This window comes from Streptomyces ortus (genome assembly GCF_026341275.1).
GTDB classification, from domain to species: Bacteria; Actinomycetota; Actinomycetes; order Streptomycetales; family Streptomycetaceae; genus Streptomyces; species Streptomyces ortus.
This window is the reverse complement of the sequence record NZ_JAIFZO010000002.1, coordinates 3721840-3779510: the sequence shown is the minus strand read 5'-3', so window position 1 is coordinate 3779510 and position 57671 is coordinate 3721840. Positions and strand designations below refer to the sequence as shown.

Here is a 57671-nt window from a genome sequence, read left to right as displayed (position 1 = left end):
GCCCCGCTCCGCCGAGGGGCACCGTGCCCGCGCGAAGGAACTGGCGCTCGCCGGGCCCGACGGCGACCGCTTCCTCCTGGTGGTCGAAGCCGTCGACACGGGACGGCCGGTCGGTGTGGTCGGCTCGCACCACGCCGACGCGCGCGCGGGCTGGTTCGAGTACGGCATCTCCCTGGGCGCGGAGCACCGGCGCAAGGGCTGTGCGACGGAGGCCGCGACACTGCTGCTGCGGTACATGTTCGCCGAGCGGCGCTTCCACAAGTGTCAGGCGCGGGTGTTCGCACACAACGAGGCGTCGCTGTCACTGCAGCGCAGACTCGGTCTCGTCGAGGAGGGGCGTCTGCGCGACCAGGTGTTCTTCGCCGGCCGGCATCACGACGTGGTCATGATGGGCGTACTCGCCGACGAGTTCGCGCACCTGCATCCGGCCGGTCCGACTGAGGTGTGACCGGCCGCGGGGCTGTGTGCCGTCGGCGGCCCCGGCACGCGGTGGCGAACGGGCGCCAGTGAGCGTGCCGGTGGCCTCGGGGCGGGGCGCCGACGGGGAAGGTCAGCTGGCTGCCGCTGCGGGCTCGGCCTTGGCGTCGGCCTCGGTGGCGGCGGTGTAGAAGACCGAGGAACCCTGCTTGTTGCGGTGGGCGCTGCTCCGGGCGACCAGGTTTTCGAGGGTGGTGCGCACGACGGTGGTCTTGATGGTGCGCTCCGGGTGGGCCGCGGTGAGCGCGGTGGTGATCTCGGCGGCGGAACGCGGCTCCTTCTGCGCTTCGAGGTGACCGCGGATCAGGTCGACGAGGCTCGGCTGAGCGGTCGCCTTCGTGGCCTTCGCGGTGGTGTTCTTCGCCGCCGTGTTCTTGACCCCGCTCGGCTTGGCGTCGGCCTTCTTCGCGCCGGTGGCAGCCGCCTTCTTCGGCTTGGCAGCCTTGACGTCCTTGGCGGCCTTGGGCTGCTTGGTCCGGGCGGAGGACTGACTCGGCACGGAGGGCACCGCCGCGGTGGACCCGGCGACGGGGTTCGTGCCGCCCAGTGCCTCGTGCATGTTCTTCAGCACCGTGTGGTCGTGCTGCAGAGCCAGCAACTGCTCCTGCAGGGCCGCGATGTCCGTCGCGATGCGCTCCTGCTCCTTGCTGTTGTGCTCCAGGTCGCTGGTCACCTGTGCGATGTACTGCGAGGTGAGTTCTGTGGTGGAGATCTGGTTCTCAGACATGAGTGGAGCCTTTCTCGGTCCGTCGGCACATGTGTGCCGTGAGGCTGCACGTCCGTGTGCCGGCGGAGAGCGGGATGGTGTCTGTCAGGGCTGGTCCGTCCGAAGGACTCAACTGCGCTCTTTGCGCCAGTGTAGAGATACTACGCATGGGGGGAACGGGCTGTTCCTGGTGTGTGTCCTGTGCCGGCTAGTGAGGCCGTGATCCGGGTGTACTGTCCTCCGCCTCGGTCCAGAGGCCGGTGTGCCAGTCAAGGTGCCGCACGAGGTCGTCGTCGCCCGGCCGTGACGCGTGAACTCCCCGGCCCGGACGGGGCGGCGGGGGAGTGCCGCGGGAGATGTTCCCGCTGACGGTGACGTTGTCCTCGACACGTGGACGACGCAGTGACTCGTAGAGGGAGAGCGCGGCCTCGGTGCCGGGGGCGTCGCGCAGGCACTTGGCGAGAACCACGGCGTCCTCCAGGGCCATCGAGGCACCCTGTCCGGTCGCCGGGGAGGCCGCGTGCGCCGCGTCACCGATGGTCAGGACGCGGCCGGAGCGCCAGGGTGTACCGGTGGGGATCTCCATGGTGTTGGTGACCATGAGGCGGTCGGTGGTGACCGCGACGACTCCCGCGGCAGGAGTGGTGTCCCTGCGCAGCAGCGGCAGGAGCAGCTCGCGCCAGTGGCCGGGTGTGCCGTCGGCGATCTCCTCGGCGGCCAGCTGTTCACCGGCCACGCGGGCGAACCAGTACGTCTCCCCGGCCGGGGACACCGCGTAGCCGAAGGCGGTCCCGCTGCCCCGCACCATGGTGAGACGTTCGCTCTCCCCGGCGTTCTCCTCGGCCAGGAGCGGGTCGTCGGTGCAGCCGTAGAAGACACGCTGTCCCGCGTAACGGGGCCTTACGGCAGGGGCGAGTCCGTGCCGTACGACGGAGTTCAGTCCGTCCGCCCCGACGAGCAGGTCGCCGGTCACGGTACTGCCGTCGGTGAAGTGCGCGGTGACCGCGTCCGGGGTGTCCTGGACGGACGACAGGCGCGCTCCGTGCCGGATGCCGATGCCCCGGCGAACGGCCTCCGCCTGCAGCGCGGTGGCGAGTTCACCGCGGTGCAGGCACCGGTACCGCAGGAGCGGGTCACCGGCCTCGCCGAGCGGTACATGGGCCACCGTGGCGCCCGTGTCGTCGAGGACACGCATCGAGCGGAGGGGGAAGCCGACCGCCGTGACCGCGGCGGAGGCGTCGATCTGGGCCAGGGCCCGCATGCCGTTGCTCGCGAGGGTGAGGAACGCCCCGATGTCCTCGGCCGCGTCGGGGTGGGCCTCGTACACGGTGACGTCCGAACCCGCCTTGTGCAGCGCCAGCGCGGCGGCCGTGCCGGCGATCCCACCACCGATGACAAGTGTGTGCACCACGTCGTATCCCCCACTCGTACCTGTACGGATCCTCGGTCGCACTGTATGCCCGCATTTCCCTGTGTGCCTCCCGCGAGGTGTGAGGGCGGTGGCACGCCGTTGACGGAAGGGGAACGGGGTCACCTACTTCGCACATGTGTATGGGGGTGCGGGCCGCAAAACACTTGGACGCACCGGGTGTTGGCGCGGGACAATCGCTGTTCCGGCCCACCCGTCCTCCCACCTGTTGTCGGCGTGCGGCAACGGCTATTCACCGCAGGAACGGGCGACGGGCCGCCTGACGACCACTCGGGGGTGGGATGGGATCGCCTGAACCACACAGGGTCCAGCCGCGCAGGGGCGCGGTGCTTCTGGCACTTCGGCACTACGGACGGGAACTGGCCCGGTTACGGCTGTTCTCGGTACCGGCCCTGCTCCTGCCGGCCATGGGCAACATCGGCATCAACTACATCGCGCCGCTCATCGTCGCGAAACTCGTCGCCAGGATCGCCGCCGACGGCGGCATCACCGTCACCGACGCACTCCCTTACGTCGTCGGTTTCTCCGGCGTCCTGTTGCTCGGGGAAGCACTGTGGCGCCTGGGCCTGCACTGCCTGAACCGGCTCGCCGCCCGCGGCATCGAGAACCTGTACGTGATCGGCATGGACGAGCTGTTCGCCAAGGACGCGGCCTTCTTCCACGACAACTTCGCCGGCTCGCTGACCAAGCGGGTGCTGAGCTTCGCCTCCCGGTTCGAGGAGTTCGTCGACACACTGACGTTCCAGGTGGTGGGCCGCGTGATCCCCCTGGCGTTCGGCTCGGTCATCCTCTGGCGGTACGAACCCCTGCTCGTCGTCGGCCTGTTGACGATGCTCGTGCTGACCGCGCTGTGCGTGGTGCCTCTCATCCGCCGCCGCCAGGCACTGGTGGACCGGCGCGAGGAGGCGATCGCCCGGGTGTCGGGGCATGTCGCCGACAGCCTGATGAACATGGACACGGTCCGCGCCTTCGCGGCCGAGGAACGCGAGGCCGCCGAACACCGGTCCCGGGTCGCCGAGTCACGGCGGCTCACCCTGCGGGCGTGGGACTACGGCAACCTGCGCATCGACACACTGGTCGCACCCATGTCCGTACTCACCAACGCGCTGGGCCTGTTGCTCGCGGTCGCCCTCGCCGGCAGCGGGCACGGCGTGGAGGCGGTCGTGGTGGCCTTCACGTACTACTCGAACGCGACGCGGATCATGTTCGAGTTCAATCAGGTGTACCGCCGCCTGGAAAGCTCGATGACCGAGGCGGGACAGTTCACCGAACTGCTGCTGATGCCCCCGACCGTGTTGGACCCGGTACCGCCGGAGCCGCTGCTGTCCCAGGCGGCCGACGTCCGCTTCGAGGAGGTGACCTTCGCCCACGCGGGAGCCGGGCCCCTCTTCCAGGGGCTCGAACTGGCGGTGCCCAGCGGGGCGAAGATCGGTCTCGTCGGCCGGTCCGGCGGCGGCAAGACCACGCTCAGCCGACTGCTGCTGAGGATGACGGACCTCGACGCCGGCCGGATCCTGATCGGCGGACAGGACATCAGCAGGCTGCGCCAGGCCGAGCTGCGCAGCCTGATCGCCTATGTGCCGCAGGACCCCGCCATGTTCCACCGCTCGCTGCGGGACAACATCGCGTTCGCCCGCCCGGACGCCACGGACCGGGAGATCCGGCGCGCGGCCGAGACGGCACATGTCACGGAGTTCGCCGACGCCCTGCCGGACGGCTTCGACACGATGGTGGGCGAGCGCGGGGTGAAGCTGTCCGGCGGGCAGCGCCAGCGGGTCGCGCTCGCCAGGGCGATCCTGCGTGACGCGCCGATCCTGCTGCTCGACGAGGCCACCAGCGCCCTGGACTCCGAGAGCGAGGTGCTGGTCCAGGAGGCGCTGTGGAGGCTCATGGAGGGTCGGACCGCCCTCGTGGTGGCGCACCGGCTGAGCACGGTCGCCACCATGGACCGGCTCATCGTCCTCGACCGCGGACGCATCGTCGAACAGGGGACCCACCAGGAACTGCTCGCCTCGGCCGGCGCGTACGCCAAGCTGTGGCAGCACCAGTCCGGCGGCTTCCTCGACGACGGCCCCACCCGGGCGACCGTCCACTGACCGCACTGACCGCACTGACCGCACTGACCGCACTGACCGCACTGACCGGACGCGAGTCGCCCGTGGTCAGTGCGGTCGGTGTGCAGTGGGTGTGCAGTGGGTGTGTGCTCAGGTCTGGGTACGCCGCACGCACTCCTTGACCACGTCACCCAGGTTTCCGGACCGCTCCAGGACCTCGCGCTGCACCCGGGCGCCGTTGCCCTCCCGCAGCAGTTCCGCCGCGGCCTTGTGCACCCGGTCGGTGTCACCGCTGTCGTCCAGGGCGGGACCCACGTGTTCCAGCAGCGCGCGGACCACGTCCCCGGCCGGTGCCGGCCGCATGGTCGAGGGGTGCAGCAGTTCCTCCTCAAGACCCGACCGCGCCGCCCGCCAGGCGGCCAGGCGCAACAGCTCCACGGGGTGCGCCACCGGGGCGGTTCCCGCGCGCCACTCGCGCGCCGCCGTCTCGACGAGTCCACGGGTGAGGGTGGCGATCAGGGTCGCGGTGCTCGCCTCCAGACAGACGTCCGACACCCGGATCTCGACGGTGGGGTACCGCTCGGCGATCCGCGCGTCGTAATAGACCATGCCCCGGTCCTTCAGCACCCCCGTGGCCACCATGTCGTCGATCCGCCGGTGGTAGGCGTCCGCCGAACCGAACAACTCGGTGGGGCCGGCCATCGGCCAGCGCATCCACACCCGGCTCCGGTAACTGCTGTAGAGGCTGTCCTTGCCCTGCCAGAAGGGGGAGTTCGTGCTGAGCGCGGTCAGCACGGACAGCCAGGGGCGGATACGGTCGAGCACCGCCGCGCCCTCGTCGTCGGACTCCACCGACACATGGATGTGGCAGCCGCAGACCAGCTGCTCCTGGGCGGGCAGACCGAAGTTCTCGAGCATCCACTCGTAACGGGGACTCGTACTGACCGACGGGCTGACCGGCAGGGGAGACGTGGCGAGCGCGACGACGGTGGCCCCGATGTCCCCCGCGACACGCGCCGCCTCCTTGCGGCACCGGACGATCTCCGCGCCGAGCTCGGTCATGTCCGACTGCGGATGAGTGGCGAATTCGAGCTGCTGGGTGTGCAGCTCCTTCTCGAACGTCTCCTCCGACGGATCGTCCCGGGCCGCGCGAGCGAGTACCGCCGCGGACAGAGCCTGGGGTTCTCCGGTCGCGTGATCGACCAGGAGCAGTTCTTCTTCCACGCCCACGGTACGCACGTCACAAAGCCTCTCATAAGGGTCGCCGAAAAGCGGCGACGCGGAATACCGGGAAGGCGGAGGCAGACAAGTCCTCCCCCGGGTTTTCCGAATGCCCTGGAACGGCGGGTGGACACCAGGCAACCGGGAGGGGACCCAGGTTGCCCGTGCGGAGCAGCCGGCGTGCCGGTCGCCGGTCCGGAACATGTCCCGGCCCCGTCCGGGCGGTTTCGACGCCGCCCGGACAGGGCCGGATCACAGCACCCGGCGTCTGCGGCCCAGCCAGGTCTGAGCCACCACGACCACGGCCAGGAAGGCGCCGCTGACCACCTGCTGGTACGCGGAGTCCAGGGAGCCGATCTGGTTGATGACGTTCTGGATCACCTTCAGCAGGAGCACGCCGACCAGTGAACCGCTGACGAAGCCGAAACCGCCCGAGAGCAGCGTGCCGCCGATGACGACCGCCGAGATGGCCTCCAGTTCCATGCCCGAGCCGAGGATCGTCACGCCCGACACCAGCCAGGCCGCGTTGAGCGCGCCCGCGAGACCGGCGCACAGTCCCGACAGGGCGTACACGGTGATCTTCGTACGCGCCACGGGGGCACCCATCAGGGCCGCCGCGTCCTCGTTGCCGCCGACCGCGTACACGTACTGCCCGAACCGGGTGAGCCGCAGGACGACGGCGCCCAGGACGAACAGCGCCACCGTGATCCAGATCGGTACGCCGATGCCGAGCAGCGAGCCCTGCCCGAGGGTCGCGAAGAACGAGTCCTTGTCGACGAGGTAGGTCTTCGAGCCCTCGTCGGTGATCGCCAGCAGGATGCCGCGCGCCCCGAGCATGGCCGCCAGGGTGACGATGAAGGGGGCCAGGCCCGACCGCGCGATGAGCAGGCCGTTGACCACCCCGATCAGTCCGCACACCGCGAGCGGGAGCAGCAGGGCCACCGCCGTGCCGTACTGCGAGCCCCAGGCGGCCAGTACCCCGCCGAGGGCGAAGAGCGAGCCGACGGACAGGTCGATCCCGCCGGTCACGATGACGAACGTCATGCCCAGCGCGACCACGGCGAGGAACGCCGAGGACAGCGCCATGTTCTCCAGGTTGTCACCGGTCAGGAAGGTGTCGAAGCTCAGCGACGCCGCGACCATGGCCACCACGAGGGTGACCAGGGCGCCGTGCTGCTGCGCGAGGGCGCTGAAGCGCTCCGCGCGGGTGGGTGCGTCGGCCTTCTCGGGCTCCTGCCGGACGGGGGCCGGCCGCCGCTCGGCCTCTGTGGTCCCGATGGTCATCGCTTCCCCCGTTCACGGGCCGCGTAGACGGCGGCGATGATCACCACGGCCTGGGCCATCTGCGTCCACGACGGTTGCAGGTCGTGCTTGATGAGCGTGGTGGTCAGCAACTGGATCAGTACGGCCCCGGCGACCGTGCCGCCGATACGTACGCGGCCCCCGGACAGCGGAGTGCCGCCGACGACCACCGCCGTGATCGCCGACAGTTCCATGAGGTTGCCCAGCGAGGTGGGGTCGCTCGCCGTCAGCCGGGCGGTGGCCAGGATGCCCGCCACCGCGGCCAGCGCGCCGGAGCACGCGTACACCACGATGAGGACCCGGCGCACCGGCAGCCCCGCGAGACGTGCCGCGGGCCTGCTGTCGCCGACGGCGAGCAACTGGCGCCCGAAGGTGGTGCGGCGCACCACGAAGGCCACCAGCAGCGCGAGGGCCGCCGCGATGAGGACGAGATACGGCACGCCCAGCACGTCACCCGAGCCGAGTGACGCCATTCCCGGATCGCGTACGTCCTCCAGCTGCGGGAGCAGCACCAGGGCGATCCCGCGGCCGGCGACCATGAGGGCCAGGGTGGCGACGATCGGCTGGACGCCCAGGAAGGCGATCAGCGAACCGTTCGCCAGGCCGATCACGATGCCGCCCGCCACCGCCATGAGGACGGCCATCCACGGGCCGTAGCCGAGATACAGGGACAGCAGCGAGGTGGACAGGGCCATCACCGAGCCCACCGACAGGTCGACCCCCTCGGTGCCGATCGCCAGCGCCATGCCGAGCGCGACGATGAGGACCGGCGCGACCTGGACGGCCTGGGTGCGGAAGTTCTCCGCCGAGACGAAGTTCGAGGTGAAGACGAAGTTGAAGACGAGCAGGGCCACGACGCCCGCGTAGACGCCGTACTCCTGGAGCAGGCGCAGCAGCCGCTCGCGGTCCACCTGACCGCGGACGAGCGTGAGGTCAGTCATGGGTGCTCCCAGCGGATTTCGCGCTCTTCGAGAAGCCCGGCGGTGGTGTCGAGTGGTCCGGCGATGTCGGGAGGTCGGGCGGTGCCGGGAGGTCAGCCGCTTCGGAGGGTGCCGAGGGCTCGGCCGCGATGGCGCGCATCAACGCGTCCTCGGTGACGGCGTCGCCGGTCAGCTCGTCGACCACCACACCGTCCTTGAGGACGACGATCCGGTCGCTGCCCTCGATCAGTTCCTCGGTGTCGGAGGAGATCAGCAGCACGGCGAGCCCCTCCTCGGCGAGTTCGTCGATGAGGGACTGGACCTCCGCCTTGGCACCCACGTCGATGCCCCGGGTGGGCTCGTCGAGGAGCAGCACCTTCGGGTGCATGGCGAGCCAGCGGGCCAGCAGCACCTTCTGCTGGTTGCCGCCGGACAGCTCGCCGACCTTCTGGTGCGGCCCCGCGGACTTGATGCGCAGCCGTTGCACGAACATGTCGACGACCTTGTCGACGCGGGCGTTGTCCACCAGCCCGAACCGGGAGAATCCGGGCAGGGCGGCCAGCGCGATGTTCTCCCGTACCGAGAGGCCGGGCGAGATGCCCTCGGCCTTGCGGTCCTCCGGCAGCAGGCTGATCCCGGCGCGGATCGCGGCCGGTGTGGAGCCGGTCCGCACGGGCGCGCCGCCGACCGACACCCGGCCGGAGCCGGTCGGCAGCGCGCCCGCTATCGCCCTCGCGGTCTCACTGCGGCCCGAGCCGAGGAGCCCGCCCAGGCCCACCACCTCACCCGGACGGATGGCGAGCGACACATCCTTCAGCTGGTGACGGATCGTCAGCCCCTCGGCGCGCAGCACCGGTTCGGCCGCCGCTCGGTGGGAGCCGGTGAACTTGGTCAGGCCCTCGCTGCGGACCTCGCCGATCTCCCGGCCCAGCATCAGCGAGACCAGCCGCAGCCGGCTGAGGTCGGCGAGCCGTCCGGTGTGCACCACCCGGCCGTCACGCAGCACGGTCACGGCGTCGCAGATCTCGTACAGCTCGTCCATGCGGTGGCTCACATAGACCACCGCGATGCCGCGCTCGCGGAGCATGCCGATCACGTCGAACAGGGTCCGCACCTCGCGCGGTTCGAGCGAGGAGGTGGGCTCGTCCATGATCACGACACGTGCGTCGATGGCGACCGCCCGTGCGAGGGCCACCATCTGCTGTGCGCCGACGCCCAGTTCGCGCAGCGGCCGGCTCACGTCGACCCGGATGCCGAGGCCCCGCAGCGCCTCGTCGGCCTCCCGGTGCATACGCCGGAAGTCGATCAGGCCGAGCCGGCCGCGCGGTTCACGGCCGAGGAGGAGGTTGCGCGCCACGCTCATCAGCGGGACGAGGTTGACCTCCTGGTAGATGGTGGAGATGCCCGCCTGCTGGGCCTGCAGGGGTGTGGTGAAGCGGACCGGCGAGCCGTTGTGGACGACCTCGCCGGCGTCCGGCCGGTAGACACCGGTGAGTACTTTGATCAGGGTCGACTTGCCCGCGCCGTTCTCGCCGACGAGGGCGTGCACCTCCCCGGCGCGGGCGGTGAAGTCCACGTCGGACAGCGCCTTCACGCCGGGGAAGAGCTTGGACACGCCAGTGACGGAGAGCATCTCAGTAGGCCTTGGCGATGTCCGACTCGGCGTTGGCCTCGGTGTACTCGGTGTCCTTGATCACGATGTCCTGCGCCACCTCGTCGCCCTTGGTGAAGCTGTCGAGGGTCTGGAAGGCGAGCGGACCGAAGCGCGGGTTGGACTCGACCACACCGCTGATCCAGCCGTCCACGATGCCCTGGACGGCGTTGCGCGTGCCGTCGATGGTCACGATCTTCACGTCGCCGGCCTTCTTGCCCGCGCCCTTGAGGGCGTTGACCGCGCCGAGGCCCATCTCGTCGTTCTCGGCGTAGATGCCCTTGATCCCGGGCTTGGACTGGATGAGGTTCTCGGTGACCGACTGGCCCTTCTCGCGGGCGAACTCACCGGTCTGCTGGAACACCACCTTGAGGCCGGGCGCCTCGGCCTTGATCTGGTCCACGAAGCCCTTGGTGCGTTCCGTGGTGACGTTGTTGCCCGCCGCGCCGAGCAGGATGGCGATCTCACCCTTGCCGCCGGTCGCCTCGATCATCTGGTCGGCGGCCCGCTTGCCCTGCTCCACGAAGTCGGAGCCGATGAAGCTCACATAGTCCTTGCAGGCCTCGGCGTTGATCTTGCGGTCGACGGTGACGATCGGGATGTGCTTGGCCGCCGCCGTCTTCAGCACCGGCTCCCAGCCGTCCGAGTTGAGCGGCGCGACGACCAGCACGTCGGCGCCCTTGGCGATGAGGTCCTGCACGTCGCTGATCTGCTTGGAGAACTGCGACTGGGCGTTGGCGGTGAGGAGCTTGATCCCGCGCTTCTTCGCCTCGGCCTTGATGGAGGCGGTCTCGGCGATCCGGAAGGGGTTGGCCTCCTTCTCGGACTGCGAGAAGCCGACCGTGGCGTTCTTGAGGTCGAGCTTCTCGCCCCCGAACGTGTCGATCGTGCAGGAGGGCCCGGAGCCGGCGCTCGGCGAGGCGACCTCCTGGCCCGCGTCGGCCTGCTGCTCGGTGGCCTTGTCGTCGGAGGAGTCCTCGGACTTGGTGCATCCGGTGAGTGCCAGGCTCGTGAGGATGCCGGTGGCGAGGAGGGCGCGAGCGGTGGTGCGGCGAGACGATGCGGTCGACTTCATGGAGATCCCCAAACGGCGCGGCCCCGGAGCTGAGAGCGCTCCCGGGAGTTCGGCACTTGACGGTCGATACGGCGTGCACGGCGTTCAGGGGAGGTTTTTACATCGTTGGAGAGGTCGTGTAAACCCCTCCGTCCGAAATCTCGACCGATTCGTTCGACCCGCCGTCAGCGCCGCCCGAGGGTGCTCTCCCGCTCCACCAGCCGGAACTCCGCCGTGAGTTCGCGTCCGCCGGGGTCCTGGCGGCCGGAAAGACTGCGCAGCAGCGAGGCCACCGCGAGGCGGGCGATCGCCTGTTTGTCCGGCGCGATGGTGGTCAGCGAGACGGCTCCGAACCGGCTCTCGGCGATGTCGTCGAAGCCGACCACGGCGATGTCCCACGGCACCCTGAGCCCGCGCTCGTGCAGCACCCGCATGGCACCGATCGCGATGAGGTCGTTGAAGGCGAAGACCGCGTCGGGCCGGTGGCCCGCGTCCAGCAGCTCGGCCATGGCCCGGGCGCCGTCGTCCCGGTCCCAGCCGCCGACGGGCACGATCAGGTCCTCGTCGGGGGTGAGGCCCGCCGTCGCCAGCTCCGCACGCCAGCCGTCGAGCCGCAGATGGGCGGGCCGGTTCGCGGAGTCCGTGCGGACCCCGAGATAGGCGATCCGGGTCCGGCCGCGATCGAGCAGGTGGCGCACCGCCGCCCGGGCCGCGGCGACGTTGTCGATCGCGATGTGGTCGAAGGGCAGACCGTACTCGCGCTCGCCGAGCAGCACCAGGGGCACGTCGTCGGCCCGGCCCCGCAGATCCTCGGCCTCCAGCTCCAGCGGGCTGAGGATCAGTCCGTCGATCACCCGGGCCCGGAAACCCTGGCTGACCAGCAGTTCCTGCTGCCGCTCGCCCCGGGTGTGGTCGAGCAGGACGGTGAACTCGTGCTCGGCGGCGGCGTCGATCACCGCCCCCGCCAGCTCGGCGAAGTAGGGGTTGCCCAGCTCGGGGACGGCCAGCGCGATGATGCCCGTACGGCCTTTGCGCAAATGCCGTGCGGTGAGGTTCGGCCGGTAGCCGAGCTCGTCGATCGCCTCCTGGACCTTGGTGCGCATCGCTGGGGTGATGTGCGGATAGTTGTTCACGACGTTGGAAACGGTCTTGATCGAGACGCCGGCCCGTTCGGCCACGTCCTTCAGGCTGACCCGCAAGGGATCTCCTCGGCATCGACGGGAACTCCGCGACCGGAGCTGTGTCATGAACCTGGACAGCGGGTGGGAGCCCGTGCTCTCATGCCAACTGCCTTTGCTTCCAACGTTGTACAGACTGAAGCTCCGAGCCGCCACCCTTCCTCACCCTAGGACGTGTCCGCAGAGCCCCGTCGCCCGCCCGGACCGCGGGACGGGCGGGACTCCGAGGACCCGGCCCCGGGAGTTGTCGACAGGCCTTTGTGGGGCGGCGGCCGGTGCTTCCGCACTGCCTGAAGGGCGTGGGACCCCGACCGGGCCGGGTGACGCCGGTCCCCGGGCGGGACCCCGTGCCCGGCGTGCGTAGGGACGCCGCCACCACCGGGCGTCGCCGCGCCGCGGGGATTCGTCAGAAGCTCCCTAGGAGGATTCGTGCGCATCACCCCACTCGCCTCACTCAAGTCACTCGGATCGCTCGGAGTGCTCAGATCGCGTGTACAACTCAGACAACGACTGGCTCTGTTCGTCGCGGTGTTACTCGGGGCCGCGGGACTCGCCGCCGCGCCGGTCGCGACCGCTGTGGAGGATCCTGTCGAGGTCCACGGCCTCAAGGGGGAGTACTACACCCAGTCCGCCCCCGGCGCCTTCGATTTCCACGAGCTCAAGGCCACCGGGATGGACGCGCGGCTCGACTTCGACAATCTGGAGTCGCGGCTGCGTTCCGCGACCGGGAAGTCGGACGACGTGAGCGTGCGCTGGACCGGCCGGATCGTGCCGGAGAAAACCGGTCCCACCACCTTCTCGATCATTGGGGACAACGGCTTCCGTCTCTGGGTGGACGGGAAACTCACCATCGACCACTGGGTCGACGACTGGGACCGCGAACAGACCGCCGAACCGGTGGAACTGACCGCCGGCACCGCGTACGACATCAAGGTCGAGTACTTCGAGCACTACGGAGGCTCCAACCTCCATCTGCGCTGGACCCCGCCCGGCGGCACCAAGGCCGCGATTCCGCAGTCGGCGTTCCTGCTGCCCGCGGGTTACGACTACGACGGGGCCGTCGCCACCACCGTCCTCCAGGACGGCCGGACGCTGCGCCTAGACTTCGCCCAGCGGCTCAACGCGCCCCCGGCCGGTCTCGTCGACCACCTCGACGCGGTCATCGGAGGGGCCACCTGGCCGCTCGGCCGTGTCAAGCTCGACCCGGCCGACCCCAAGTCCCTGCTGATCGCGCTCAAGGAACCCGTGGTCGGCAACAAGACCGGCACCGCGCGCGGCAGCGCCGATGTGCGCTACGACGGAGCGGGGGGCCTCTCCGCCAGGGACGGCAACGTTGTCAAGCCCTTCTGGAGCAGCGGCACCAACCTCTCGACCCACCAGCTGAGCACCAAGTGGGGCAAGGACGTCACCCCGGCGAACGCCCACCGCGAGTACCCGAGGCCGCAGCTCACCCGCGACGACTGGAAGAACCTCAACGGCAGCTGGCAGTTCGCCGCGGCCGAGGCGGGGGAGCGGCCCCCGGTGGGCAGGCGGCTCGCCGAGAAGATCCTCGTCCCGTACCCCGTCGAGTCCCAGCTCTCCGGCATCGAACGGCACGAGGACCGGATGTGGTACCGGCGCACCTTCACCGTCCCGAAGGACTGGAGGATCGGCTCGAAGCAGCGCCTGCGGCTCAACTTCGGCGCGGTCGACTGGCGTTCCGAGGTCTACGTCAACGGTACGAAGGTCGCCGACCACCAGGGCGGCTACGACAAGTTCAGCGCCGATGTCACCGACGCCCTCGAGCCGGGCAGCACCCAGGAGCTGATCGTCGGCGTCTACGACCCGACGGACGCCGCGGACGGCGAGAACCCGCCGATCGGCAAGCAGCGCCTGGACCCGAGCGGCATCTGGTACACGCCGTCCTCGGGCATCTGGCAGACCGTGTGGATGGAGCCCGTCGCCGCCGACCACGTCGACTCGCTCGCCCTCACCCCGGACGTCGGGGCGGGCACGCTGACGGTCGCGCCGAAGGGCGTACGCGACGGAGTCCGGGTGACCGCGACCGCGTACGAGGGCAAGCGCAGGGTGGCCACCGTCTCCGGCCGCACGGGCAGTCCGCTGACGCTGAGGATCCGTGACGCGCGGCTGTGGTCGCCGGACGACCCCTTCCTGTACGACCTCAGGGTCCGCGTCGGCAAGGACCGGGTGGAGAGCTACTTCGGTATGCGGTCCATCGCCGTGGAGAACGTCGAGGGGACCCCTCGGACCGTCCTCAACGGCAAGCCGGTCTTCATGATGGCCACCCTCGACCAGGGATTCTGGCCGGACGGTCTGCACACCGCGCCGAGCGACGAGGCCCTGGCCTACGACCTGAAGATGCACAAGGCGATGGGCTTCAACTCGGTCCGCAAGCACATCAAGGTCGAACCCGACCGGTGGTTCTACTGGGCGGACAGGCTCGGCCTGCTGGTGTGGCAGGACATGCCGGCCATGACGGCGGGCGTGAACCCGTCCGCCAGTGCGCGCGCCACGTACGAGCGTGAGATGAAGCAGATGATCGACGAGCACATCAGCAGTCCGTCGATCGTCATGTGGGTCACCTTCAACGAAGGGTGGGGCCAGTACGACGTGGGCCGCATCGCCGAACAGGCCAAGGCCTGGGACCCGACGCGGCTCGTCAACAACCAGTCGGGCCTCAACCTCGGCGCCGACGGCGGTACGGGCGACCTCATGGACGAGCACGGCTATCCGAGCCCCGCGCTGCCACCCCGTCCGGACGGCAGGAGGGCGCTGGTCATGGGCGAGTACGGCGGTCTCGGACTCGCCGTGCCCGGACATGCCTGGTCGGTGCAGCAGTCCTATGTCGACGTCGACCCGGCCACGTACACCGACGACTACCTCACCAAGCTCGCCGAGGTGCACGCGCTGGCCTGCAAGGGCGGCAACGGCGCGGTGTACACCCAGATCGCGGACGTCGAGGGCGAGCTGAACGGGCTGATCACGTACGACCGCGCGGTCGTCAAGCCCGATGTGCGGCGGGTGAAGGCGGCGCACGAGGCGTTGATCGACGACGTGTCGCGGGCGACTCCCGCGGGCTGCGTCTGACGTCGTGCGCCAGGGCCGCCCGGTGAGATGCCTCCCCGCCGCTCACCGGGCGGCCACCCGCGCCCGCGGTGAGGTCCGCGCCGACCGGCCTGCCCGGCGTCAGATGCGCCAGGTACGGATCCGGTCGGCGGCCTGGTAGACCGTGGCCTTGCGGGCCTGTATGTCACGCACCAGCTCCACCAGCGCCCCGTAGGGCGGATCGATGCCCTCGGCGGAGGTGTGCATGTAGGCGACGGCGACCTGGCAGGCGTACAGGGAGTTCCGGTACGGCAGGGGCTCCAGCCGGACGATCGTGTGCAGGAGCGCCGCCGCCCGCCAGGACGCGTCCGGGGTGGCCAGCCCGGGGCGCGGGATACGGGTCTTGTGACGGGCGACCGCGGCCACCAGGGCGGAGTAGTCCCCGACCGTCACGTCCTCGGGGACGGCCTGCTCCTGGATGTCGAGCAGCCACGCGATGTCGACATGGAGCATCAGGCGGCTTCGGCTCCCTGGTGGCGGCCGGCCGGCGGGATCTCGTCCGGGAACGCCTCGTCGAACTCGGCGCGCCGCAGCTCGCCCCACGAGACGGCGTAGCGCACGAACTGCTGGCGCTGGCGTTCACGCAGGGAGAGGTCGTGGACGTACTGCTTGAGGGAGGTGCCTGCGGCTGCGGCTGCGGCTCGCAGTTCCTGCATCTCCTCGTCGCTGTAGGTGATGTTCAAGGACGGCATACGCGGATGGTACCTAGTAGGTACCGGGCGGGCAAGCGGGGCCCTGCCGGGGGCATGCGTGGTGTGGTTCCGGCAGGGCTCGCCCGCGGGCCGGGCGCTGTGCCATCGGGCCCATGTCCCGTGGTGGCCGGCCCGTGGTGGTCAGGCGGATTCGAGGATCGGGCGGATCTCGACGGTCTCCGGGGTGGGGAGGCTCCTGGCCAGTTCGACGGCTTCCGCACGGTCGGCCACCTCGACGACGAACCAGCCGCCGAGGGTCTCCTCGCCGGTCCGCGCGGGCCCTTCGGTCACCGTCGTCGACCCGTCGGCCGTGGTGCGCACCGTCGCGGGAATGATGTGTTCGGTCTCCAGGGCCTCGCCCCCGACCAGCTTCCCGGCTGCGGCGAGGCCGCCGATCCAGCCTTCGTACTCCTTGCGGTACGTGGCTCGGTCGGCCCGGATCCGGCGGCGTGACTCGTCCGTTTCGAAGATCACGAGTGCGTATTTCATGGCAGTTCCTCTCCGGCCGCCGTACGGGCGACCGCTGTTGCCGGGGTGCGGGAAGCGGTTCGGTCAGGGGGGTTGTCCGCCGGGACGACGCGGGCGAGTACGCCGATCTCCAGCGCGGTCCACAGGGCGCCGTCGGGACCGACGGCGATGCCGTGCGGTTCGGAGTGGGGAGTGGGCAGGTCGTGGAGGCTGAGGGAGCCGTCGGGGGTGATCCTGCCGACGCGGTTGCCTCCCCATTCGGTGAACCAGGCGGCGCCGTTCCCGTCGACGGTGACGGCGTGCGGCCGGGCGGTGCGGTCGGGCAGCGGGAACTCGGTGATGCGTCCGTCAGGAGTGATCCGTGCGATCTGCCCGGCGGCGATCTCGACGAACCACAGCGCTCCGTCACGGCCGGCGGCGATCCCGACCGGCGCCGCCGACTCGGTCGGCAGGGGATGGAGGGTGATCGCGCCGTCCATGCCGATCCGCCCGATGGCGTTGGCCTGGTTGAGCGTGAACCACATCCCGCCGTCGTCCCCCGTGGTGATCGCCGAGGGAAACGCACCGGTGACGGGCAGCGGGAACTCGGTGACGCGGCCGTCGACAGTGATCCGGCCGATGCGGTCGGCGGCCGTCTCGGTGAACCACAGGGTGCCGTCGGGTCCCGCCGCGATGCCGAACGGTCCGCAGCCCGGGGTGGGCACGCCGAACTCGTCGACGGCGCCGTCCGTGGTGATCCGGCCGATCCGGTCCGCCCGGTACTCGGTGAACCACAGCGCGCCGTCCGGACCGGGGGTGATGACGGTCGGCCCGCAGGAGGGGTCGAGCCGGTGGATCGTCGGCTCCCCACCGGGGACCATCCGGCCGATCCCGCCCTGGTGGACGAGGGTGAACCACAGCGCACCGTCCGGCCCCGTGGTGAGCGCGTAGGGTCCGGCCGCGCTGTCCGCCACCGCGTGCTCTTCGATCGATACCTGGGTGTTGCCTGCCCGGGTCCTGGAGGGCCGGGCGCTGGAGGCCCGGCCGCTGGACGACTGGTCGCCGGATGACTGGATCAAGAGGACCCCGACCCGTGCTCGGCCCACTCGACGAACTGGACGATCACACCGTTGGGGTCGGTGACCTGGAAGAGGCGCTCACCCCACGGCTCCTCGCACAGCGGCATGGTGACCTCGACCCCCTCGGCGCGCAGCCGCTTCTCCTCGTCCTCGATGCCGGTGGTGGTGAAGGCGAGGATCAGGCCCCGGGCGTGCTGGTCCCGCTGGTCGGCCGGGAGCACTTCGGTGCCACGGGCGAGCAGGACGATGTCCATCGCGGCGTCCTCGCGCGCCAGGGAGGCGAATCCGTCGGCGGCGGCCCGTTCGGCATAGCCGAGGTGGGTGGTGAAGAACCGCTGGGACGCGGCGACGTCGTCGACGGTGAGCGAGACGGTGGACGCGGTGATCTGCAATGTGCTTCTCCTCATGGATCTCCGGATGCGGGTTCGACGGGTGCGGGGCCCTGCGGCTGCGGATTCTCGGGGCGGCCGGAGTGACGCACTCCATCGGCACCCCCCGTGCCGATGACGGGGTCCAGAGTGCCCGGTCGGATTCCGGCTGTCAACGGCACTGGTTGTGCCGATAGAGTCGGCGCATGACCACCGACGACGCCGCCGAGCCCCGCCGCCGTGGCGCGGTGCGCACCGAGGAGCTGCTGCGGGTCACCTTCGAACTGGCCTCGGAGGTCCGCTACTCGGACCTGACGATCGCCGCGGTCGCGCGCCGGGCCGGCGTCGGGAAGCACACCATCTACCGACGCTGGCCGACGAAGTCCGAGCTGCTCCTTGACGCACTGCACCGCACCCTCGGCCCCGACCTCGACTACCGGGACACCGGCGACGTCCGCGCCGACCTGCGCGAGCAGTTCGTCCGCTCCAGTGCCGCCCTGCTGAGCCCCGCCATCTGGCCCGTCTACCGCGCCGTCATCATCGCGTCCCAGGACGACGACGCGCTGCGCGAACGGCTCTACCGGCAGTTCCTCGCCGTGATCGAACAGCGCACCCTGGACCGCCTCACCAGCGCCCAGCGGGCCGGCGAACTCGTCGCCGACACCGACCTGACCTACCCCGCCGAGGTGTTGTGCGGGGCCCTTTACTACCGAGGGCTGCTGTCCACCCGTCCCGTCGACGAAGCGGCGATCGACGGCCTGCTCGACATGTTCATGGCCGCCTACGCCGTCTCTCCGTGATTCCTCGCGACATCCGGTGACTCCTCGCCCCTCTGCCCCGGGCCCGAGGTGCCGAAGTGGGGCGGGCGGGTCAGGCTGGATGGGGGGCCGCCCATCCGAGGAGGGGTTGTGGAGCGTGCCGCGTCCGACCCGTTCGTCCATGTCAGAGGTGCCGCCGAGCACAATCTCAAGAACGTCGACGTGGATGTTCCCCGCGACGCCATGGTCGCCTTCACCGGGATCTCCGGCTCGGGCAAGTCCTCGCTGGCCTTCGGCACGCTCTACGCCGAGGCCCAGCGGCGGTACTTCGAATCCGTCGCACCCTATGCCCGACGGCTGCTCCAGCAGGTCGGTGCCCCGCACGTCCAGGAGATCTCCGGGCTGCCGCCGGCCGTCGCCCTCCAGCAGCGGCACGGCGCCCCCAGTTCGCGCTCCACGGTCGGCACCCTCACCACGCTGAGCAACCTGCTGCGCATCCTGTACTCCCGCGCGGGCACCCCTCCCCCCGGCGCCCCGCGGCTCCCCGCCGAGGCGTTCTCACCCAACACCGCCGCCGGTGCCTGTACGCGCTGCCACGGGCTGGGGGCCGTCGTCGACGTGGCCGAGGACCTGCTCGTACCGGACCCCTCCCTGAGCATCCGCGACGGTGCCATCGCCGCCTGGCCCGGCGCCTGGCAGGGCGCCAATCTGCGCAGCGTCGTGAGCGGTCTGGGCATCGACATCGACAGACCGTGGCGCAGGCTCAGGAAGAAGGACCGGGACTGGCTGCTCTACACCGACGAGCAGCCGTCCGTGCTGATCGAGCCCGAGGCCGACCGGATCGACTACGGCTACCACGGCAAGTTCTGGAGTGCGCGGGCTCATGTCATGCATGTCCTCGCCGACTCCAAGAGCGAACGGATGCGGGAACGGGCGATGCGCTTCGTACGGAGTGTGCCCTGCCCCGAGTGCGAGGGCAGCGGACTGCGGCCCGACGCCCTGGCCGTGACCTTCGCCGGGCACTCCATCGCCGAGGTCAACGCGCTGCCCCTCACCGAGGTGGCCGCCCTGCTGCGGCCCGTCGCGGAGCTGCCCGGCGCCGGGGCGGCCACCACCACGGACCTGGCGGACGAGACGAACGAGGTCGCGGTACGGATCTGCGCGGACCTGGTCGCCCGGATCGAGGTGCTGCTCGGGCTCGGCCTCGGCTATCTCGGTCTGGGGCGCCGCTCGACGACCCTGTCGCCCGGCGAGGCGCAACGGCTGCGCATCGCCACCCAGCTCCGTTCCGGACTGTTCGGTGTCGTCTACGTCCTCGACGAACCCTCCGCCGGGCTGCACCCGGCGGACGCGGAGCCCCTGCTCGACGTGCTGGACCGGCTCAAGTCGTCGGGCAACTCCCTCTTCGTCGTGGAGCACGACATGGACGTCGTGCGACGGGCGGACTGGGTGGTGGACATCGGCCCGGCGGCGGGCGAGGGCGGCGGACGGGTCCTCTACAGCGGCCCGGTGCCCGGCCTGGAAGCGGTCGCGGAGTCCGCCACCGGCCGCTGGCTGTTCGGGCACGCCGCGCCGGTCGAGCACCGCCCGCGCGAGCCGCGGGGCCGGCTGCGCCTGAGCGGCGTCTCCCGGCACAACCTGCGGGACGTCTCGGTGGACATCCCGCTGCGGGTGCTGACAGCGGTGACCGGGGTGTCCGGATCCGGGAAGTCCACCCTGGTGACCCAGGTGCTCGCCGAGGTCGTACGCGGCCACCTGGGCCTGGACCCGGACGAGAACGGCAGTGACGGGGAGGACGCCGAGCTGGAGGTCGACCTGCGGGGCGCGGCGGGACTCGACTCCTTCGACCGGCTGGTACGGGTCGACCAACGGCCCATCGGCCGGACGCCCCGCTCCAACCTGGCGACGTACACGGGCATGTTCGACGCGGTCCGCAAGCTGTACGCGGCGACCGACGAGGCACGGAAGCGCGGGTACTCGGCGGGGCGGTTCTCCTTCAACGTCGCGGACGGCCGCTGCGAGACCTGCCAGGGCGAGGGGTTCATCGAGGTCGAGCTGCTGTTCCTGCCCGGTACGTACGCGCCGTGCCCCGCCTGCCACGGCGCCCGCTACGACCCCGAGACGCTCGAAGTCACCTACCGGGGCAGGAACATCGCCGATGTCCTGGCCATGCCCGTGGACGAGGCCGCCGGATTTCTCGCCGAACTCCCGGCCGCCGCACGGAGCCTGGAGACGCTGCGGGAGGTGGGGCTGGGATACCTGAGGCTGGGGCAGCCCGCGACGGAGCTGAGCGGCGGTGAGGCCCAGCGCATCAAACTGTCCACGGAGTTGCAGCGGGCCCGTCGCGGACACACCCTCTACCTCCTCGACGAGCCGACGGCCGGACTCCACCCCGCCGATGTCGCGCTGCTGCTGCGCCAGTTGCACCGGCTCGTCGACGCGGGCAGCACGGTCGTCCTGGTCGAACACGACCTGGACACGATCGCCACCGCCGACTGGATCATCGACCTGGGCCCCGGCGGCGGGGACGCGGGCGGGCGCGTGATCGCCGAAGGCCCACCCGCGAAGGTGGCGAAAGCACGCCGCAGCGCGACGGCACCGTACCTGGCACGCCGGCTGGCGGGGTCCTGAACCGACGCCCACGCCCGGCCGGCCGGCGCGGGAATCGGACAGCGCCGGCGCGCCAGGGGGGAGTGGCACCAGGGGAACTATTTGGCCACAGAGGGTCCACAAGTCCCGCTCGCAACGTCATGATGCATGCCTCGGCAGCACCACACAGGGGGACACATGGGCCACGACTCGACACCGCCACTCATGCCGGAATCCCCGCGCCCGCCCGAGTCCCCGCCACCGGTGAAGAGGAACCCCTCGAACGCGGTCGTCATCGGCTCCGCGGCTGCCGTCGTCGTCGCCGTGGTCGCCACGGGCATCGCGGTGAGCGGCAGCCGTGACGGCGCGGCCACACCGGGCCCGACCGTCACGGTCACCGAGGTCGCGCCGGCCGACGACGCGCCCGCCGCGGCCGGCCACGACACCGAACCGGTCGCCGAGGAGTCCGGCGACGGCGTCCACGGCCTCACCGAGGCGGTCTCCTACGAGAACGACGTGGAAGTGAGCCTGTCGAAGTTCTCGCGGGGCGTGTCCGGCGACTACGCGTCCCCGGCGAACACGCCGTACGCCAAGTTCACCATCAAGATCGTGAACGATTCCGACGCCGGCGTCAGCGCCGACGAACTCAGCGTCAACTGCGCCTACGGCGACGAGGGCAAGGAAGGGGACGCCATCTTCGACGAAGGGCTCGACGGGCTCCCCGAGACCCGCGTTCTCGCCGGCCGCTCCCTCTCCGTCGTCTGGGCCTGCGAACTCCCCAAGGACCAGGAGTACTTACAGGTGGAGGTCGCGCCCGACTACGAATCGGAGACCGCCGTGTTCACCGGGCATGTGAAATAGGCGCCGGCCCCCCTCGGACGAGGCGGGTCCTCAGCCCGCCACCCAGCCCGCGTAGAACACGCCGATCCCGAGGATGACGCAGATCCCCTGGATGGTCCAGAAACGGACCACGACCAGCACCTCGGACCAGCCCTTGAGTTCGAAGTGGTGCTGCAGCGGGGCCATCTTGAAGACCCGCTTGCCGGTCAGCTTGAACGAGCCCACCTGGATGACCACGGACAGGGTGATCAGCACGAAGAGCCCGCCCAGCAGGGCGAGCAGCAGTTGGGTGCGCGAGCAGATGGCGAGCCCCGCAAGCGCCCCGCCGAGGGCGAGCGAACCGGTGTCACCCATGAAGATCTTGGCGGGTGACGTGTTCCACCAGAGGAACCCGATACAGGCACCCATCAGCGCGGAGGCGACGACGGCCAGGTCGAGCGGATCGCGCACCTCGATGCAGGAGCCGGGATCGGTGAGGTTCATCGCGTTGGCACACGAGTTCTGGAACTGCCACAGCCCGATGAAGGTGTAACCGGCGAGGACCATCGCCGAGGCACCGGTGGCCAGTCCGTCCAGGCCGTCCGTCAGGTTCACGCCGTTGGACATGGCCAGGATCATGAACAGGGCCCATACGACGAACAGCACCGGGCCGATGGTCCAGCCGAAATCGGTCACGAACGACAGCTTCAGCGAGGCGGGTGTCAGTCCGCGGTCGTCGGCGAACCGGATCGCCAGGACGGCGAACAGGATGCCGACGATCAGCTGGCCCGCCATCTTGGCACCGGCCCGCAGTCCCAGCGAACGCCGCTTCACGATCTTGATGTAGTCGTCGAGGAACCCGACGACACCCATGCCCGCCATCAGGAACAGCACCAGCACACCGGGGAACGTCGGCGGCTCACCGGTGATGACCTTGGTCAGGGCGTACGCGGCGAGGGTGGCCAGGATGAAGGCGATGCCGCCCATGGTGGGCGTGCCGCGCTTGCCGTGATGCCCGCGGGGTCCGTCGTCACGGATGAACTGGCCGTAGCCCTTGCGGGCCAGCAGCTTGATCAGCAGTGGTGTGCCGCCGAGTGTCAGGAACAGGCCTATGGCCCCGGCAAACAGGATCTGGTTCATCGGACGGCGGTTTTCCCCTCGACTGCGTTCTCGTGCGTGACCGCCGCACCTGCGCGGGCGGCTGTCGCAGCCCACACCCTATGCATAGAAGCAATCGCTGTACGCCGGTGGGTAGTTGCCGCCCGAAGCTCCGTCGCCGGAGGCTACTTCGTCGTCGTGTACGTGATGTGCGGGGCGAGCGCGTCGAGGAAGTCGGGGGCGTCGAAGACAGCACCTGCGAAGGCGACACCCGTCCTGCCGGTCCGTCCGTCCAGGACGCGCCGGACGGCCTCCACGGCGAGGGGCGCGGTGACGGCGTAGATGTCCTGCCCCGCGGCGGTGGCACGGCGCTCGGTGCCGCCGGACCGTACGAGGACATCGACGAGGAAGGTCTGCGCGGACCGCCCGCCGCTGTCGACGGCGGTGGGCGCCGGAGTGTCCGGGGCCGCCAGGTCACCGGCCGCCTCCGTGGTCATGTAGGTGCGCACCTCGGGGATGGCCAGATGGCTGGGGACGGTGACGACATCGGCCATCGTGAACTCCCCGATGACGGCCCGCGTGCCCAACGGAGCGGGAAAGTGCCAGTCGAGGGTGGGCAGGTCGTCGCGGTGGTACTCGAGGCGCCCCCGCCGGTGGCGCACGCGCCGTCCCTCGCGCCGCGCCTGCACGGCGGCGCCCGCGACACGCGTCCCGGTGGTGGGGTGCCAGCCGCTCAGCCCGTAGGCGATGTGTGCCTCGTCGGCCCCGGTCCAGTCACCCATGGCCGCGGTGACCAGCAGATCGCCGAGTCCGCCGAAGAAGGCCATCGCGGGCACGACCACGGTGCCGGCGGCGCGGGCGCGGTCGTCGAAGTGCGCGAGCGTGTCGGCGTTCGCCTCGATCTCGGCCGCCACGTCGACGTACGGGATCCCGGCGCGCAGGGCCGCCTCGATCACGGGAGCGGCCGTGGTGGTGAACGGCCCGGCGCAGTTGACCACCGCCGCCGCACCGGCCAGGGCGCGGTCGAGCGCGGCCGGATCGTCCACCGACGCGGGCCGGACGTCCGGCCCGGGACGGGCTGCCGCCAGCGCCCGCAGCTTGTCCGCGTCGCGGCCGGAGAGGACCGGGACGAACCCGCGCCTCAGCAGCTCCGCCACCACGAACCGCCCGGTGTGCCCGTACGCGCCGAACACCGTCACCCTGTGCCCCGAACCCGGTTTCATGACTGCTCCCCGTACTAGAAGGCCCATCGGGATCCGTTGTCCGGATCCGCTGTGATCATCCTGGCCGGTGCGGGTGTCCGCTCGTGAGTGTCCGGAACGACATGCCCCGTACAATTACGGACATGGGTTCTGTCGCGGTGGTCGCCACCGAGGGGATGCTGCACTTCGAACTGTCCGTGGCCTGCGAGGTGTTCGGCAGCGCCCCGGCGGGAGTGGACGTCCCCTGGTACGACGTCGAGGTCTGCGGGTCCGCCGCCGTACGGGTCGGCCGGTTCCGGCTGGAGCCCGACCACGGGCTCGACCGGCTGCCGCACGCCGACACGGTCCTCGTTCCGGCCTGGGCCGACGTCGACGAGGACCCGCCCGGCGAACTGGTCGACGCGGTGCGCGCGGCCCACGAGGCGGGCGCACGGGTGGCTTCCCTGTGCACGGGCGCCTTCGTGCTGGCCGCCGCCGGACTGCTGGACGGCAGGCGCGCCACCACGCACTGGGCGCACACCGACGTACTCGCCGCCCGCCACCCCCGCGTACAGGTCGACCCGGACGTGCTCTACGTGGACAACGGCAGCGTGCTCACCTCCGCCGGCAAGGCCGCCGCGATGGACCTGTGCCTCCACCTCGTCCGCCGCGACCACGGTTCGGCCGTCGCCAACGCGGTGGCCCGCCGCCTGGTCGTACCGCCGCACCGGGCCGGCGGCCAGGCCCAGTTCGTCGCCGCGCCCGTACCCGCCCGCGACGACCACCCGCTCGCCGCCCTGCTGCCCTGGGTGATCGAACGCCTCGACCAGCCGCTGACCGTGGACGACCTGGCACGCCGGGCAGGGATGAGCGCACGCCATCTCGGCCGTCACTTCAGAGCGGCGACCGGCACCACCCCGCTGCAGTGGCTCCTGTCCCAACGCATCCGCCGCGCCCAGGAGTTGCTGGAGACCACCGACAGCGGTGTCGAGGCCGTCGCGGAGGCCACCGGCATGGGTACGGCCACGACGCTGCGCCGCCACTTCAACCACACGCTCGGCGTACCGCCGGACACCTACCGCCGCACCTTCCGCTCACGGCCGTCCTGAACGCACCGGAAGGTCTTTCCGACCCTCCGGCTGTCCCCCGCCGCCGCAGGGGGCTGCTCGCAGCACGGAAGCGGGGGACAGCCGGAGCGAGAAACGCCCGCCGCGTCTCTACCGTTCTGGTGCATGACGTCCCAGGAGCCGCACCGAACGGACCGGACCGACACACCCCGCCGCACCGTGCTCGCACTGGGCACCGCCGTGGCCGCCACACCCCTGCTCGGCGGGACCGCGGCCCAGGCCCGTACCGCGAGCGGCACGCGCCACGCGCCGGCCCCGGCACCGCACGAGCTGGACATCACCGAACTGCGCCGACGGATGGCTGACGGACGGCTCGACGCCGAACGGCTCACCCGCCACTACCTGGAACGCGTCGAACGTGTCGACCCGTTCCTGCACTCCGTGATCGAGGTGAACCCCGACGCCCTGCGGGAGGCCCGGCGCCTGGACGCCGAGGGCGACCCCGGCAAACCCCTGCACGGTATGCCCGTGCTGCTCAAGGACCTGGTGGAGACCGCGGACCGGATGCACACCACGGCCGGGTCGCTCGCCCTGCGGGGCCTGCGTCCGGCGGCCGACGCCACGGTCGCGGCCAGACTGCGCGCGGCCGGTGCGGTCATCCTCGGCAAGACCAACCTCAGCGAGTGGGCGGGCGGCATGTCACTGACCCACCACGCGGGCTGGAGCGCCCGCGGCGGGCAGACCCGCAACCCCTACAAGCTGGACCGGTCACCGAACGAGTCGAGCTCCGGGAGCGCGGTCGCCGCCGCGGCCGGCCTGTGTGCCGCCGCGATCGGCACCGAGACCAACGGCTCCATCATCGACCCCTCCTCGGCCAACTGCGTGGTCGGGGTGAAGCCCACCGTCGGTCTGGTGGGCCGCGGCGGGGTGATCCCCGGCGTGCCGAGCCAGGACAGCGTCGGCCCGATCGCCCGCACGGTCCGCGACGCCGCGATCCTCCTCGGCGTCCTCGTCGGGGTCGACGACCGTGATCCGGCGACCAGGGCGAGCCGCGGCCACTTCCACCGCGACTACACTCGCTTCCTCGACGACGACGGGCTCAAGGGAGCACGGATCGGCGTACCGCGCACGGTGTACTTCGGCTACAGCCACCACGCCGACGACATCGCGGAACGCGCGATCGCCACCCTGCGCGAGGCCGGGGCGACCGTGGTCGACCCGGCCGACATCCCGACCGCCGAGCGACTGGAGGACCTGCCCAGCTCGATGATCGTCCAGGCGTACGAGGTCAAGCGCGCCCTCAACGGCTACCTGGCCGCCGCCCCCGGTGACCACCCGCGGGACCTCGCGGAGTTGATCGCGTTCAACCGCGAACACGCCGACCGCGAGCTGCGCTATGTGCGACAGGACGGCCTGGAGGCCGTGCACGCACTGGACTTCGGCGAACGCGAGTACCGACAGGCGCTGGCCACCAACCACCGCCTCTCACGCGCCGAGGGCATCGACGCGGCGCTGCGCCGGTACCGCCTGGACGCACTGGTGATGCCCACCACCGGGCCGCCCGCGAAGATCGACCTGATCCGCGGGGACAGCTACGGCGGAGGGGCCTCGACACCCGCCGCGCTCGCGGGATACCCCGCCGTCAGCGTCCCGGCCGGCTTCGCGTTCGGCCTGCCCGTCGGGCTGACGTTCATGGGCACGGCGTGGAGCGAACCGGTCCTGCTCCGGCTCGCCCACGCCTACGAGCAGGCCAGTGGGGTCCGACGTCCGCCTGCCTACCGGCCGGCGGACGTCGGCTTCTGACCACGGGCGCGCGGAGAGGGGCTGTCAGCTGCCGGGCACGGTGTCCTGGAAGGTGGTGCCCGCGCTGCGGTAGGCGTTCAGCCTCGTGGTGACCTGCGCCGGTGTGAGGACCTGGTCCTTCACGTGCAGGACGTAGTCGACCTGCTGGTCGTACGCCCGCGCGGTGGTGCTGGTCTGACCCGCGAGGTCGATCAGCCACTGGTTGAAGTTGATCGACATGGGCCGCTCCGGCAGGTACGCGGAGCCGTGCGTACCGAAGAGCTGTCCGTCGATGTAGTACTTGATGCTGTTGTTGTCGATGGTCAGCACCAGGTCGTGCCAGCCGCTGAAGCTCCGCCTCGCCTCGGTGTGCTCGTTGACCGCCACCCACGGCTCGGCCTGGTAGGTCTCCCAGGACGTCGTGTAGAGGATGTTGGACGGCTCGCCCCAGCCGCCGTTGGGCAGGTACTCGAAGTCGTACTCGGAGTAGTCGTCCGCCAGCGGTGCCTTGAGGTCGTTGATGGTGAAGAACGTCTGGACGAGGCGGTCGCCGTCCGGACCGTACTTGGGCGCGTCGTTGAACCGGACCCGGGCCGCGTAGGTGCCGTTCTTGAACTTCGTCGCCTTGGTGAGGATCTCCGTCTGCTTGGTGCTCGCCGCGGTGCCGGCGGTCGAGGTCTCCAGGTTCATGACGGAGTTGCCGCCCGTGGTGGCGAAGGTGACCTTGTCGGGAGCCCAGGTGGCGCCCGGCACCCCGGGGCCACCGGAGTTGGAGCGTACGTTCCAGCCGTTCGCCGAGATCCGCGGATCGCTGTAGCCGCTGTAGTTGAAGTCGTCGAACAGCGTGGCGGCGTCGGCCGGGGGATCGGTCGGCGGGTCGGTGGGCGGATCCGTCGGCCCGTTGCCCGCGGGTGCCTGGCCCCACACGGTGGTGCCGCCCAGCTGCGCGGTCACCTTGGACCAGTCGCCGTACGACGTCTGGGAGGCGCCGAAGGAGTAGTCGTCGCTCTGGTCGAGCGACGCCCATGACGACTGGTAGAAGCGCAGTTGAAGATCGCCGGTGTCGGCGCCCGGGGCGAGCGAGCCGGCCCCCGAGGTGAAGCCGATCTCCAGATAGCGGTCGGCCGTGGCGGTCGGGTTGGCGAGCGTGCCGAACGTCCCCGTGACGTTGGCGCAGCCCTTGACGGCCCAGGAGCAGGCGAAGCGGTAGTTCGCGCTCGCGGAGTCGGCCTTGAAGTAGTACCGGACCTTGACGCTGCTCAACTGCACGGTCGCGGTACCGGTGTTCTTCACCTTGAGCCACGGCTCGGACTGGTCGGCGCCCGCTCCGGTCGCGCTCGTACGGTACTGGACGCTGAGTCCGTCGGCAGCCGCGCTCGCGGTGGCCGGGAGTGCGGTGAGCGCGGCGGCGCCCAGGGCCACCGCGACGGCGGTGTGTGCGGTGGCGCGCAGCCGGTTCTTCGCGAATCTCATGGTGGTTCCTCTCCAGTAGGGGGTGAGGCCGGTGGGGGGTGAGGTCAGGGGTGGTGGGGGACGCCGAGTGCGTCGAGCCGGGCCGTGTGTCCGTCGATCCGGGACCGGAAGTCGGACCAGTCGGTGGCGCCGCTCCAGCCGCGCTCCGCGAGGGCACACAGCCGTGGATAGGTGAGGTATTCGATGTGTGCGGGCGTCCTGACGAACTCGGTCCACAGCTGGGCCTGCGTGCCGAGCACCCGCCCGGCGGCCTCGGCGTCCGCCTTCTCGGGCACCGGGTCGTGGGCGTGGACGGCCCGCAGATCGACCACGGCTCCGGGCTGGGCGGGCGGCTCGTCCGGGCCGTCGGACTGGGCGTAGTCGAGATAGGTGGCCCGGTGATGCGCGTTGATCACCGAGTGGCCGCGGCGGGCCGCCGTCAGGGTGTGGGCCGGATCGCGCCAGGTCATCACGGTGAACTCGGGGGGCAGTTCGGCGCCGGTCTCGGCCCAGCCGACCGGTCTGCGCCCGTTCTTGACGACATGCTCGCCGATCTTCCCGAGGAACCAGCCGTGCAGTGCCTCGGGACCCGGCAGGCCCTCCGCCGCCACCCGTTCACGTGCGGCGGCGCTGTGCGTCCACTCGTGGGTCGGGCACTCCTCGCCGCCGAGGTGGATGTACGGCGAGGGGAAGACGTCCATGACCTCGTCGAGGACACCGCGGCAGAAGTCGAGGACCTCGTCGTGGACACCGAGGACGGTGTCGCACACACCCCAGCGCGTCCACACGCCGAGGGTGCGCCCGGGGTGGTTGCCCAGGGAGGGACAAGCGGCGAGTGCGGCACGTACATGACCCGGCATCTCTATCTCCGGCACGACGGTGACGCCCCGCGCGGCGGCGTACCGGACCAGGCCGGTCAGTTCGCCTGTCGTGTACGCCCCACCGTGCGGGATTCCGTCGTACACCCCGCTGCCGGCCGGACCCCGCTGGGACTCGGCGCGGTGGCCGCCGATCTCGGTGAGCTGGGGACGGGCGGCGACCGGCATGCGCCAGCCCTGGTCGTCCGTGAGGTGGAGATGAAAGACGCTGATCTTGTGCAGGGCGAGCAGGTCGACGTACCGGCGCAGATAGGAGACCGGCTGGAAGTGGCGTGCCACGTCCAGCATCGCGCCGCGCCAGGGGTGGCGGGGGACGTCGGTGATGTCGGCGCACGGCAGCGGCCACCGGGTGACGCGCTGCGGGTCCGCCGACAGGGCGGCCGGGGGCAGGAGTTGACGGACCGTCTGGATGCCGCGGAGCAGGCCGGTGGGGTGCGCGGCCCGCAGCAGCACGGCGTGCGGGTCGACGGTGAGTACGTACCCCTCTTCGCCCAGGCCGCCGAAGTCGCCCGGCCCGCCGGGGCCGGGGCCGAGTGCCAGGGTGAACTGCCCCGCGGGGGAGGGACGCAGGGGCAGGCCGGTGGCGGGGGCCAGCAGGGTGCGCAGCAGTTCGGCGGCCGGTTCGGCGCCTTCGCCGATCCGCAGGGTTGTGTCCGCGTCGAGGGTGAAGTGTCCTGGCCGGAGCGCGACCTCGGTCGGCCGGGGGATGAGAGTGGGTGGGGGTGGCTGTGCGGGCACGGATCGCCTCCGGAGGGAGTGCACGGGGAGCACAGGACGAGGAGCGCAGGGCGGGGGCGGGGGCGCGGGGGCGAACGGCAGGGGTCAGCCCTTGACCGCGCCCGCGGCGAAACCGGACGTGACATGGCGTTGGAGCAGCAGGAACACCACGAGTGCCGGGGCCGCGAAGAGGGTCGAGGCGGCCATGGTGGCGCCCCAGTCGGTGCCGAAGACGTTCTGGAAGGAGGACAGCCACACGGGCAGGGTGCGGTTGTCCTGCTGTTTGATGATGAGGAAGTTGGCGTAGGCGAACTCGTTCCAGGCGGTGATGTAGCCGAAGAGCGAGGTGGCCATGAGACCCGGTGCCAGCAGCGGGAACGCGACGTGCCGGAACGCGCCGAGCCGCGTGCAGCCGTCGACCTGAGCGGACTCCTCCAGCTCGGGCGGGATCGTGCCGATGAAGCCGCGCAGGACGATGACCGTGAAGGGCAGGGTCATCATGAAGTAGACGAGGGTCAGGGTCGGCAGCCGGTCCAGCATGCCGGTGTCCCGCGAGATGATGTAGACCGGGATGATCAGTGACTCCCAGGGCGCCATCTGGGCGATGAAGACCATGAGCATGAACTGCCGGCGCCCCCTCCACCTCATCCGCGCGACCGCGTAGGCGGAGCCGAGCGCGACGACGAGGGAGAGCAGGACTGCGCTCAGCGTGACCAGGAGGCTGTTGCGCCAGAACAGGCCGAAGCCGTCGGCGCCGACAGCGGTGCGGAAGTGGTCGAGCGTCCAGGTCCGCGGGACGAGCCGGGGACTGACGGACTGGATGTCGCGGGCCGGGGTGAACGCGGTCGCGACCATCCAGTAGACCGGGAACAGACAGAGCGCGACCGTGACGACGGCGGCGGCGTTGAGAGGGACGCGGCGCATACGGGGGCGGGTCGTGCTCATGCGAGCTCGTCCTCCTGGCGGAACATCTGACGGAAGTAGAGGACCAGCACGCCCGACATCAGCACGACGGTCACCATGGAGGCCGCCGACCCGAGGTCGTACCGCTGGCTCGACAGGGCGGTCTGCACCGCGTACACGGGCAGGATCGTGGTCGCGTCACCCGGACCGCCGTTGGTCATCACCCAGATCTGGACGAACGCCTTGAACGTCCAGATCACTTCGAGCGAACACACCAGCAGGAAGATCGGCCGTACCACCGGGAAGGTGAGGGACCAGAAGATCCGCGTCCCCGACGCCCCGTCGAGCCGCGCCGACTCGTACAGCTCGACGGGGACGGTGGTGAGGGCCGAGTACAGGGTGATCGCCGCGAACGGCACGGACTGCCACACGACGAGGGCGACCAGGATGGCGAAGGCGGCCGGTCCGTGCGCGAACCAGGCGTAGCGGTCGAAGGACGCGAACCCCAGGTCCTTCAGGACCGCGTTGACGATGCCGAACTCCGAGTGGAACAGCCACTGGAAGACGGTGGTCGCCGCGATGACGGGCATCGCCCAGGCCAGGACGAGTGAGCTGAGGACCGCGGTCCGGCCGAACCGGCCGAGCCGTTCGATCATCAGCGCGACCAGGGTGGACAGCACCATGATCAGGACGACGTCGACCGCCATGAAGAGGAAGGTGCGGCGCACGACCTCCCAGAAGCGGCTGTCCCCGAGCAGCGTCCCGTAGTTGTCGAGCCCCACGAACCGGGCGTCGCCCAGGATGAGTTGCCGCAGACCGAAGTCCTGCAGCGAGATCACCACGGCGCGCACCAGCGGATAGACGAGCAGATAGAGCGTGCCGAGGACGGCGGGTGCGATCAGGACGTACGGCCAGACGCCGGGCCCGCCGTCCTTGGACGGGCGGCGCGGTCCTGAGCCGGGGGAGCGCCGGGGGTGCCCGGTGCCCGGCGGGGGATGGGGCGCGGTCTGCTCTCGGACGGCCGTCACGGCACACTTCCTCTCAGGTGCCGGCGTTCATCGCCGTGGTGACGGCCTCGGACGCCTTGGCCGCTTCCTTGTGCGCGTCGCCCCCGGTGAGTACGGCGGTCAGGTAGTCCTTGATCGGGTTCTTGGCCTCGACGGCGGCCCAGCCGGGTGTGTTGGGTGTGGCGTGGCCCTCGGCGGCGCCGACCGCCATGGCCGAGGCGCCCGGGTCGGAGGCGACCGCGTCGGACAGCGTGGTCTTGTTCGGTACGTAGCTCATGGCGACGGCGAGCTTCTTCTGCCAGGTGTCGCCGGTGAGTTCCCTGACGAAGGTGTAGGCCGCGTCCTGTTGGGCGGAGGCCGTGGGGATGACGAGGTCGGAGCCGCCGGTGAAGACGGCGCCGGGGGTGCCGGCGGTCTTCCCCGGGATCGGGAAGAAGCCGAGCTTGTCCTTGAGCGCGGGGTTGTTCTCGACGACCGTGTTGGCGCCGCCCGGGGACGAGATGATCTGGGCGACCTTCCCCTTGGCCATCACGTCCGCCTGCGGGGGACTGGCCTCGTCGGAGTCCTTGGGCCCCCTACCGAGCGCCTGCAGCTTCTTGTAGAACTCCATGCCGCGGACGGCCTCCGGGGTGTCCAGCGAGCCCTTCCACCGGCCGCCGGACTCGACGGCGAGGTCACCGCCCTCGTCCCAGACGAAGCCCGCGAGGGTGTACCAGTTCTGGCCGGGCAGGTAAATGCCCTGCGTGTCACCGGCGTCGAGCTTCTCGGTGGCGGCGGTCCACTGGTCACGGGTCTTGATCGCGGCCGGGTCGACGCCCGCCTTCTCGAAGAGGTCGGTGCGGTAGATGACGACGCGGTTGGCGGCGTAGTACGGGATGCCGTACTGCCTGCCCTCGTAGGCCCCGGGCTCGGCGAGGCCCTTGAGCCAGTCCTTCCCGCCGAGTTCGCCGACCTTGTCGCTGAGGTCGAGCAGGCCCCCGCTCTGGGCGAACTGGGCGACCTGGGTGTTGCCGGTCTCGATGACGTCCGGTGCGTCGCTGCTGGCGAGGGCCGCCGTGACCTTCTCGCCGATGCCGTCCCACTCCTGGATCTGGACCTTGACCCTGATGTCGGGATGAGCGGCCTGGAAACTCTTGACGAAGTCCTTCTGGAACCGCTCCGACACGCTGTCGCGCATCAGCCAGACATCGATGGCGGTGCTCCCGTCGTCGGAGGCGTCGGAGGAACTGCTGCAGGCACTGAGCCCGGTGGTCACGACGAGCGCGGACACACCGGCGAACAAGCGGAGCTTCACGGTTCACCTCTGAAGGACATCAGCGGACCACCTGACCAGTGAAGCCCACTGGACAGCTCACCTCTCGATGCGGGGATGAAACTGGCATAGACCAATCGGTGACGTCAACCCCTGCCGCAGCATGGGTTGTTGAGTCTCCGACGAGTCAGTTCTCAGGTGTCGACGCGTAGACAGCGGTTACACTTCGCCCCACCAGGAGTGACACGGCGCACGGCAACTGGTCAACTGGTAAAGGCGCTGTCGCGCACGAGAGTGCGAAAGGCGCAGCATGGGGGAGCGACATGAGGGTGGGAGAGGCATGAGGGGGAGCGGTATGAAGGTGGGGGCGGCATGAGGGAGGACGCGTCGGGCGCGGTACTGAAACGGGAGCGGGTCCGCGACTTCGTCCTCGACCTCGTCGAGTCCCGCAGCCCCGGTGACGCCATCCCCTCCGAGCGCTCCCTGTGCGCCCGGCTGGGCGTGTCCCGCCCGACCCTGCGTGCGGCGGTCGACGAACTCGTGGCCGCGGGCCTCCTGGTGCGGGAACACGGCCGGGGCATGTTCGTCGCACCGGAGAAGATCACCCAGGAACTCGTCTCCGGGCGGCAGACCATGACGGCACCTCAGGCCTCCGGTGCCTGGTCGAGCCGCCTGCTGGAGTTCACCACCTTCGCGGCCGGCGCACGCGTGGGCCGCAGACTGCGGATGTCGCCCGCCGCCGAGATCGTGTACGTGGCACGGCTGCGCCTGGTCGACGGCGCCCCGATGGCCATCGAGCATCTGCACATCAGGGCCGACCTGGTCCCCACCCTGTCCGCGCGGGAACTGGAAGCGGGCGACCTGTACGAGCACCTGCGCGAACAGCACGGCGTCCATGTCCAGGAGGCCGTGCAGGCCATCGAGCCGACCGTCGTCACCCGCGCCGAGGCCGAACTGCTCGACGTTCCCGAACTGTCCCCGGCGCTCCTCTTCGAACGGCTCACCTCGGACACCACCGGCCGGCCCGTCGAATACGTCCACTCGATCTACCGCGGCGACCGCTACCGCATCGTCTCCCGCCTCACCCTCGATCCCTCCGCCACCGAACCAGCGACCCGCCTCGGCCATCACCCGGGCATCCCGCCGGGCGACTTCGCCCACCGCGAGACCATCGCGTCCTCCACGCGGGGGGACATCCAGGCGGGCCAGTGAGCCGTCCCGCGGTGAGGGGACGGATCGCCCGATGGGTGTATCGGGGCGCCTGTGACCCGAGCGGGGCGGGGATCTGGTGATTCGTACGGGTCCCGGGCTATGTGGTGTGACACGGGGCAGGCACACTGCATACAGGCATTCTCACGATCAAGAGGAACAGGCATGATCACGCTTACGAAGGAAGACGGCCCGGCGGATCTCGACGGAGTGACCCATCTGTCGATCGGGGTCTCCTGGGACCCCACCGTCGGCAGCAGCGGCGGACTGATCGGCAAGCTGCGCCAGAAGACCGGCACGGACCTCGACCTGATCGCCATCGCCATGCAGGGCTCGGACCCGGTCCGACTGGCGGGTCTCGACTCCCTGGACCCGCTGGGCAACGGCTCGTTGGTGCACACCGGCGACAACCAGACCGGCAAGGGCGCCGGTGACGACGAGACGGTGACCGTCGAGTTCGCCCGTGTCCCTGGGAACATCACCTCGATCGTCTTCGTCGCCGCCGCCTACAAGAAGAGCAGCTCCTTCCAGAAGGCGCGCAACATCAGCTTCAAGGTGTACGACGCCAGCGGTGGCAGCACGCAGCAGGTGGCGGACATCTGGCCGAGCCTCCTCAGCAACGACAACGGCTGCGCCGTCGCCAAGGCGATCCGGGTCGGCGGGGCCTGGAAGCTGCAGGTCATCAACGAGACAGGGAAGATCAAGCAGGGCGACGAGCAGGCCCTGATGCGCTTCGCCGCGAGCAAGTAGGTCACACGCGAGCGATCGCGCGGATGCGGGACGGCCGCGCGGATGCGGGACGGGGCGGGACCGGCGCACAGGTCGGTCCCGCCCCGCCGTGTGTGTCACCCCTGTGTCATCACCCGCGTGGCCTGCCGATATTCAGGAGTGTACGTTCGTACGCTCCCGCTATAGGCTCATCCTCATGACTGTTGACGTACTGCGCCGGCCCGCGTCGGCCGAACGGCGGGCCCGGGCGGCCGTCGCCGTGCTGTTCTTCACCAACGGAGCCCTGTTCGCCAACCTCCTGCCGAGGTATCCGCAGATCAAGGCGGATCTCGGCATAGGGAACGCGGCCTACGGCCTGGCCGTCGCCGCGTTCCCGGCCGGTGCCATCGCGGCCGGTCTCGCGGCGGGAGTGGTGATCCGCCGGATGGGCTCGGCGCGGGCGGCGGTGGCCGGTACCCTGCTGACCGGCGCGGGCATCCTCGTCGCGGGTCTGGCCGACTCGGTGCTGCTGTTCGCGGCGGCGCTGTTCCTGGCCGGGGCGATGGACGCGGTCACCGATGTGGCGCAGAACGCCCACGGACTGCGCGTGCAGCGACGCTACGGACGTTCCATCATCAACTCCTTCCACGCGATCTGGTCCATCGGCGCCGTCACCGGCGGAGCCATGGCCGCCGCGGCGATCGCGCTCGGCCTCTCACGCGGGCAGCACCTGGCGATCTCGGGTGTGGTGTTCGCAGTGGCCGCGTGCGTCGCCCTGCGGTTCTGCCTGCCCGGCCCCGAGACGGAGCGCGAGCCTGAGACAGAGCCCGAGCCCGAGACCGAGATCGGGTCGATGCCCGGTTCGGCCGCCGAGTCCGGTCCCGGCGGCGGAGGCGGACGGCAGGCGGGGCGTCCGACGGCCGGCCGGCGTACCGCGTACGTGCTGGGCGCCCTGGTGCTCATCGCCACGGCCGGGACACTCGTCGAGGACGCGGGCAGTTCCTGGGCCGCGCTCTATCTCTCCGGCTCGCTGTCCGCGTCGGTGACGCTGGCCGCCTCCGGCTACATCGCGCTGGTCGGGGCCCAGTTCGTCGGCCGCATCATTGGTGACCGCCTCGTCGACCGGTTCGGCCAGCGCACGGTGGCCCGCGCCGGCGGCGCCGTCGTCGTGGTCGGTATGGGCCTGGCGCTGGCCGCGCCCACGGTGCCCGGCACGATTCTCGGGTTCGCCGCGGCAGGGTTCGGTGTGGCGACGCTGGTCCCCGCGGCCATGCACGAGGCCGACGAACTGCCCGGCCTCAAACCGGGCTCGGGACTGGCCATCGTCTCCTGGCTCATGCGCCTCGGGTTCCTGGTCTCCCCGCCCGTCGTAGGACTGGTCGCCGACGCGGCGAGCCTGCGGGCGGGCCTGCTCGTGGTGCCCCTGGCCGGCCTGCTGGTGCTCCTGCTCGCCGGAGTGCTGCAGCCCGGACGCCGGTAGGCCCGGCCCCCGGCTTCCGATCCCGGCTCCCGGCCGAGGGCAGCGTTTTCCGGGTCGCGGACCGCCGTCGAGTGTACGATCGTACGCATGCCGACGGACTACTTCGCCCATGATCCCCGCACGAATCTCGAACGCATGGCGGCGGGCGACCACTACATCGCCGACGACCCGGAGATCGTCCGCCGCTACGAGCGTGCCGTGCGGCTGGCCGCCCGCTATCAGGCCGCCTACGTCGAGGACACCGAGGCGGCCCGCCCGATCCTCGCCGAACTGCTCGGCTCCCTGGGACCCGACGCACATGTGCGGCCACCGCTGTACGTCGACTACGGCAGCAACATCACGATCGGCGCGCGCACCTTCGTCAACTACAACCTCACCGCCCTGGACGTCGCGGCGGTCACCATCGGCGAGGACTGCCAGATCGGTCCGAACGTGCAACTGCTCACCCCCACCCACCCCTTGGAGCCGCAGCCCCGGCGCGACAAGCTGGAAGCCGCCGAGCCGATCACCATCGGGGACAACGTGTGGCTGGGGGGAGGCGCCATCGTGCTGCCGGGTGTCACTGTCGGAGACAACTCCGTCATCGGTGCCGGCGCGGTGGTGACCAAGGACGTGCCCGCCAACGTGGTCGCCGTCGGCAACCCCGCCCGCCCGGTCCGCACCCTCTGAAGGCCCCCGCCATGGCCACCGGACACACCGACCCGCGGCGCCGCGAACGCATCATCGGCGCGACCCTCGATCTCATCGCCGAGGAGGGGATCGCCAGCGTCTCCCACCGGAAGATCGCCGCGCGCGCGGGTGTCCCGCTGGGGTCGATGACCTACCACTTCAGCGGTATGGACGAGCTGCTCCGAGAGGCGTTCACCCGCTTCGCCGACCACATCGTCGCCGTCTTCGACGCCCACCTCGCCGCTCCGGCCGACCGTGACCAGGCCCGGCAGGCGGTGGCGGACCTGGTGCACGTCCTGTCGGAGGGCAGCCAGCGCGACCTCGTACTCACCCAGGAGCTGTACACCCTCGCCGCGCGCCGGCCGGTCTACCGGGAACTCACCCATGAGTGGATGGGCCGCAGCCGCACCCATCTGGAGAAGCACTTCGACCCGGACACGGCACGGCAACTCGACGCCCTCATCGAGGGTCTCACCCTGCACCGGGCTCTGGACAACGAACCCCACGACCGTGCCCTCACACTTGAGGCGATCACCCGCATCACCACCCCGCGCACGTAGGGCCACCGGCCGGGCGCGCGGGCCGGGTGCGGGCGCGGGCGCCGGATCGATCAGGAATCGAGAAGCGCCTCACCCCGCGCCGCGTCTAGCGTGACTGCCATGGACGTCACCCCGCACGCGAGCTTCCGCCGCGCCGTGACGCGCCGGAACAACAGGTGGACAGATCAACAGTTGGACAGATCGACAGATCGACGGATCGACAGACGGAGACATGATGCGCATGGCCCCCAGGACGGACACGCGGTCGTCCGCGCCGCACGCTGCCGACAGTCATGACCTGATCCGCGTGCACGGCGCGCGCGAGAACAACCTCAAAGACGTCAGCATCGAGATCCCCAAGCGCCGCCTGACCGTGTTCACCGGTGTCTCCGGCTCGGGCAAGAGCTCGCTGGTGTTCAACACGATCGCCGCCGAGTCGCAGCGGATGATCAACGAGACGTACAGCGCCTTCGTCCAGGGCTTCATGCCCACCCTGGCCCGCCCCGAGGTCGACGTCCTCGACGGGCTGACCACCGTGATCACCGTCGACCAGCAGCGGATGGGCTCCGACCCGCGCTCCACCGTGGGCACCGCCACCGATGCCAACGCGATGCTGCGCATTCTCTTCAGCCGCCTCGGCACACCGCACATCGGCCCGCCCAGCGCGTACTCCTTCAACACCGCCTCGGTCCGGGCCAGCGGTGCGATCACCGTGGAGCGCGGCGCCAAGAAGACGGTCAAGGCGACCTTCAACCGCACCGGCGGCATGTGCACGCGCTGCGAGGGCCGGGGCTCGGTCTCCGACATCGACCTGAGCCAGCTCTACGACGACTCCAAGTCACTCTCCGAGGGCGCCTTCACCATCCCCGGCTGGAAGTCGGACAGCCAGTGGACCGTGCAGGTCTACGCCCAGTCCGGCTTCGTCGACCCGGACAAGCCGATCCGCGAGTACACCGCGAAGGAGTTGCGGGCCTTCCTCCACGGCGAGCCGGTCAAGGTCAAGGTCAACGGCGTCAACCTCACCTACGAGGGGTTGATCCCGAAGATCCAGAAGTCGTTCCTGTCCAAGGACAAGGAGTCGATGCAGCCGCACATCCGGGCGTTCGTGGAGCGGGCGGTCACCTTCGCCACCTGCCCCGAGTGCGACGGCACCCGGCTCAGCGAGGGTGCCCGCTCGTCGAAGATCGGCAAGGTCTCCATCGCCGACGCCTGCGCGATGGAGATCCGTGACCTGGCCGTATGGGTCCGCGGCCTCGACGAGCCGTCGGTGGCACCACTGCTCGCCGCGCTGCGGCAGACCCTCGACTCGTTCGTGGAGATCGGCCTCGGCTATCTCTCGCTCGACCGGCCCGCGGGCACGCTGTCGGGCGGCGAGGCCCAGCGCGTCAAGATGATCCGCCACCTCGGCTCCTCGCTCACCGACATCACCTACGTCTTCGACGAGCCCACCATCGGCCTGCACCCCCATGACATCCAGCGGATGAACGAGCTCCTGCTGAGGCTGCGGGACAAGGGCAACACCGTGCTCGTCGTGGAGCACAAGCCGCAGACGATCGCGATCGCCGACCACGTCGTCGACCTCGGCCCCGGCGCGGGTACGGAGGGCGGCACCGTCTGCTTCGAGGGCACCGTGGAGGGGCTGCGGGCCAGTGACACCGTCACCGGCCGCCACCTCGACGACCGGGCCGCCCTCAAGAAGACACCACGCGAGCACACCGGCTCGCTGCAGATCCGCGGCGCGACAGCGCACAACCTGCGGGGCGTCGACGTCGACATCCCCCTCGGGGTGCTCACCGTCGTCACCGGTGTCGCCGGCTCGGGGAAGAGCTCGCTCGTGCACGGGTCGATCCACGACGACGAGGGTGTGGTGTCGATCGACCAGGGCGCCATCCGCGGCTCCAGGCGCAGCAACCCGGCGACGTACACCGGCATGCTCGACCCGATCCGCAAGGCGTTCGCCAAGGCCAACGACGTGAAGCCCGCGCTGTTCAGCGCCAACTCCGAGGGCGCCTGCCCCACCTGCAACGGCGTGGGCGTCGTCTACACCGACCTGGCGATGATGGCCGGTGTCGCCACTCCCTGCGAGGAGTGCGAGGGCCGGCGGTTCCAGGCCGCGGTCCTGAAGTACCACCTCGGCGGCCGTGACATCAGCGAGGTGCTCGCGATGTCGGTGACCGACGCCGTGGCGTTCTTCGGGGCGGGCGAGGCGAGCGTCCCGGCCGCGCACCGCGTCCTGCAACGCCTCGCCGACGTCGGGCTCGGCTACCTCAGCCTCGGCCAGCCGCTCACCACGCTCTCCGGCGGCGAGCGCCAGCGGCTCAAGCTGGCCACCCACATGGGCGACAAGGGCGGTGTGTACGTCCTGGACGAGCCGACCACCGGCCTCCACCTCGCCGATGTCGAGCAGCTGCTCGGCCTGCTCGACCGGCTCGTCGACGCCGGCAAGTCGGTCATCGTCGTCGAGCACCACCAGGCGGTCATGGCGCACGCCGACTGGATCATCGACCTCGGCCCCGGCGCCGGTCACGACGGCGGCCGGATCGTCTTCGAGGGCACCCCGGCCGACCTGGTCGCCGCCCGCTCCACCCTGACGGGCGAACACCTCGCGGCGTACGTGGGCGACTGACCGCACTTCCTCGGGGCTTTCGCGGCCCCGCGTCCCGTGTGGGGCGCGGTCAGCCGGTCGCGGGGCCGTGCGTGAGGGCGAGCGCACGGTCCGCGGCGGCGGCCAGCGCGGTGTCGTCCGGATCCGTACCGATCCAGGCGAGGTGCCCGTCGGGTCGGATCAGGGCGGCGCGCACCGGGGCCCAGGCGGCCGGCGGCCGGTCGAGGGACCCGGCATGCACGGTGAGCCCCGGCCGCGCCCGGTCCGCGAGGACATTCCGCGGTTGTACGTTCTCCGGGCCTCGATCCTGACCGGATGTGCCGCCCGTCAGGTCGAGGAGCAGGTGACCGTCCGCGCGCAACCGCCCGTGCAAGCCGCTCCCGGAGCCGGTGAAGGCCAGGTCGGGGGCGCGGCTCCCGGTGAGCGGATGGGCCGCCGCGTCCGATGCCGGGTAGGTCACGGCGAGCGCGGTGAGGCGTTCGGCCAGGGCCCCGCCGAAGCCCGGCTGGGTGGCGATCATTCCGCTGAGGAACGACCGCAGATCGAGGCCCTCGGGGGTGAAACCGGTCATCAGGGCGGTCTGGGCCCGGCTGTGCTCCATCAGCTGGGCGCCGACCGGGTGGCGCTCGGCGTGGTAGCTGTCGAGCAGACCGGCCGGGGCCCGGCCGCCGACGGTCGCGGCGAGCTTCCAGCCCAGGTTGTGCGCGTCCTGGATGCCGACGTTCATGCCGACACCGCCGGTCGGGAAGTGCTGGTGGGCGGCGTCACCCGCGAGCAGGACCCGGCCGCGCCGGTACTCCGAGGCCAGCCGGGTGGCGTTGCCGAAACGGGAGAGCCACACCGGGTCGCGCATCCCGTAGTCCTCGCCCGTGATGGCGACGACCTTGGCCCGCAACTCCGCCAGAGTGAGCTCCCCCGGCGACTCGGTGGTGAGGCTGTCGGGGCTGATGCCGACGAGACGATAACGGCCGCCGGGCAGCGGCGCGACCAGCAGCCCGCCCCGGAGCCCGAAGACGCCGAACCCGGGGCGTGGCGGGTGGTCGAGCACGACATCGCCGAGCCAGCCCAGCACCGTGGAGGGCGTACCGGGAAAGTCGATACCGGCGGCGGTGCGTACGGTGCTGCGGGTGCCGTCGCACCCGACGAGGTACGCCGCCCGCAGCTCGTACGGCCCGTCGGGTCCCTGCACCTGTACGGTCACCGCGTCCGCGTCCTCGGTGAACCCGCCGACGCGGTGCCCCCGCAGGACGGTGGCGCCGAGTGCGAGCGCGTGCTCCGCCAGCAGTTCCTCGCTACGGGCCTGCGGCAGCGCGAGCGTGTACGGGAACGGGGTGTCCAGCACCCCGAAGTCCAGCCGCTGTTCGAGCATGGCGAAGTGCCCGCCCGGTATCCGCAGGCCCTCCGCCAGGAAGGGCTCGTGCACACCGCGCGAGGCGAGGATCTCGATGGTCCGGGGATGGACGGTGAGCGCCTTCGAGCGCTGATCGATGTCGGTCCGTTCCTCTACGACGGTGACGGAGACCCCGCCCAGCCGCAGTTCGGCGGCCAGCCACAACCCGACCGGACCTCCGCCCGCGATGACAACCTGCTCGTTCACGCATCCTCCTAGGTCACTGACCAATAACGTGTCCGCAGTAAACTAGGTCAATGACCAATAGGCAAGCGAGTGAGGGCCGCGCCCCCCGGCTGGACCCCGCAGCGGTGATCCGGGCCGCGCTGGAACTGCTGGACGAGAAGGGCCTGGACGCCCTGTCCACCCGGGCGGTCGCCGACCGGCTCGGCGTGCGGATGAACACCGTGCTGTGGCATGTGAAGACCAAGGCCCGGATGCTGGAGCTGATGGCGGACGCCGTCGTCGGCGAAGCCCCCCTCGACGGGCTTCCGGCCGACTGGGAAGAAGGGGTGCGCGAACTCGCCCGCCGCTACCGCCGCGCGCTGCTCGCCCACCGCGACGGCGCCGCACTCGTGGTCGGCACGTACGCCGCCGAACCGCACACCCTGGCCTTCGCCGACGCGCTGGTGGCCGCGCTCCTGGACGGCGGTCTCGACGAGCGGGACGCCGCCTGGACCACGTGGACGATCATCTACCTCGCCCTCGGCCTGACCCAGGAGGAACAGGCCGCGCCGCAGAACCCCTTGAAGGACACGGTGGCGGAGACGGTGTCCAGGACCACCCACCCCGCCCTGTACCGCGTCCTGCACCACCTCGACGCGCGGTCGTTCGACGAGCGCTTCGAGTTCGGACTGTCCGCGGTGATCGGCCGAGCGGCAGACCTGTCCTCATGAACACATCGGACACCGACGCCGCCCACCGGACCGAGACGGCTCGGTCGGGTCGGGCAGGAGCAACGGCGCGGCCGCCTCCGCCCGTGCGAGGTCGTGGTCGGCGACGGCCATGTGCGCGAAGAAGGGGCGACGGGCCGCGATCCTGGTGATCGCGGTGCCGACGCCCCCTGCTCCGACCAAGAGGACCCGCATGGTGCAGCGCTCCTTCGCCCCGCCCGCCCGTTTCGGTGCGGCAGGACGACAGCAGTGGCACCGCTCGGTCCGGTCCCTACCGCGCGCCCCGTTTCCGTGTGCCGGACGGCGGGTTGCCACGGGCGTGGAATTCGATGGCCAGGGGTGCGGCCGTGAACATCGAGGAGTACGTGCCGACGACGATGCCGATGAGCAGGGCGAGGGCGAAGTCGGTCAGGGAGTCACCGCCCAGCAGGGCCAGGGCGGCGAGGATGAACACGGCTCCCATCCCGGTGTTGACGGTCCGGGGGAGGGTCTGCAGGATCGCCGTGTTGGTGAGCACCGGAAAGGGGATTCCCTTTCGTCCGTCGCCGCCGCCGGTTCCTGTGCCTGGGTCGTGGGTGCGGTTGGCGGACGTCAGCTCTCTGATCCGGTCGAAGACGACGACGGAGTCGTTGATCGAGTAGCCGATCACCGTCAGCAGGGCGGCGAGGAAGACACCGTCGACCGGTTTGCCGAGCCAGGCGAAGACACCGACGAGGATCAGGGCGTCGTGGACCATCGCCACGACCGCGGACGCCCCGAACGCCCACCGGAAGCGGACGGCGAGATACAGCAGTTGCGCGGCCAGCGCCGTGGCGAGGGCGATGAGGGCTCCCCGGCGCAGTTCGTCCCCGAGGCTGGGACCGATGAGCTCGTCGCGGATCTTCTCGGCGCCGCCCGCCAGTTCGCCGACCGCCTTGTCCACCTTCGCCGCCTCGGCGTTGGTCAGCTGATCGGTGCGTACGGTGAGATCGCCGTCGCCCGAGGTCTGCACGACGGCGCGGGGCAGCCCCGCGTCGGCCAGGGCGGTCCGGGCACGGTCGGCGTCCACCGGGGCGGAGGCGGCGTACTCCATGAGCCGTCCGCCGGTGAACTCGACACCGAAGTTCAGCCCCTTGACCGCGATGCCCGAGGCGGCCAGGACGAGGGCCACGGCGGAGGCCGCCAGCCAGGTGCGCCCGCGCCGCATCAGGTCCGGGTCGCGGCGGGTGAGCCAGTCCCGGACCCTGCCGGTGTCCGCGATGCCGGTGAGGTGCGGCCGGCGGCGTACGGACCGGCGGGCGACCGCGTGGTCGGCGAGGACGCGGGTGATGACCAGGGCACTGAGCATCGAGGCGAGGACGCCGATGCCCAGGGTGACGCCGAAGCCCCGCACCGGCCCGGAGGCGAGGAGGAAGAGCAGCCCGGCGGCGATGAGGGTCGTGATGTTGGAGTCGGCGATGGCGCTGAAGGCATTGCGGAATCCCGCGGAGAGGGCCGGGCGCAGCCCCTTGCGGCGGGCCGCGTACTCCTCGCGGGCCCGCTCGAAGACGAGCACGTTGGCGTCGACGGCCATACCGATGGCCAGGACGAACCCCGCGAGCCCCGGGAGGGTGAGGGTGGCGCCGAGTGCGGCCAGAGCGGCGTAGGAGATGACTCCGTAACAGGCCAGGGCGACGGCGGCGAGGGCACCGAGGAGCCGGTAGACGGCGATGATGAAAAGCGAGGTCAGCGCGGTGCCGATCACGGCGGCCCAGGCGCTGGCCTCGATGGCCGTGGCGCCCAGCGTGGGGCCGACGGTGCGCTGTTCGACGGTCTCGACCGGTACGGGCAGGGCTCCGCCGTTGATGAGCAGGCCCAGTTCGCGGGCTTCCTCCTGGCTGAACGAACCGGTGATCTGGGTGGATCCGCCGGTGATGCCCGTACGACAGGCCACGGACGAGTTGACCTGCGGGGAGGAGATGACCTTGTCGTCCAGGACGATGGCCACGCGGCGGGCCGGGTCACCGGCCGGGTGGCACGCGGCCCTGCCGGTCAGCTCGGCCCAGGCGTCGCCCGCGCCCTTGAACTCGATGCCGACGAACCAGCCGGCCCCGCTCTGCGCGTCGATCCGCGCCTCGGCGCTGTCGACGTCCGCGCCGGTGAGTGCCGAGGGGCCCAGGCGTACGGGGCGCCCGGACTCGTCGGTGTCGACTGTGCCGGGATCCGTGTCGGGCTCCGTGTCCAGAACGGGGTGGAAGGTCAGTTGGGCGGTGCGGCCGAGGACGTCGGCGGCTTCACGCGGGTCCTGGACACCCGGCAGCTCGACGATGATCCGGTTGTCCCCGGAACGGGCGATGGTGGGCTCGGAGACGCCGAGCGCGTCGATGCGCTGACGCAGTACCTCCAGGGTTCGGTCGGTCGCTTCGGAGTCGGCCTCGGCGGTGGGGGAGTCGCGGGTCTCCAGTACGAGCTGGGTTCCGCCGCGCAGGTCGAGCCCGAGACGGACCGGGACGGTCAGGGTGATGTAGAGCGAGAGGGCCAGGACGGCCAGGGCGAAGAACGCCCGCACGCGGATGGCGCGCGTCAAGGGTGCCTCCAACAGGCATGACCGCACCCCGGAAAGGGGCGCGGTGGGGATCGACTGTCGACTGGGTGACGTCAGATGCCGGTGGGAGGCGGCGGGCCGCGCCCGCTGTGCCGCGGGGAATGCTGTGACGGTGTGAAGGCGCCGAGTGCGGCCGGCAGCGGCGGGCCCGGTTTCGCCAGCGGGACCACGAGGCCGGGCGGCACGAGGAATCCGCCGGGAGGCGGCGCGTGCCACTCGCCCGCGGTGACGCGGCCCGCGCGGGGCGGCTGGCCGCAGGCGGTGGGGCAGGAGTCGTCGACGCCGGTACGGGCGTCGGCCCGGGCTCCTGCGGGTGCCGACGCGCTGACGCCGGTCGCGGGCGCCGCGCTGTGATGTGCGGCGACCGCGACCGACGTCAGCGCGTCGGAAGACCCCGCGGCGGGGTTCCCCTGCAGGCCCAGTACGCCGAGGACGGTGAGGAGCACCGCCAGCAGCACGCCGGTGACGGGAGCCCGGTGTCCGCCGGGGGGTGAGGCCGCGCGGATCCGCTCTGCCACGACCTGCCCCTCCTTCCCCGACGCTCGACTCCCGACCGCGATGGAACGCGGCCCCGGCCGACAGAGGGCGGCCTCCCAGGACAACGCACGGGGAACGCACAAGGTTCGCACGGACCGGAACGGGTGAGGGATGCGCCAAGGATCGTGAACCCCACGGCCTCCCCGCGGCCGTTCTCGAGTACTGCGGCCCTTGTGGCAGGCGGGGTAAACGATCACGATGCAAGGACGGCCGGCCGGGCACTACGGGCAGGGCCGGCCCTCAGCACAGCCGGTTGGCCCGGCATGGCACCGACAGGAGCATTCGTGACGTACGACATCACCGCCCTCCGCGCGCACTTCCCGGCGCTGAGCGCCGGAATCGCCCACTTCGACGGCCCCGGCGGCACCCAGACCCCGCAGCCCGTCATCCGGGCGATCGCCGACGCGATGGGGCAGCCGCTGTCGATCCGGGGCCGGATGACGCCGGGGGAGCGCAACGCCGAGGCCATCGTCACCCGGACCCGACAGGCCCTGGCCGACCTGCTGGGAGCGCGGCCGACCGGGATCGTCTTCGGCCGCAGCGCCACCCAGCTCACCTATGACATCTCCCGCACCCTCTCCAAGGAGTGGGCGCCAGGTGACGAGGTGGTCGTCACCCGACTCGACCACGACGCCAACATCCGCCCCTGGATCCAGGCCGCCGAACAGGCCGGTGCCACCGTGCGGTGGGCCGACTTCGATCCCGCCACCGGAGAGCTGACCGCCGACGACATCCGCGCCGTGCTGTCCCCGCGGACCAGGCTGGTGGCCGTCACCGCCGCCTCCAACCTGATCGGCACACGGCCCCCGATCGCCGAGATCAGCGGCCTCGCGCACGAGGCCGGTGCCTTCGTCCACGTCGACGGGGTCCACCACGCCGCTCACACGCTGGTGGACCTGGAGGAACTGGGCGCGGACCTGTTCGTCTGCTCCCCGTACAAGTTCTTCGGACCCCACCACGGAGTACTCGCGGCCCGGCCGGAACTGCTGGAGACACTGCGGCCGGACAAGCTCCTGCCCTCCTCCGACGTGGTCCCCGAACGCTTCGAACTGGGCACCCTGCCCTATGAGTTCCTCGCGGGCACGGAGGCCGCCGTCGATTTCCTCGCCGGCCTGGGCCCCGACGCCACCGGCACGCGGCGGCAGCGTCTCGCCGCTGCCTTCACGGCACTCGAAGCACACGAGCGGACCCTGCGCACCCGGCTCGACGAGGGGCTGTCCGCGTTCCCGGGGGTGCACGTCCACTCCCGGGCGGCCGATCGCACCCCCACCGTGCTGCTCACCTTCGAGGGCCGGTCGGCGGCGGACGCGTACGGCTTTCTCGCGCAGCGCGATGTGCACGCGCCGGCGGGGTCCTTCTACGCGATCGAGGCCTCCCGCCGCCTCGGCCTCGGCGACACCGGCGGCCTGCGCATCGGCCTCGCTCCCTACAACAACGCGGAGGACATCGAGCGGCTCCTGGCGGGCCTGGCCGAGTTCCTGTCGCTCTGAACGCTCACGCCCGGCCGCCTCTCTCAGGAGGCGCCCCACGCCGCGGCGCACAGCGCCCGGTCCGCCTCCTCGGTGTAGTGGGCCGCCGCGAGCCAGGCGCGGGCGAACCGGCCGAGGTCGGCGGGGACGAGCCGGCCGAAGGCATCGCGGGACCGGTCCGCGGCAGCGGCGTGGAGTTCGTCGAGGAGGTCTCCGGCGCAGTCGAAGCCGTAGCGGCCCAGCCGACGGCTGTCGGCGGAACCGTCACCGGGAAAGGCGAGCACACGACGGCCCGCCGAAGCCGCCTGGTGGACCCGGCGGCGCAGGAGATGCAGCGGCGCCTCGTCCAGCGGGGCGGGCGGAGAACCGGTGCCCGGCGCTGCGGGTGCCGTCGCGGGGGCGGGCAGGTCCGCCTGCTGGAGGCGGTCGAGGCCCAGGTCGACATGGGCCCCGGCGGCACTGGGGTGGCCCGCGGCGATCAGGAGTGCCCGGGGCACGGGTGCGGGGTCGAGGCGGGCGACGACGCGCAACCGCGTACCCGGCGCGGTCGCGAGGAGACGGAGGTTGTCGCGGCAGGGCAGCGCGGGGTGGTCGTGCGCGGCGGCCAGCCGGAGCGTCAGGCCGTCGCAGTCGGCGAGCAGGCAGTCGCCCGCGGCCTCGCGGACCGTCCCGGTGAGCGTCACATCGAGGAACAGCAGTCCGTGCCCGCCGGTCAGGGCACGGGACACCTGCTCGGCGACCGGCGCCGCCCACAGACGGTCGAGAGGAGCCTCGCCCCACGCGGCGCCCGCCGCCCGCACGGCCCGCACGCCCGCACCCGCGCCCAGACGTCCCGTCGGCGAGACGGTCGCCCCGGACACCGCGAGCCCGGCCCGCGACAGCTCCCGGTGGGTCAGCGCGGTGTCCCCGATCCGCACGGCCCGGTCGGCCGCGCCCACGGCCCGGCCGGAGCCGCCCGGGGCGACATCGGAGACCGTGCAGAGCCTGCCGTCGGCGTCGGCGGTCCAGGTGACCGCTCCCGCGTAACCGGTCGCCGTCAGGACGGGTTCGGAGAACAGCCCGTACAACCGCAGGGACCCGTCCGGGGCGTACGGCTGCCGTGCGGTGCCGCGCAGGTCGGCGAGTTCGGCATCGGCGGAACGCGGAAGGCGGTGGGCCGTCATGAGGACGTCACGGAGATCCGCGGTGAGATCGGCGAGGCGGTACGCCGGATCGCCGCTGCGGGCGGCCCGGAGCCGGGTGACCACGGAGACCGCCGAAGCGGCGAGCCGGGGCAGAGCAGTGACCCGCGCGGTGTGCGCGGCGCGCAGCAACTCCGCCTGCAGTACTGCCCCGGACCCGTCCGTACCGGCTTCGAGTACGCCGGCCGCTGCGTCATACACGGCCAGCGCCGCGGTGCGCTGCTCGGGAGTGGCGGTCTCGGACTCCGCCCGTCCCTCTGGTGCGGGCGTGGGCAGACTTTCCGAGCCCGAGCCCGAGCCGGTGCCGGTGCCGGTGCCGTTGCCGGGCTGGGTCTCCGCCGCCGGTTCCGGCTCCTCCTGGGGATCGGCGATCGGGGCGGCCGAGGCGGCAGCCGCGCGGTGCAGACAGTCGGGCGCCAGCAGACAGCCGCACCGGATCGCGTCCGCGCTGGTCACGCTGCCGCCGGGAGCGTGCAGTTCGAGATGGGTGTCGTCGTCGACGGCGATGCGTACGGTGTCGCCGTCGCGGACGCACGGACGGTCCGCGAGCTTGGTGATGCCGGCGTCCAGCCGCTTGCGGAGGCGCGGGGTGAGCCCCTGCACGAGTGCGGCGGTCACGGACGGGGCGACCGGAGGCAGGTCGAGGCTCATGAGACTTTCTCCCCTACCCAGCGGGCGAGTTCGAGCGGGCTGAGGGCGGCGACGGGCATGCCTGCGGCGACGAGCTGTCCGGCGACACCGGTCGAGTACCGGGGGCGTCCGGCGTCGTCGAGACTCGCGCAGCCCAGGACATGGCAGCCCGCCCCGACGAGGTTGCGGACCTCGGCGAGCAGTCCGCCGACGGGATACCCCTCCTCGAAGTCGCTGACGACCACGACGAGGGTGCGGGACGGCACGGTGACGAGCTCGCGGGCATGACGCAGCCCCGCGGCGATGTGGGTGCCGCCGCCCACACTGACCTCGAGCAGCAGCGACAGCGGATCGTCGACATGACCGGTGAGGTCGACGACCTCCGTGGAGAAGGCCAGGAAGTGCGTGGACAGGGTCGGTACGCCGGCCAGGACCGAAGCCGTGAGTGCGGCCCAGACCGTGGAGGCCTCCATGGACCCGGACACATCGGTGACCAGGATCAGCCGCCAGTCCGCGGCGCGTTTGGCCCGGGAGCGGAAGACGGGGTGTTCCGGAATGACCTGGACGGTCCCGTCCGGGCCGCGGCGTGCCGTCGCGAGGTTGGCGCGCAGTGTGCGGGACAGGTCGAGGCCGCCGCCCGGCCGCCGGCTGGGCCGCGGCAGGGTCGTGCCGTGCAGGGCGGGACGCAGCCGCGTGGCCAGTTCCCGGGTCAGTGCCTCGACCAGACGGCGGACCAGGGGGCGCAGCGCGGCCAGCCGTGCCTCGGGCAGCCCTCCCGCGTGCCGGAGCACGGTACGCAGCAGGTCGACGGAGGGCCGCACGCTCGCCGGATCGAGCTCGGCGAGCACGTCCTTGCGGCCCGACGCGGCGGCCACCGCCAGCACCTCCTCCCGGATGCCCGGGCCGAACAGCGCGGCGAGTTCCTCGGACCACTCGCGCACACCCGGATACGGCGCCTCGCGACCGCCGCGTGAGCCCGGGCCGTCCAGCCTGCCCCTGCTGCCCTCGCCGCGTCCGCTGCCGTACAGCTCGTCCAGCGCGGTCGCCAACGCCGAAGCCGAGGACGGCAGCTGTTCCGTACGGCGTCCGAGCACGAGCCGCCAGCGATCGGCGGCCCCCAGGACGTGATCCTCGGGAGCCTTTTCCGCGGACTTGTGCGGTGCGGCGGGCTCCGCCTCCGGTACGAGGCTGTCCACCGGTGGCGGTGGCAGCAGGTCGAGCGTGCGCAGGGCGGCGCGGGCCGCGAGGTCCGCGCGGGTCCAGGTGGCGAGCGCGACGGGGTCGACGCCACCTGTGTCGCTCAGCCGCGTGGTGGCGAGCCGCTCCTCGACGATGTCGAGCAGCCGGTCGCGGGCCGCGGGACTGAGCGTGTCGAAGCCGCCCCGGAGTGCGGGCAGCCGGTCGAGCAGCTCCCGGTCGGGCAGCTCGGCCACCCGGTCGAGCAGGGGCTCCAAGGCGTCGGGCGCCGCCTCCAGCAGCTGACCCGCGGCAGTCAGCACTCCGACGAGCCGATCGGTGAGGGCGGCACGGGTCTCGGGGGTGGCCGCCCCGTCGACCCAGGAGGCGATCCGATCGCCGAGAACGTGCGGCTCCTCCTGCCCGAGCAGCACCTGTACGGCTCCGGCGGCGCCGCGCATCAGCGGGGAGCCGTCGGCGGCCAGTTGGGCGAGCGCGTCGGCGAGCCGGATGCCGCCCAACAGGTCGGCGCGATGGGCGAGTTCGAGCAGTGCGTGGGCGTCGGCCGGCTCCTCGGAGCCCGTGAGGCCGTCCACCTGCCGCACCGCCGCCGCGGTCAGCGACTCGGCCGCCGCGACCACCGTGGCCGTACGTTCCTCGTCGGCGTCGAGGCCCGCGACATGCCCCGTCCGCAGCCGGTCCAGCAGGGCCAGGGCGCCGAGGAGCTCCGGTAGGGTGGCCGACCCGGGGAGCACGTCACGTACCTCGGTGAGGCGTTCGTCGGTGAGGCCCGGCAGGCCGCACTCCGCCGCCTGCCGAAGCCCCTGCAGGGTCTGCGCGGCCGTGGGACCGCCCTCGTCCTGCTCGGCCCGCCGCCGTTCACGCAACACACCTTCGGCGGCCTGCGCCGCGGTCACTCCCCGGACACCGGCCGCGGTCAGCATGGCTGCGGTGGCGGGGGTCCAGCGCACCTCCCAGCGCGAGGTCAGAGCCTCCGTGCCGCCGGCGCCGACGGATTCCCTGGGCTCTCCGTACGGCACACCGCACACGGTCAGCCGATGCAGGAGCAGTTCGCGGCGGCGGTCCAGGTCGGAGCGCAACGGGTCCAGTCGCAGTTCCCGAGTGGCGTCGGCGCCCTGGCTGTCGGGCCCAGGCAGCCGCAACGCCGCCACCTCGTCCTCCACCGCCGGAGCCAGTCCGCTGCGGGGCGCGCCGGGCGCGGGACGGCCTGCGCGCCTGCCCACGAGCACACGCTCCATCGCCCGCGCCACGGCCCGGCCGCGCCCGTACGGCTCGCCCTGGGTGAGTACCGTCTGCACCGCCTCGACCAGTTCGCCCCGGCCCGCCGCGGGCAGGCCGCGCAAGCGGGCGAGGTCTCCGGCGAGGCGGCTGATCTCCCGGGCCTCGGCGGGGCCCGACGGATGGCCCATGGTGCGCAGTTCGGCACAGACACGCACGGCGGCGCGGGTCAGGGACTCCTCCAGCGCGACCGGATCACCGGCCGCCCGCAGAACGAGATGCTGCCACTCCGGGTCCCGGATCCCCGCCGGATAGCCGGACCGCTCGTCCAGCAGCGCGTAGGTGTAGGGGATGAGGGACGTCGTCCAGGTCGCGGGGGCGTCGGTAGCGGTCCGGCCGGAAGCGGACGCCCGGGGTCCCGCGCCCGCATCCGCACGCGGCGACACGGGCAGTGCCGGTGCCGGTACTGGTGTTGATGCCGGTGCCGACGTCGGCAAGGACGCCCGCGAGGACGAGGGCGAGGCCGCGTGCGTCGGTGCCGTCAACGCCGGGGCGTGAAAGGCGCCGACGACCACGGCGGCACGTTCGCCGTTCGCGGTGGCGGCGGCCAGCCGGGCGCGCATCCACTCCTCGCGCCGGAGGTCCAGCTCGGGCACGCCTCCCGAGGCCGCGGCCTCCTCGCGCAGCGCCCAGCCCGTCAGCAGCGCGGCGCGCCGCAGTGCCTCGGGCGGTGAGCCCGGGGCGGCGGCCTCGACGAGACGGTCCCAGAGATCATCACCGGTACGGCCGGTCAGCCGCACGCGAAGGGCGGCGGCGAGGCCCTGAACGTCGTCGTCGCCGTGACCGCCGTGACTGTCGTGATCGGCGAGTGGGCGCCCGGGATCGTGTCGGCCGGTGTCCCACGCCCGGTCGGCGAGCGGCAGGTCGCACGCGACGACCGGCACGTCGTGCCGCGCGGCCCAACGCACCGCGGCCAGTTCGGGCGAGAAGTCGGCGAACGGATAGAACGCCGGGCCCCGGCCGCCGCCCCCGTCGCGGGGAGCGGCGGCGAGGGCGACCGGTGCCCGCGTCTCCTCATGGGCGAGCCACGGCAGCCATTCCTGCATCTCGTCGGGGAGTTCGACGAGCAGCACGTCCGGCTCGGCCGCGTCCAGCAGCGCGGGCACGGCGGCGGCCAGCGAGGGCGCGTGATGCCGTACGCCGATGAGACAGGGCGCCGCCGGGTCGGTGAGAGCCGCGACGGCTTCCTCGGGGGAGAGGGGCACGGTGGTCAGTCCTCCAGGACGGTGCGCAGGTCCCACAGGGTGCGCCAGGTCGCGGAGCCCTGCTCGGCACGGCGCCTGACGGGACCGTCCCAGTAGCCGCGGAGCCGGGCCGCGTCGGCGGGATCGTCCTTGCGGACCACGCCGAGCAGATGGCCCGGCAGCAGGCCGAGGACATCGCGGTCGCCCGGGAAGTAGGCGGCGGCGAGCCCGAGGGCGCCCGCCACCGACACGGCCTCCGCGGTACTCATCACCGTGGAGGGCCGCTCGACCTCCCAGCCCTCCGCGGACCGGCCCTCCCGCAGGTCCCGGAAGGCCGTGATGAGGGCTTCCAGCACGGCGTCGTCGACCCGGAAGGCCGCCCCGGCGCGCTCGACCGAGGCACGGGCCTGGCTGCGGACGAGCGCGGTCTCGGCGTCGAGGTCCGCGATGGGTCCGATGGTCTCGAAGTTGAAGCGGCGCTTGAGCGCCGCCGACATCTCGGAGACGCCCTTGTCCCGCAGGTTGGCGGTGGCGATGAGGCTGAACCCGGGCGCCGCGTGGGCCAGGGCGTCCTCGCTGCCCGCCAGTTCCGGCACGGCGATGCGCCGCTCGGAGAGCAACGACACCAGCGCGTCCTGCACTTCGGGCAGACAGCGGGTGACCTCCTCCACCCGGGCGACGGCCCCCCTGGTCATGGCGGTCAGGACGGGCGACGGCACCAGGGCCTGCCGGCTGGGCCCCTGGGCCAGCAACAGAGCGTAGTTCCAGCCGTACTTCAGCTGGTCCTCCGTCGTGCCCGCAGTGCCCTGGACGACCAGGCCGCTGGTGCCGCAGACGGCGGCGGACAGCAGCTCGGACAGCATGGACTTGGCGGTGCCGGGCTCGCCGACGAGCAGCAGCCCGCGTTCACCGGCGAGGGTGACGACACACCGCTCGACCAGGGCACGGTCGCCGACGAACTTCCCCTCGACCACGAGGCGCCGCGGCACCCCCTCGGGCACCTGGGCGTCGTCGGGCAGCCGCAGGGCCCGGCCTTCGCTGCCCATGACGAACGTGACGACGGCGCGGGGTGTGAGCCGCCACGCCGGAGGCCGCGGCCCGTCGTCGTACCCGGCCAGGAAGGCCAGCTCGGTGGCGTGCCGGTCCTCGGGCGGGGTGATCTGGCGGCCCGGGGCAGGGGCCAGGGTGGTGGTCATCGGTGGTCCGTCCGGTCGGGTCGGTGGGGCAGCGGCAGAGCGGGCGTCTTCCGGTGGTCGGTCATCGGCGGCGGCCCTTCCGGGTGGCGCGGGTGGTGAGCTTCTCGTAGGCGGGCGCGTCCCCGTCCTGGACGCGTCGCCAGGCCCGGGCGAACAGGTCGGGCACCGGGAGGAGCGGCACGGCGCGCGTGTTCCCGCGTATCGGGTAGAGGCTCTCCTTCCAGGTCTCCACCGGTAGGGCGGGGGACTTGAGGTCGAGCCAGCCGCACGGCAGGAAGAGGGTGCGGCCGGCGCGCGGTCGCTTCGCCTCGACGACCAGGTCGGTGGCGGCCAGCTCGGTGCGGGCCTTCTTCAGCCGGGCGGGCTTCCAGCCGGTCCAGCGGGCGCAGTTGCGGTCCGTCGGATCGGGCAGGGCCAGCAGCTGGAGGTAGAGCGCCGCCGCGTCCTCGCTCAGACCGTGTGCCGCGGCCACCTCGGTGACCAGTGCGGGAGCGACGACGGTCGGGTCCTGGGCGTACCCGGCGGGGCCTTCGGGGTCCGTGCCGGCCTCCAGCGCGAGGGCCAGTTCGTCGCCGAGGATCGCGCGCAGGGACTGCGGACCCGCGTCGCGCTGCGGGCCCACCAGGCCCGCGAGGAGCCCGAGGACCGCGTCGTCCGGGCCGGTCAGGACAGCCGGACGCAGCAGGACCGTCTCGCGCTCGGCGTACCAGGGCCGCAGGGCGAGAGCGTCCCCGACGGGGGTCAGGCCGTACGCGTCGGCGCCCCCGGTGGCGGGAAGCCCGTACGCCTTGCGCAGTTCGACCGCTGTCGAGCCGCCCTTCTCCGTCCACATGACATCGAGTCCGAGCAGCAGCTCGGGGTCGGTGAGGCGCTGTCGCAGCGCGGCGAGGCCCGCGGGCAGGGACGCACGCAGCGGGTGCCCGTACGGCAGCGCGTAGGCGAGTGAGGCCAGGGCGGCCACCGCGCGGGTCAGGTCGTGCGTGCCGGGCAGTGCGGCGGGGTCCGCCGCGACGAGGTCGCCGTCCTTGTCGGGACGCTGCACCGTGGTCCGGCTGATCCAGGGGGTGAGCCCCGGATTGAGCACGGCCTCGGCGGAACCGGCCGGCAGGCCAGCCAGGTCGACCGCGAGGTCCTCGGGCAGCCGGACGACGGAACCGAGCCGCTCGGCCCACACCCGGCCCGCAGCCGCCGTGTCGGGACCGGTGGTCCACAGGTCCGCGGGGTCGTCGGGCAACAGAGCGCTCAGCAGCGCGGACCTGTCCTCCCGGCCGAGCGACGACAGGCGGCCGATGCCCAGCTCCAGCTGCCGGGGCTTGAGTCCGATCGTCGCGAGGGCGTCGGCTCCGGGATTCTGCGGACGTGCGGCGAGCAGCACCGTGGCCTGGACGGGGCCCAGGCCACCGCGGGTCGCGTCGGCGAACGCCGCGGGCGCCTCGGGCAGCCACGGGGCGGCGCCCTTGTCCCGGACCAGCCGGATGACGGCGGCGAGGCTGTCCTCCGGGAACACCGAGCCCACCGAGGTCTCCCTCTCCAGGGTGAAGTGGGCGACGGCTCCGAACGCGCCGGAGGGGTCGTGGTCGAGAGCGAGCCAACTGACCCGGGCGTGCTGCCTGTCGACGTTGTGGCAGCCGAGGACGATCACGGTCCTGCCCTGCCGGCGGAGCACCTGGCCGACACGCTGCTGGTTGGTGTGCGGCTCGCTCAGTACGACCTCCCGCAGACCGCCCCCCGGGGTGGCGAGCGGTCCTTCGGCGATCGCTTCGAGGAGCAGGAGCAGCGCTTCCCGCTCGGCCTCGGTCGCCACGGGCATGGCGGCCCGGTAGGCCAGGGGACGCAGCGCGCCGAGCACGGAGGTCCACGCGCCGTTCATGGCGGGGATCGTGTGTTCCTCGCTGCGCCATCCGTCACCGACAGCGCCCGTCCGGGCGAGGTCGGGCAGTGGTTTGCCGTCCGCGGGCCGGCCGGACAGGACATGGTTCACGGACCGGATCTGGCGCAGGGTGGTCCACCGGGATTCGCCGCCCCAGCCTCCCCGCATGCCGGCGAGGCCCTCGACCGCCGTACGCACCGTCCGGTCGTCGCCGTGCTCGGGGCTGTAGTCGGCGAACATGCCTTCGCTGCGTCGGCGGTCCGCCTTCGGCCGCTCGACCGGCGGCTCCACGAACACGCCGACCGACCCGACGACGCGGAGCGCCGCCCGGACCAGGGCGGACACACCCGTGAGCAGCCGCTCGTCGACGAGGTCGGGCAGGGCCCTGGACACGGCATGCCGCACGACCTCGTCCGCGGACGCGACGACGGGCCTGCCGTCCGCGGTGGTCCTGGCCGCGTCACCGGTGCCGAGGACGGCGTCACCCGCCTTGAGGAGCTGTTCCTGCCGCTCTGCCAGTGCGCGCTCCGCGGTGGCCAGGACATCGGCCGCCGTCCTGTCGGTCAGGGCGCGCAGCACGGCGGACGCCCGCTCGTCGCGGGGGCGCAGCGCGTGCCAGAAGGCGACCGGCGGTACGAGCCGCGTACCGGCCGCGAACTCCCCGCCGCCCTGGCCGGGTGTCACCCGGCCCAGCTCACCGGAGTCCGAGGTGTCCTCGGCGGCGAACAGTGCGACCTGCCGGTGGAGCTGTGCGGCGACTGGCTCGGCGCCGCCGGGCAGCCTGAGCGCACCGAGGGGGAAGCCTCCCGACCGGCTGTCGGCGGCCGGCCGGGTGACGGTCCTGCCGTCCGGCGTACCGGTGGTCGTGCGGGCGTCGGCTCCGGTGCCCTCCGAGCGCACCCAGCGGCCCAGAACGGTGCCGTCGGTGCCGAACGGGCTCTGTTCGAGGCCGGGTTGCAGCGGCAGGACCTGGCAGTGGTGCTGCAGGAGCGTGGCGTCCTCACGGATGCCCTTCTGGAGGAAGGCGGGCAGGGACGCGCGTCCGTGTGTCCCGGTCGCCGGGTCGTACTCCAGCCAGACCTGTTGCACCCCCTGCCTGCCCTGGCGCCAGCACGTCGTGCCGTCACCGATGACGGGACGGTCGGCGGGCAGGACGGTGTCGCCGGCGTGCAGGGTGCGTCCGCCGGTGGCACGGCCGCCTCCGGACAGCGGGATGGAGGGATCACCGGCGTCGCTGCCGTACCAGTGCGGCAGTTGCTCGCCGCCGAGGGTGAACACCTCGGACGGGCGGGCCGACCAGTACCCGAACTGCTTGTTCTCCTGCCGCCACATCACGAGCAGTTCACCGTCGGTGTAGCGGAACCGCGGATACGTCCAGCGGTCCAGTTCGACGGGCAGCCGCAGATCGTGGTCGAGGAGCACCTCGTCCGGGCCGACGACGACCGCCTTGTGGCCGCGGGAGAGGATCAGCGCGGGCCAGGCCTCCGTGAGGCGCAGATGGTCGTCCCGGTGGCGGCCGGTCTCGCTGTCCATCAGCCGCAGTGCCTCGTCGAGGGCGGGCCAGCCCAGCTCGTCGGGGATGCCGGCCCGCAGGGTGCGGCCGAGCAGCGGCGCGATCTCGTGCCCCGCCACGCGTGCGACCGCCCGCGGGCTCACCCGGGCGGCGACCGGACGGAAGGGGCGCAGGCGCTGGAGGGCCGCGCGGGCGCCGGGCAGGCCCGTGGACGCGCCGAACGTCTCGGCCGCGTCGTCCAGCCACTCGCGCAGTACGTCGTGCAGCACGGGGTGGTCGGCGAGGCTCTGCAGTGACTGGGCCGAGACCGAGCGGTCGCCGCCCAGTGCCCCGACGGCCCGGTGCAGCAGAGGCCGGCAGCGCGCGTCCGCGGC

The 57671-nt window shown here is 71.7% G+C and carries 43 protein-coding genes and 1 pseudogene (2 of these 44 only partly in view); 16 read left to right on the top strand and 28 right to left on the bottom strand.

Annotated elements, in window-relative coordinates:
- A protein-coding gene (locus tag K3769_RS19940; RefSeq protein WP_267031451.1) for a GNAT family N-acetyltransferase crosses the window boundary here: on the top strand, positions 1 to 448 show its 3' portion. The gene continues 116 nt to the left of window position 1, outside the view; the window shows 448 of its 564 coding nt (coding positions 117-564); its start codon lies beyond the left edge, outside the window; the stop codon is at positions 446 to 448.
- A gap of 102 nt (positions 449 to 550) precedes the next feature.
- On the opposite strand, the gene K3769_RS19935 is transcribed toward K3769_RS19940, so the two are convergent.
- Complete coding sequence (locus K3769_RS19935) at positions 551 to 1204, bottom strand: hypothetical protein (RefSeq protein WP_267027760.1); 654 nt, start codon at positions 1202 to 1204, stop codon at positions 551 to 553.
- A 187-nt stretch (positions 1205 to 1391) separates the two neighbouring features.
- Positions 1392 to 2594, bottom strand: coding sequence for an FAD-dependent oxidoreductase (locus K3769_RS19930; protein ID WP_267027759.1), 1203 nt, complete (start codon positions 2592 to 2594; stop codon positions 1392 to 1394).
- Between the two features lie 299 nt (positions 2595 to 2893).
- Between K3769_RS19930 and K3769_RS19925 the strand changes: the two genes are divergently transcribed.
- Entirely contained in the window at positions 2894 to 4708 is a 1815-nt protein-coding gene (locus tag K3769_RS19925) for an ABC transporter ATP-binding protein (protein WP_267027758.1), read from the top strand.
- A gap of 108 nt (positions 4709 to 4816) precedes the next feature.
- Here K3769_RS19925 and K3769_RS19920 read toward each other — a convergent pair whose 3' ends face one another.
- The 6 genes from K3769_RS19920 to K3769_RS19895 form a co-directional block, all read right to left on the bottom strand.
- Entirely contained in the window at positions 4817 to 5905 is a 1089-nt protein-coding gene (locus tag K3769_RS19920; protein WP_267027757.1) for a glutamate--cysteine ligase 2, read from the bottom strand.
- A gap of 234 nt (positions 5906 to 6139) precedes the next feature.
- Entirely contained in the window at positions 6140 to 7171 is a 1032-nt protein-coding gene (locus tag K3769_RS19915; RefSeq protein WP_267027756.1) for an ABC transporter permease, read from the bottom strand.
- Complete coding sequence (locus tag K3769_RS19910; protein ID WP_267027755.1) at positions 7168 to 8130, bottom strand: ABC transporter permease; 963 nt, start codon at positions 8128 to 8130, stop codon at positions 7168 to 7170. Before K3769_RS19910 ends, K3769_RS19915 begins: the two co-directional genes overlap by 4 nt.
- Positions 8123 to 9742, bottom strand: coding sequence for a sugar ABC transporter ATP-binding protein (locus K3769_RS19905; RefSeq protein ID WP_267027754.1), 1620 nt, complete (start codon positions 9740 to 9742; stop codon positions 8123 to 8125). Before K3769_RS19905 ends, K3769_RS19910 begins: the two co-directional genes overlap by 8 nt.
- A gap of 1 nt (position 9743) precedes the next feature.
- Entirely contained in the window at positions 9744 to 10835 is a 1092-nt protein-coding gene (locus K3769_RS19900; RefSeq protein ID WP_267027753.1) for an ABC transporter substrate-binding protein, read from the bottom strand.
- Positions 10836 to 10999: 164 nt separating this feature from the next.
- A complete protein-coding gene (locus K3769_RS19895) occupies positions 11000 to 12013 on the bottom strand; it encodes a LacI family DNA-binding transcriptional regulator (protein ID WP_267027752.1) in 1014 nt (337 codons plus the stop codon).
- Between the two features lie 456 nt (positions 12014 to 12469).
- Between K3769_RS19895 and K3769_RS19890 the strand changes: the two genes are divergently transcribed.
- Positions 12470 to 15079, top strand: a complete 2610-nt coding sequence (locus K3769_RS19890; protein WP_267031450.1) for a PA14 domain-containing protein — start codon at positions 12470 to 12472, stop codon at positions 15077 to 15079.
- A gap of 99 nt (positions 15080 to 15178) precedes the next feature.
- On the opposite strand, the gene K3769_RS19885 is transcribed toward K3769_RS19890, so the two are convergent.
- From K3769_RS19885 to K3769_RS19865, 5 genes are all read right to left on the bottom strand, one after another.
- Positions 15179 to 15553: a toxin Doc gene (locus tag K3769_RS19885; RefSeq protein ID WP_210894310.1), complete on the bottom strand. Its 375-nt coding sequence runs from the start codon at positions 15551 to 15553 to the stop codon at positions 15179 to 15181.
- Entirely contained in the window at positions 15550 to 15789 is a 240-nt protein-coding gene (locus tag K3769_RS19880; RefSeq protein WP_189767570.1) for a hypothetical protein, read from the bottom strand. The genes K3769_RS19885 and K3769_RS19880 overlap by 4 nt, the downstream gene beginning before the upstream one ends.
- Positions 15790 to 15930: 141 nt before the next feature.
- On the bottom strand, positions 15931 to 16278 hold the full coding sequence (locus K3769_RS19875; RefSeq protein ID WP_267027751.1) for a YciI family protein: 348 nt from the start codon (positions 16276 to 16278) through the stop codon (positions 15931 to 15933).
- Positions 16275 to 17225 (bottom strand): Vgb family protein, encoded by a 951-nt coding sequence (locus K3769_RS19870; RefSeq protein ID WP_267031449.1) that lies wholly within the window; start codon positions 17223 to 17225, stop codon positions 16275 to 16277. Before K3769_RS19870 ends, K3769_RS19875 begins: the two co-directional genes overlap by 4 nt.
- Positions 17226 to 17311: 86 nt before the next feature.
- Positions 17312 to 17707, bottom strand: a complete 396-nt coding sequence (locus K3769_RS19865) for a VOC family protein (protein ID WP_267031448.1) — start codon at positions 17705 to 17707, stop codon at positions 17312 to 17314.
- A gap of 182 nt (positions 17708 to 17889) precedes the next feature.
- Here K3769_RS19865 and K3769_RS19860 point away from each other — a divergent pair, with 182 nt between their 5' ends.
- The 3 genes from K3769_RS19860 (at position 17890) to K3769_RS19850 (ending at position 21891) form a co-directional block, all read left to right on the top strand.
- Positions 17890 to 18483, top strand: a complete 594-nt coding sequence (locus K3769_RS19860; protein WP_267027750.1) for a TetR/AcrR family transcriptional regulator — start codon at positions 17890 to 17892, stop codon at positions 18481 to 18483.
- 201 nt (positions 18484 to 18684) lie between these two features.
- Positions 18685 to 21072, top strand: a complete 2388-nt coding sequence (gene uvrA / locus K3769_RS19855) for an excinuclease ABC subunit UvrA (protein ID WP_282566858.1) — start codon at positions 18685 to 18687, stop codon at positions 21070 to 21072.
- 183 nt (positions 21073 to 21255) lie between these two features.
- Positions 21256 to 21891: a hypothetical protein gene (locus K3769_RS19850; protein WP_267027748.1), complete on the top strand. Its 636-nt coding sequence runs from the start codon at positions 21256 to 21258 to the stop codon at positions 21889 to 21891.
- A 30-nt stretch (positions 21892 to 21921) separates the two neighbouring features.
- On the opposite strand, the gene mraY is transcribed toward K3769_RS19850, so the two are convergent.
- Positions 21922 to 22989 (bottom strand): phospho-N-acetylmuramoyl-pentapeptide-transferase, encoded by a 1068-nt coding sequence (mraY, locus tag K3769_RS19845; RefSeq protein WP_267027747.1) that lies wholly within the window; start codon positions 22987 to 22989, stop codon positions 21922 to 21924.
- A gap of 143 nt (positions 22990 to 23132) precedes the next feature.
- On the bottom strand, positions 23133 to 24170 hold the full coding sequence (locus K3769_RS19840) for a saccharopine dehydrogenase family protein (RefSeq protein ID WP_267027746.1): 1038 nt from the start codon (positions 24168 to 24170) through the stop codon (positions 23133 to 23135).
- 122 nt (positions 24171 to 24292) lie between these two features.
- On the opposite strand from K3769_RS19840, the gene K3769_RS19835 reads away from it, so the two are divergent.
- Positions 24293 to 25237, top strand: a complete 945-nt coding sequence (locus tag K3769_RS19835; protein ID WP_267027745.1) for a helix-turn-helix domain-containing protein — start codon at positions 24293 to 24295, stop codon at positions 25235 to 25237.
- 123 nt (positions 25238 to 25360) lie between these two features.
- The gene (locus K3769_RS19830) at positions 25361 to 26998 is read left to right on the top strand and encodes an amidase (protein WP_267027744.1); all 1638 of its coding nucleotides are present in this window, start codon (positions 25361 to 25363) and stop codon (positions 26996 to 26998) included.
- Positions 26999 to 27022: 24 nt separating this feature from the next.
- Here K3769_RS19830 and K3769_RS19825 read toward each other — a convergent pair whose 3' ends face one another.
- From K3769_RS19825 to K3769_RS19805, 5 genes are all read right to left on the bottom strand, one after another.
- Positions 27023 to 28450 (bottom strand): cellulose binding domain-containing protein, encoded by a 1428-nt coding sequence (locus tag K3769_RS19825; RefSeq protein ID WP_267027743.1) that lies wholly within the window; start codon positions 28448 to 28450, stop codon positions 27023 to 27025.
- A 44-nt stretch (positions 28451 to 28494) separates the two neighbouring features.
- The gene (locus tag K3769_RS19820) at positions 28495 to 30045 is read right to left on the bottom strand and encodes a beta-N-acetylhexosaminidase (RefSeq protein ID WP_267027742.1); all 1551 of its coding nucleotides are present in this window, start codon (positions 30043 to 30045) and stop codon (positions 28495 to 28497) included.
- 84 nt (positions 30046 to 30129) lie between these two features.
- Positions 30130 to 30969: a carbohydrate ABC transporter permease gene (locus tag K3769_RS19815; RefSeq protein WP_267027741.1), complete on the bottom strand. Its 840-nt coding sequence runs from the start codon at positions 30967 to 30969 to the stop codon at positions 30130 to 30132.
- Positions 30966 to 31955, bottom strand: a complete 990-nt coding sequence (locus tag K3769_RS19810) for a carbohydrate ABC transporter permease (RefSeq protein WP_267027740.1) — start codon at positions 31953 to 31955, stop codon at positions 30966 to 30968. The genes K3769_RS19815 and K3769_RS19810 overlap by 4 nt, the downstream gene beginning before the upstream one ends.
- 13 nt (positions 31956 to 31968) lie before the next feature.
- On the bottom strand, positions 31969 to 33228 hold the full coding sequence (locus tag K3769_RS19805) for an extracellular solute-binding protein (RefSeq protein WP_267027739.1): 1260 nt from the start codon (positions 33226 to 33228) through the stop codon (positions 31969 to 31971).
- A gap of 330 nt (positions 33229 to 33558) precedes the next feature.
- On the opposite strand from K3769_RS19805, the gene K3769_RS19800 reads away from it, so the two are divergent.
- From K3769_RS19800 to K3769_RS19775, 6 genes are all read left to right on the top strand, one after another.
- On the top strand, positions 33559 to 34398 hold the full coding sequence (locus K3769_RS19800) for a GntR family transcriptional regulator (RefSeq protein WP_267027738.1): 840 nt from the start codon (positions 33559 to 33561) through the stop codon (positions 34396 to 34398).
- Positions 34399 to 34560: 162 nt separating this feature from the next.
- On the top strand, positions 34561 to 35145 hold the full coding sequence (locus K3769_RS19795) for a TerD family protein (RefSeq protein ID WP_267027737.1): 585 nt from the start codon (positions 34561 to 34563) through the stop codon (positions 35143 to 35145).
- A 175-nt stretch (positions 35146 to 35320) separates the two neighbouring features.
- A complete protein-coding gene (locus K3769_RS19790; protein WP_267027736.1) occupies positions 35321 to 36583 on the top strand; it encodes an MFS transporter in 1263 nt (420 codons plus the stop codon).
- A gap of 87 nt (positions 36584 to 36670) precedes the next feature.
- The gene (locus tag K3769_RS19785; protein WP_267027735.1) at positions 36671 to 37252 is read left to right on the top strand and encodes a sugar O-acetyltransferase; all 582 of its coding nucleotides are present in this window, start codon (positions 36671 to 36673) and stop codon (positions 37250 to 37252) included.
- 11 nt (positions 37253 to 37263) lie between these two features.
- Positions 37264 to 37812: a TetR/AcrR family transcriptional regulator gene (locus tag K3769_RS19780; RefSeq protein ID WP_267027734.1), complete on the top strand. Its 549-nt coding sequence runs from the start codon at positions 37264 to 37266 to the stop codon at positions 37810 to 37812.
- A 214-nt stretch (positions 37813 to 38026) separates the two neighbouring features.
- On the top strand, positions 38027 to 40417 hold the full coding sequence (locus K3769_RS19775; RefSeq protein WP_267031447.1) for an excinuclease ABC subunit UvrA: 2391 nt from the start codon (positions 38027 to 38029) through the stop codon (positions 40415 to 40417).
- A gap of 49 nt (positions 40418 to 40466) precedes the next feature.
- Here K3769_RS19775 and K3769_RS19770 read toward each other — a convergent pair whose 3' ends face one another.
- Positions 40467 to 41993: an FAD-dependent monooxygenase gene (locus K3769_RS19770; protein ID WP_267027733.1), complete on the bottom strand. Its 1527-nt coding sequence runs from the start codon at positions 41991 to 41993 to the stop codon at positions 40467 to 40469.
- A 50-nt stretch (positions 41994 to 42043) separates the two neighbouring features.
- Here K3769_RS19770 and K3769_RS19765 point away from each other — a divergent pair, with 50 nt between their 5' ends.
- Positions 42044 to 42682 carry a TetR/AcrR family transcriptional regulator C-terminal domain-containing protein gene (locus K3769_RS19765; protein WP_267027732.1) on the top strand — a complete coding sequence of 213 codons (639 nt, stop codon included), beginning with the start codon at positions 42044 to 42046 and terminating at the stop codon, positions 42680 to 42682.
- Positions 42683 to 42739: 57 nt separating this feature from the next.
- Here K3769_RS19765 and K3769_RS19760 read toward each other — a convergent pair.
- The 3 genes and pseudogenes from K3769_RS19760 to K3769_RS19750 all read right to left on the bottom strand — a co-directional run.
- Positions 42740 to 42874 (bottom strand): annotated as a pseudogene (locus K3769_RS19760) (saccharopine dehydrogenase NADP-binding domain-containing protein); the annotation flags it as partial.
- 76 nt (positions 42875 to 42950) lie between these two features.
- The gene (gene secD / locus K3769_RS19755; protein ID WP_267027731.1) at positions 42951 to 45224 is read right to left on the bottom strand and encodes a protein translocase subunit SecD; all 2274 of its coding nucleotides are present in this window, start codon (positions 45222 to 45224) and stop codon (positions 42951 to 42953) included.
- Between the two features lie 71 nt (positions 45225 to 45295).
- Positions 45296 to 45760: a hypothetical protein gene (locus tag K3769_RS19750; RefSeq protein ID WP_267027730.1), complete on the bottom strand. Its 465-nt coding sequence runs from the start codon at positions 45758 to 45760 to the stop codon at positions 45296 to 45298.
- A 303-nt stretch (positions 45761 to 46063) separates the two neighbouring features.
- On the opposite strand from K3769_RS19750, the gene K3769_RS19745 reads away from it, so the two are divergent.
- On the top strand, positions 46064 to 47269 hold the full coding sequence (locus tag K3769_RS19745) for a cysteine desulfurase-like protein (protein ID WP_267027729.1): 1206 nt from the start codon (positions 46064 to 46066) through the stop codon (positions 47267 to 47269).
- A 23-nt stretch (positions 47270 to 47292) separates the two neighbouring features.
- Here the strand turns inward: K3769_RS19745 and K3769_RS19740 are convergent, their stop codons facing one another.
- From K3769_RS19740 to K3769_RS19725, 4 genes are all read right to left on the bottom strand, one after another.
- The gene (locus tag K3769_RS19740; RefSeq protein WP_267027728.1) at positions 47293 to 49080 is read right to left on the bottom strand and encodes a hypothetical protein; all 1788 of its coding nucleotides are present in this window, start codon (positions 49078 to 49080) and stop codon (positions 47293 to 47295) included.
- Positions 49077 to 52739, bottom strand: a complete 3663-nt coding sequence (locus tag K3769_RS19735; protein ID WP_267027727.1) for a vWA domain-containing protein — start codon at positions 52737 to 52739, stop codon at positions 49077 to 49079. Before K3769_RS19735 ends, K3769_RS19740 begins: the two co-directional genes overlap by 4 nt.
- 5 nt (positions 52740 to 52744) lie before the next feature.
- Positions 52745 to 53914 (bottom strand): ATP-binding protein, encoded by a 1170-nt coding sequence (locus tag K3769_RS19730; RefSeq protein ID WP_267027726.1) that lies wholly within the window; start codon positions 53912 to 53914, stop codon positions 52745 to 52747.
- Positions 53915 to 53975: 61 nt separating this feature from the next.
- A protein-coding gene (locus K3769_RS19725) for a hypothetical protein (protein ID WP_267027725.1) crosses the window boundary here: on the bottom strand, positions 53976 to 57671 show its 3' portion. The gene runs 1422 nt beyond the window's last position; only the last 3696 of its 5118 coding nucleotides appear in the window; its start codon lies beyond the right edge, outside the window; its stop codon occupies positions 53976 to 53978.

Excerpts from the sequence above, each read along its gene's own strand:
- K3769_RS19835 (WP_267027745.1), top strand. The coding sequence starts at position 24,293 with ATGGGTTCTGTCGCGGTGGTCGCCACCGAGGGGATGCTGCACTTCGAA.
- K3769_RS19860 (WP_267027750.1), top strand. The coding sequence starts at position 17,890 with ATGACCACCGACGACGCCGCCGAGCCCCGCCGCCGTGGCGCGGTGCGC.
- K3769_RS19830 (WP_267027744.1), top strand. The coding sequence starts at position 25,361 with ATGACGTCCCAGGAGCCGCACCGAACGGACCGGACCGACACACCCCGC.
- K3769_RS19915 (WP_267027756.1), bottom strand. The coding sequence starts at position 7,171 with ATGACCATCGGGACCACAGAGGCCGAGCGGCGGCCGGCCCCCGTCCGG.
- uvrA (WP_282566858.1), top strand. The coding sequence starts at position 18,685 with ATGGTCGCCTTCACCGGGATCTCCGGCTCGGGCAAGTCCTCGCTGGCC.
- K3769_RS19875 (WP_267027751.1), bottom strand. The coding sequence starts at position 16,278 with ATGAAATACGCACTCGTGATCTTCGAAACGGACGAGTCACGCCGCCGG.
- K3769_RS19730 (WP_267027726.1), bottom strand. The coding sequence starts at position 53,914 with ATGACCACCACCCTGGCCCCTGCCCCGGGCCGCCAGATCACCCCGCCC.
- K3769_RS19800 (WP_267027738.1), top strand. The coding sequence starts at position 33,559 with ATGAGGGAGGACGCGTCGGGCGCGGTACTGAAACGGGAGCGGGTCCGC.
- K3769_RS19790 (WP_267027736.1), top strand. The coding sequence starts at position 35,321 with ATGACTGTTGACGTACTGCGCCGGCCCGCGTCGGCCGAACGGCGGGCC.
- K3769_RS19825 (WP_267027743.1), bottom strand. The coding sequence starts at position 28,450 with ATGAGATTCGCGAAGAACCGGCTGCGCGCCACCGCACACACCGCCGTC.
- K3769_RS19815 (WP_267027741.1), bottom strand. The coding sequence starts at position 30,969 with ATGAGCACGACCCGCCCCCGTATGCGCCGCGTCCCTCTCAACGCCGCC.
- K3769_RS19765 (WP_267027732.1), top strand. The coding sequence starts at position 42,044 with ATGACCAATAGGCAAGCGAGTGAGGGCCGCGCCCCCCGGCTGGACCCC.
- K3769_RS19840 (WP_267027746.1), bottom strand. The coding sequence starts at position 24,170 with ATGAAACCGGGTTCGGGGCACAGGGTGACGGTGTTCGGCGCGTACGGG.
- K3769_RS19775 (WP_267031447.1), top strand. The coding sequence starts at position 38,027 with ATGCGCATGGCCCCCAGGACGGACACGCGGTCGTCCGCGCCGCACGCT.
- K3769_RS19900 (WP_267027753.1), bottom strand. The coding sequence starts at position 10,835 with ATGAAGTCGACCGCATCGTCTCGCCGCACCACCGCTCGCGCCCTCCTC.
- K3769_RS19740 (WP_267027728.1), bottom strand. The coding sequence starts at position 49,080 with ATGAGCCTCGACCTGCCTCCGGTCGCCCCGTCCGTGACCGCCGCACTC.
- K3769_RS19795 (WP_267027737.1), top strand. The coding sequence starts at position 34,561 with ATGATCACGCTTACGAAGGAAGACGGCCCGGCGGATCTCGACGGAGTG.
- K3769_RS19910 (WP_267027755.1), bottom strand. The coding sequence starts at position 8,130 with ATGACTGACCTCACGCTCGTCCGCGGTCAGGTGGACCGCGAGCGGCTG.
- K3769_RS19905 (WP_267027754.1), bottom strand. The coding sequence starts at position 9,742 with ATGCTCTCCGTCACTGGCGTGTCCAAGCTCTTCCCCGGCGTGAAGGCG.
- K3769_RS19780 (WP_267027734.1), top strand. The coding sequence starts at position 37,264 with ATGGCCACCGGACACACCGACCCGCGGCGCCGCGAACGCATCATCGGC.
- mraY (WP_267027747.1), bottom strand. The coding sequence starts at position 22,989 with ATGAACCAGATCCTGTTTGCCGGGGCCATAGGCCTGTTCCTGACACTC.
- K3769_RS19925 (WP_267027758.1), top strand. The coding sequence starts at position 2,894 with ATGGGATCGCCTGAACCACACAGGGTCCAGCCGCGCAGGGGCGCGGTG.
- K3769_RS19850 (WP_267027748.1), top strand. The coding sequence starts at position 21,256 with ATGCCGGAATCCCCGCGCCCGCCCGAGTCCCCGCCACCGGTGAAGAGG.
- K3769_RS19880 (WP_189767570.1), bottom strand. The coding sequence starts at position 15,789 with ATGCCGTCCTTGAACATCACCTACAGCGACGAGGAGATGCAGGAACTG.
- K3769_RS19935 (WP_267027760.1), bottom strand. The coding sequence starts at position 1,204 with ATGTCTGAGAACCAGATCTCCACCACAGAACTCACCTCGCAGTACATC.
- K3769_RS19785 (WP_267027735.1), top strand. The coding sequence starts at position 36,671 with ATGCCGACGGACTACTTCGCCCATGATCCCCGCACGAATCTCGAACGC.